Annotated in this window: 53 protein-coding genes (2 of these 53 running past the window's edge); 15 read left to right on the forward strand and 38 right to left on the reverse strand. The window is 65.9% G+C overall.

All coding sequences use genetic code 11. The annotated features are described in order from the left end of the window. Positions 1–529 carry the 3' portion of a hypothetical protein gene (locus tag DVT68_RS08245; protein ID WP_114824605.1) on the forward strand. Its footprint begins 59 nt before the window's first position, so the window shows 529 of its 588 coding nt (coding positions 60–588); its start codon lies beyond the left edge, outside the window; the stop codon is at positions 527–529. 18 nt (positions 530–547) lie between these two features. Here the strand turns inward: DVT68_RS08245 and DVT68_RS08250 are convergent, their stop codons facing one another. The 4 genes from DVT68_RS08250 to DVT68_RS08265 all read right to left on the reverse strand — a co-directional run bounded on the left by DVT68_RS08250 (position 548) and on the right by DVT68_RS08265 (position 5,000). Next, positions 548–1,684 (reverse strand): NAD(P)/FAD-dependent oxidoreductase, encoded by a 1,137-nt coding sequence (locus tag DVT68_RS08250; protein WP_114824606.1) that lies wholly within the window; start codon positions 1,682–1,684, stop codon positions 548–550. Then, positions 1,681–2,418, reverse strand: a complete 738-nt coding sequence (locus DVT68_RS08255; protein WP_114825301.1) for a L,D-transpeptidase family protein — start codon at positions 2,416–2,418, stop codon at positions 1,681–1,683. Before DVT68_RS08255 ends, DVT68_RS08250 begins: the two co-directional genes overlap by 4 nt. A gap of 73 nt (positions 2,419–2,491) precedes the next feature. Continuing rightward, the gene (locus DVT68_RS08260; RefSeq protein ID WP_114824607.1) at positions 2,492–3,589 is read right to left on the reverse strand and encodes a dipeptide epimerase; all 1,098 of its coding nucleotides are present in this window, start codon (positions 3,587–3,589) and stop codon (positions 2,492–2,494) included. Between the two features lie 4 nt (positions 3,590–3,593). Beyond that, on the reverse strand, positions 3,594–5,000 hold the full coding sequence (locus DVT68_RS08265) for a C40 family peptidase (RefSeq protein ID WP_114824608.1): 1,407 nt from the start codon (positions 4,998–5,000) through the stop codon (positions 3,594–3,596). 134 nt (positions 5,001–5,134) lie between these two features. Here DVT68_RS08265 and DVT68_RS08270 point away from each other — a divergent pair, with 134 nt between their 5' ends. Together DVT68_RS08270 and DVT68_RS08275 are read left to right on the forward strand one after the other, a co-directional pair. Continuing rightward, complete coding sequence (locus DVT68_RS08270) at positions 5,135–6,352, forward strand: dipeptidase (protein ID WP_114824609.1); 1,218 nt, start codon at positions 5,135–5,137, stop codon at positions 6,350–6,352. 3 nt (positions 6,353–6,355) lie between these two features. Further along, a complete protein-coding gene (locus tag DVT68_RS08275; protein WP_425477456.1) occupies positions 6,356–7,078 on the forward strand; it encodes a M15 family metallopeptidase in 723 nt (240 codons plus the stop codon). A gap of 216 nt (positions 7,079–7,294) precedes the next feature. Here DVT68_RS08275 and DVT68_RS08280 read toward each other — a convergent pair whose 3' ends face one another. Together DVT68_RS08280 and trpE are read right to left on the reverse strand one after the other, a co-directional pair. After that, entirely contained in the window at positions 7,295–7,978 is a 684-nt protein-coding gene (locus DVT68_RS08280) for a hypothetical protein (RefSeq protein WP_114825303.1), read from the reverse strand. Between the two features lie 11 nt (positions 7,979–7,989). Further along, the gene (trpE, locus tag DVT68_RS08285) at positions 7,990–9,465 is read right to left on the reverse strand and encodes an anthranilate synthase component I (protein WP_114824610.1); all 1,476 of its coding nucleotides are present in this window, start codon (positions 9,463–9,465) and stop codon (positions 7,990–7,992) included. 155 nt (positions 9,466–9,620) lie between these two features. On the opposite strand from trpE, the gene DVT68_RS08290 reads away from it, so the two are divergent. Then, positions 9,621–10,940 (forward strand): hypothetical protein, encoded by a 1,320-nt coding sequence (locus DVT68_RS08290; RefSeq protein ID WP_114824611.1) that lies wholly within the window; start codon positions 9,621–9,623, stop codon positions 10,938–10,940. A gap of 75 nt (positions 10,941–11,015) precedes the next feature. Here DVT68_RS08290 and DVT68_RS08295 read toward each other — a convergent pair whose 3' ends face one another. From DVT68_RS08295 to DVT68_RS08395, 22 genes are all read right to left on the reverse strand, one after another. Next, positions 11,016–11,684 carry a TadE family protein gene (locus tag DVT68_RS08295; RefSeq protein WP_114824612.1) on the reverse strand — a complete coding sequence of 223 codons (669 nt, stop codon included), beginning with the start codon at positions 11,682–11,684 and terminating at the stop codon, positions 11,016–11,018. Continuing rightward, positions 11,681–12,193, reverse strand: coding sequence for a tetratricopeptide repeat protein (locus DVT68_RS08300; protein WP_158543468.1), 513 nt, complete (start codon positions 12,191–12,193; stop codon positions 11,681–11,683). Before DVT68_RS08300 ends, DVT68_RS08295 begins: the two co-directional genes overlap by 4 nt. Beyond that, on the reverse strand, positions 12,178–12,528 hold the full coding sequence (locus DVT68_RS08305) for a DUF192 domain-containing protein (RefSeq protein ID WP_114824614.1): 351 nt from the start codon (positions 12,526–12,528) through the stop codon (positions 12,178–12,180). The genes DVT68_RS08300 and DVT68_RS08305 overlap by 16 nt, the downstream gene beginning before the upstream one ends. Continuing rightward, positions 12,528–13,418, reverse strand: a complete 891-nt coding sequence (locus tag DVT68_RS08310) for a type II secretion system F family protein (RefSeq protein WP_114824615.1) — start codon at positions 13,416–13,418, stop codon at positions 12,528–12,530. Before DVT68_RS08310 ends, DVT68_RS08305 begins: the two co-directional genes overlap by 1 nt. Next, a complete protein-coding gene (locus tag DVT68_RS08315) occupies positions 13,415–14,263 on the reverse strand; it encodes a type II secretion system F family protein (protein ID WP_114824616.1) in 849 nt (282 codons plus the stop codon). The genes DVT68_RS08310 and DVT68_RS08315 overlap by 4 nt, the downstream gene beginning before the upstream one ends. Beyond that, positions 14,260–15,879, reverse strand: a complete 1,620-nt coding sequence (locus DVT68_RS08320; RefSeq protein ID WP_233523400.1) for a TadA family conjugal transfer-associated ATPase — start codon at positions 15,877–15,879, stop codon at positions 14,260–14,262. The genes DVT68_RS08315 and DVT68_RS08320 overlap by 4 nt, the downstream gene beginning before the upstream one ends. Before the next feature lie 106 nt (positions 15,880–15,985). Then, the gene (locus DVT68_RS08325; protein WP_158543469.1) at positions 15,986–17,329 is read right to left on the reverse strand and encodes a type II and III secretion system protein family protein; all 1,344 of its coding nucleotides are present in this window, start codon (positions 17,327–17,329) and stop codon (positions 15,986–15,988) included. A gap of 4 nt (positions 17,330–17,333) precedes the next feature. After that, positions 17,334–18,143 (reverse strand): Flp pilus assembly protein CpaB, encoded by an 810-nt coding sequence (gene cpaB / locus DVT68_RS08330; protein WP_114824619.1) that lies wholly within the window; start codon positions 18,141–18,143, stop codon positions 17,334–17,336. Beyond that, a complete protein-coding gene (locus DVT68_RS20270; protein WP_147281684.1) occupies positions 18,140–18,346 on the reverse strand; it encodes a hypothetical protein in 207 nt (68 codons plus the stop codon). The genes cpaB and DVT68_RS20270 overlap by 4 nt, the downstream gene beginning before the upstream one ends. Before the next feature lie 16 nt (positions 18,347–18,362). After that, complete coding sequence (locus DVT68_RS08335) at positions 18,363–19,043, reverse strand: hypothetical protein (protein ID WP_147281685.1); 681 nt, start codon at positions 19,041–19,043, stop codon at positions 18,363–18,365. Further along, the gene (locus tag DVT68_RS08340; protein WP_114824621.1) at positions 19,027–19,830 is read right to left on the reverse strand and encodes a pilus assembly protein; all 804 of its coding nucleotides are present in this window, start codon (positions 19,828–19,830) and stop codon (positions 19,027–19,029) included. The genes DVT68_RS08335 and DVT68_RS08340 overlap by 17 nt, the downstream gene beginning before the upstream one ends. Before the next feature lie 64 nt (positions 19,831–19,894). Further along, a complete protein-coding gene (locus DVT68_RS08345) occupies positions 19,895–20,404 on the reverse strand; it encodes a hypothetical protein (protein ID WP_114824622.1) in 510 nt (169 codons plus the stop codon). Between the two features lie 24 nt (positions 20,405–20,428). Continuing rightward, the gene (locus DVT68_RS08350; protein ID WP_114824623.1) at positions 20,429–20,788 is read right to left on the reverse strand and encodes a hypothetical protein; all 360 of its coding nucleotides are present in this window, start codon (positions 20,786–20,788) and stop codon (positions 20,429–20,431) included. Continuing rightward, positions 20,785–22,305: a pilus assembly protein TadG-related protein gene (locus DVT68_RS08355; protein WP_158543470.1), complete on the reverse strand. Its 1,521-nt coding sequence runs from the start codon at positions 22,303–22,305 to the stop codon at positions 20,785–20,787. Before DVT68_RS08355 ends, DVT68_RS08350 begins: the two co-directional genes overlap by 4 nt. Before the next feature lie 300 nt (positions 22,306–22,605). Further along, entirely contained in the window at positions 22,606–22,875 is a 270-nt protein-coding gene (locus DVT68_RS08360) for a pilus assembly protein (protein ID WP_114824625.1), read from the reverse strand. A gap of 32 nt (positions 22,876–22,907) precedes the next feature. After that, positions 22,908–23,879, reverse strand: coding sequence for an OmpA family protein (locus DVT68_RS08365; RefSeq protein WP_114824626.1), 972 nt, complete (start codon positions 23,877–23,879; stop codon positions 22,908–22,910). 69 nt (positions 23,880–23,948) lie between these two features. Beyond that, positions 23,949–24,224 carry a pilus assembly protein gene (locus DVT68_RS08370; protein ID WP_114824627.1) on the reverse strand — a complete coding sequence of 92 codons (276 nt, stop codon included), beginning with the start codon at positions 24,222–24,224 and terminating at the stop codon, positions 23,949–23,951. A 90-nt stretch (positions 24,225–24,314) separates the two neighbouring features. Continuing rightward, positions 24,315–25,328 (reverse strand): OmpA family protein, encoded by a 1,014-nt coding sequence (locus tag DVT68_RS08375; RefSeq protein WP_147281686.1) that lies wholly within the window; start codon positions 25,326–25,328, stop codon positions 24,315–24,317. Positions 25,329–26,002: 674 nt separating this feature from the next. Next, positions 26,003–28,015 (reverse strand): ATP-binding protein, encoded by a 2,013-nt coding sequence (locus DVT68_RS08380; protein ID WP_114824629.1) that lies wholly within the window; start codon positions 28,013–28,015, stop codon positions 26,003–26,005. A gap of 24 nt (positions 28,016–28,039) precedes the next feature. Continuing rightward, on the reverse strand, positions 28,040–28,633 hold the full coding sequence (locus DVT68_RS08385) for a hypothetical protein (RefSeq protein WP_233523401.1): 594 nt from the start codon (positions 28,631–28,633) through the stop codon (positions 28,040–28,042). After that, complete coding sequence (pdsR, locus tag DVT68_RS08390) at positions 28,633–29,322, reverse strand: proteobacterial dedicated sortase system response regulator (protein WP_114824631.1); 690 nt, start codon at positions 29,320–29,322, stop codon at positions 28,633–28,635. Before pdsR ends, DVT68_RS08385 begins: the two co-directional genes overlap by 1 nt. A gap of 119 nt (positions 29,323–29,441) precedes the next feature. Further along, the gene (locus tag DVT68_RS08395) at positions 29,442–30,224 is read right to left on the reverse strand and encodes an SEL1-like repeat protein (protein WP_147281687.1); all 783 of its coding nucleotides are present in this window, start codon (positions 30,222–30,224) and stop codon (positions 29,442–29,444) included. Positions 30,225–30,372: 148 nt separating this feature from the next. Between DVT68_RS08395 and DVT68_RS20420 the strand changes: the two genes are divergently transcribed. After that, positions 30,373–30,522: a hypothetical protein gene (locus tag DVT68_RS20420; protein ID WP_158543471.1), complete on the forward strand. Its 150-nt coding sequence runs from the start codon at positions 30,373–30,375 to the stop codon at positions 30,520–30,522. A gap of 406 nt (positions 30,523–30,928) precedes the next feature. Here DVT68_RS20420 and rpe read toward each other — a convergent pair whose 3' ends face one another. From rpe to DVT68_RS08410, 3 genes are all read right to left on the reverse strand, one after another. Further along, positions 30,929–31,603: a ribulose-phosphate 3-epimerase gene (rpe, locus tag DVT68_RS08400; RefSeq protein WP_114824633.1), complete on the reverse strand. Its 675-nt coding sequence runs from the start codon at positions 31,601–31,603 to the stop codon at positions 30,929–30,931. A gap of 98 nt (positions 31,604–31,701) precedes the next feature. Then, positions 31,702–32,520, reverse strand: coding sequence for a co-chaperone DjlA (djlA, locus tag DVT68_RS08405; RefSeq protein ID WP_114824634.1), 819 nt, complete (start codon positions 32,518–32,520; stop codon positions 31,702–31,704). Continuing rightward, positions 32,517–32,780, reverse strand: coding sequence for a c-type cytochrome (locus DVT68_RS08410; RefSeq protein ID WP_199536037.1), 264 nt, complete (start codon positions 32,778–32,780; stop codon positions 32,517–32,519). Before DVT68_RS08410 ends, djlA begins: the two co-directional genes overlap by 4 nt. 295 nt (positions 32,781–33,075) lie before the next feature. Here DVT68_RS08410 and DVT68_RS08415 point away from each other — a divergent pair, with 295 nt between their 5' ends. The 3 genes from DVT68_RS08415 (at position 33,076) to DVT68_RS08425 (ending at position 35,023) form a co-directional block, all read left to right on the forward strand. Beyond that, the gene (locus tag DVT68_RS08415) at positions 33,076–33,972 is read left to right on the forward strand and encodes a phosphoribosylaminoimidazolesuccinocarboxamide synthase (RefSeq protein WP_114824636.1); all 897 of its coding nucleotides are present in this window, start codon (positions 33,076–33,078) and stop codon (positions 33,970–33,972) included. 6 nt (positions 33,973–33,978) lie between these two features. Next, positions 33,979–34,428, forward strand: a complete 450-nt coding sequence (locus DVT68_RS08420; protein WP_114824637.1) for an Mpo1 family 2-hydroxy fatty acid dioxygenase — start codon at positions 33,979–33,981, stop codon at positions 34,426–34,428. A gap of 187 nt (positions 34,429–34,615) precedes the next feature. Further along, complete coding sequence (locus DVT68_RS08425) at positions 34,616–35,023, forward strand: hypothetical protein (protein WP_114824638.1); 408 nt, start codon at positions 34,616–34,618, stop codon at positions 35,021–35,023. A 22-nt stretch (positions 35,024–35,045) separates the two neighbouring features. Here DVT68_RS08425 and DVT68_RS08430 read toward each other — a convergent pair whose 3' ends face one another. Both DVT68_RS08430 and DVT68_RS08435 read right to left on the reverse strand, forming a co-directional pair. Beyond that, the gene (locus tag DVT68_RS08430) at positions 35,046–37,235 is read right to left on the reverse strand and encodes a beta-agarase (protein ID WP_114825304.1); all 2,190 of its coding nucleotides are present in this window, start codon (positions 37,233–37,235) and stop codon (positions 35,046–35,048) included. An 88-nt stretch (positions 37,236–37,323) separates the two neighbouring features. Further along, entirely contained in the window at positions 37,324–38,655 is a 1,332-nt protein-coding gene (locus DVT68_RS08435; RefSeq protein WP_114824639.1) for an APC family permease, read from the reverse strand. Between the two features lie 230 nt (positions 38,656–38,885). Between DVT68_RS08435 and DVT68_RS08440 the strand changes: the two genes are divergently transcribed. The 5 genes from DVT68_RS08440 (at position 38,886) to DVT68_RS08460 (ending at position 47,462) form a co-directional block, all read left to right on the forward strand. Further along, positions 38,886–40,211, forward strand: coding sequence for a peptidase MATCAP family protein (locus DVT68_RS08440; RefSeq protein ID WP_114824640.1), 1,326 nt, complete (start codon positions 38,886–38,888; stop codon positions 40,209–40,211). Positions 40,212–40,369: 158 nt separating this feature from the next. After that, positions 40,370–41,473: a DNA polymerase IV gene (dinB, locus tag DVT68_RS08445; RefSeq protein WP_114824641.1), complete on the forward strand. Its 1,104-nt coding sequence runs from the start codon at positions 40,370–40,372 to the stop codon at positions 41,471–41,473. 172 nt (positions 41,474–41,645) lie between these two features. Next, positions 41,646–44,546 (forward strand): TonB-dependent receptor domain-containing protein, encoded by a 2,901-nt coding sequence (locus tag DVT68_RS08450; RefSeq protein WP_114824642.1) that lies wholly within the window; start codon positions 41,646–41,648, stop codon positions 44,544–44,546. A 273-nt stretch (positions 44,547–44,819) separates the two neighbouring features. Then, positions 44,820–46,694: a tetratricopeptide repeat-containing sulfotransferase family protein gene (locus DVT68_RS08455; protein WP_114824643.1), complete on the forward strand. Its 1,875-nt coding sequence runs from the start codon at positions 44,820–44,822 to the stop codon at positions 46,692–46,694. Positions 46,695–46,793: 99 nt separating this feature from the next. Then, entirely contained in the window at positions 46,794–47,462 is a 669-nt protein-coding gene (locus tag DVT68_RS08460) for a hypothetical protein (protein ID WP_114824644.1), read from the forward strand. Between the two features lie 47 nt (positions 47,463–47,509). On the opposite strand, the gene lpdA is transcribed toward DVT68_RS08460, so the two are convergent. From lpdA to DVT68_RS08480, 4 genes are all read right to left on the reverse strand, one after another. After that, a complete protein-coding gene (gene lpdA / locus DVT68_RS08465) occupies positions 47,510–49,348 on the reverse strand; it encodes a dihydrolipoyl dehydrogenase (protein WP_114824645.1) in 1,839 nt (612 codons plus the stop codon). Between the two features lie 104 nt (positions 49,349–49,452). Beyond that, positions 49,453–51,147: a dihydrolipoyllysine-residue acetyltransferase gene (gene aceF / locus DVT68_RS08470; protein ID WP_114824646.1), complete on the reverse strand. Its 1,695-nt coding sequence runs from the start codon at positions 51,145–51,147 to the stop codon at positions 49,453–49,455. A 196-nt stretch (positions 51,148–51,343) separates the two neighbouring features. Beyond that, entirely contained in the window at positions 51,344–52,177 is an 834-nt protein-coding gene (locus DVT68_RS08475) for a mechanosensitive ion channel family protein (protein WP_114824647.1), read from the reverse strand. Positions 52,178–52,346: 169 nt separating this feature from the next. Then, positions 52,347–53,165, reverse strand: coding sequence for a DUF2884 family protein (locus DVT68_RS08480; protein ID WP_158543472.1), 819 nt, complete (start codon positions 53,163–53,165; stop codon positions 52,347–52,349). 209 nt (positions 53,166–53,374) lie between these two features. On the opposite strand from DVT68_RS08480, the gene DVT68_RS08485 reads away from it, so the two are divergent. Beyond that, positions 53,375–55,033: an FAD-binding dehydrogenase gene (locus DVT68_RS08485; RefSeq protein ID WP_114824649.1), complete on the forward strand. Its 1,659-nt coding sequence runs from the start codon at positions 53,375–53,377 to the stop codon at positions 55,031–55,033. Next, complete coding sequence (locus tag DVT68_RS08490) at positions 55,030–56,079, forward strand: 2-dehydropantoate 2-reductase (protein ID WP_199536011.1); 1,050 nt, start codon at positions 55,030–55,032, stop codon at positions 56,077–56,079. The genes DVT68_RS08485 and DVT68_RS08490 overlap by 4 nt, the downstream gene beginning before the upstream one ends. Positions 56,080–56,119: 40 nt before the next feature. Here DVT68_RS08490 and DVT68_RS08495 read toward each other — a convergent pair whose 3' ends face one another. Then, on the reverse strand, positions 56,120–56,579 hold the 3' portion of the coding sequence (locus DVT68_RS08495) for a low temperature requirement protein A (RefSeq protein WP_114824650.1). Its footprint extends 761 nt past the window's final position; only the last 460 of its 1,221 coding nucleotides appear in the window; its start codon lies beyond the right edge, outside the window — the gene reads right to left on this strand; its stop codon occupies positions 56,120–56,122.

A 56,579-nucleotide genomic window follows, 5' to 3' on the forward strand; every position in this document is an offset into this window, starting at 1 on the left:
GCTGGAGGACGAACACCCGCTCCTGGCCGACCGGCGACGCCTGTCGCTGGTGGACGCGCAGGACGCCGCCTGGGCCCGGCAGCCCTACCACGCCGCGGAGGGCCTGGCCCCGGAGCGCGCGCAGGCGCTGGTCGAGCGCAGCATCCAGGCCGCCCGCCGGGCGGCCGAGGTACGTTTCAGCCAGCTGCTGAACCAGTTGGGCGAGGCCGGCCACGAGATCGCGGGGGCCGTGGTGCTGACCAGCTCACCGATGCCGGCGTGGACCACCGAGGAGATCCTCGCCGTGCACATCCGCATGCACCAGGCCGAGGGGCAGCTGTTTCCCGACGCGCTGGCAGCGGCGATCGCCGGGTTCGGCCTGCCGCTAGGGCTGATTCCCGAGCGCGAGCTCGACCAGTTGGCGCCATCGGTCTGCCCCTGGGCCGCCGAGATCGCCGCGCTGGGCAAGTGGGCCGGGCCGCCTTGGGGCGTGGACCAGAAGCACGCGGCCATTGCTGCCCTGGCCATGTTCGGCCAGCGCCTGCACTGACCGCGCGCCGGTGTTGCCTTAACGGACCAGTCGGCGCGGGTCGAGCATGGCCGGCGTGACGCCCGCATCCTGCAGATGCGCGGGCAGCGCGCGACCGAGCACGAGATGGGCGCAGGCCTCGCCCATCGCGGCCGAGGTCTGGATGCCGTAGCCGCCCTGCGCGGCCACCCAGAAGAAATCGCTCGCATCGGGCGCGAAGCCGCCCACCAGGTCGCCATCGGCCACGAACGAGCGCAGTCCGGCCCAGGTGCGCGTGGGGCGCCGGATGGTCATGGTGGTGGCCTCCTCGATGCGATGGATGCCCAGCGCAATGTCCAGCTCCTCCGGCTGCACGTCGTGCGGCGGCGCCGGGTCCGCATTGGCGGCGCAGCCGAGCATGAGGCCCGCGTCCGGCTTGAAATAGAAGGTCTCGTCGATATCGATCACGAACGGCCAGTGGCCGCTGGTCACGCCCTGCGGCGGCTCGAACAGGAAGGCCGAGCGGCGCCGCGGCTCGATCCCGATCGGCGCCACACCGGCCAGTGCAGCCACCTGGTCGACCCAGGCGCCGGCTGCGTTGACCAGCAGGGGCGCCCGGTAGGCCTGCTCGCCGGCATCGATGAACCAGTGACCGGGGCCGTGCTCGATCGAGCGGATATCCACGTTGAAGCGCAGCTGTCCGCCCCGATGACGCATGCCGCGCAGGAAGCCCTGGTGCAGCTCGTTCACGTCGATGTCCGCAGCGCCCGGTTCAAACATCCCGATCTGCGCCGCTTCCGGGCGCAGCACGGGCACCGTGTCGCGCAGCCATGCGTGATCCACGAGGCGCAGCTCAGGCGAGTGTTGCGACAGCTCCTGGTGATGAGCCCGCACGGTGTCCATCTGATCGGCGGAGCCGATGCTCACCGAACCACGCGGCAACAGGATCGGTTGGCTCGCGAACCCCGCCGGCGGCGCATCGAAGAAATGACGCGCAGCGCGGGTCAGTGCGCGCACCTGCGGTGAGCCGTAGGTGGCCGAGTACAGCGCCGCCGAGCGCCCGGTGGCGTGCACGCCGGCATGCGCCTCGCGCTCGAGCACCAGCACCCGCGCATGCGGCGCCAGGAAGTAGGCCAGCGAAGCGCCGGCCATGCCGGCGCCGATTACGATCACATCGGCATCGAGCGGACCGGTCATCGCGGCAGCTCCACCGACGGCAATCGCCAGTCGTTGCGAAGATGCTCGTACTCACCCTGCGGCAACAGCACGAACACCGGCTGCTCCTCCGGCTTGAGCCAGGCCAGCAGGCGGCGCATCTCCGCCTCCGGCATCGCGGTGCATCCGGCGGTGGCGTCGGTCGGCGAACGCCACACGTGAGCGAAGATGCAGCTGCCGGCGCCGGCGCGCCCTTGCGCGTTGTGCTCGATCACGAAGCCCACCGTGTACAACTGATCGCCGTTGAGGTGCAGATCACGCCGCATCGGCTCGCTGGAACCGGCCACTGCCTGCTCGCCCACCTGGCGCGCGTCGACGATGCGGTTGTAGTAGGGCGAGCCGCTGACGTCCATGCAGTAATCGGACGCCTGCAGCGCGCGGTACGGCATGTGCGTGTCCGCGCTGGCGGCGTAGCCGAAGGTCTGGCCAACGCGGTACACGCCGGCGGCGCTGCGGCCATCACCTTCCTGCTTCTGCGGCCCGTCGGCCTGCGGCCCGTTCAGGCCCAGGCCCCAGGCCGCGCCGGTGCGCCCTATCGTCACCGCCTGCGCGTCCCCCACGGCACGCCATTGGCCTTGTGCACGCTCGAAGGCGCGCAGCACGCCGTGGTCCGCGTTCCAGTCGGGAATCACCACCAGCACCATCTGGCGCGAGGCGCGCCACGCCGCATCGTCATTGGCGGCCATCGCGCCACCTCCCACCATCAGCAGGGCCATCGCAATGCCGCGCGCGCACCAATGGCGCCATGCACTGCCCCCGCGCCTCCGCGCATTCGTCACGCCCGCCATATCAGTAGTCCAGCCTCTCCACGTCGCGTATGTCCCGGATCCCGAGACCCGGCCCATCAGTCAGGTCGATCTCCGCCTCGCGGAAGATCGCCCCGCCATCCACCGGGTTGTACCGGCACAGCGCGGGGCCGTCCAGATCGATCTTGGTGATCACCTCCGGGCGCGCCGCCGCCACGTGCGCCGCGGCCGTCACGCCGACAGCGCCCTCGAGCATGCAGCCGATCATGCAGCCCACACCATGCGCCGCCGCCAGGTCGGCGATGCGCAAGGCTCCGCTGATGCCGCCCGCCTTCATCAGCTTGATGTTGATGATGTCGGCCGCGCGCCGGCGGATCACTTCGATGGCATCGTTCGCGTCGAACACGCTTTCGTCGGCCACCACCGGCGTCTGCACGCGCGCGGTGACATGGCATAGCCCGTCGATATCGTTGGCAGGTACCGGTTGCTCCAGCAGTTCCGGTTGCACGCCAGCGTGCTCCACTGCCTGCAGCACCTGCACTGCCTGCTCGGCGCTCCAGCCCTGGTTGGCGTCGAGGCGCAGCGTGGCGCGATCACCCACCGCCTCGTGGATGGCCAGCACGCGGCGGATGTCCAACGCAGGGTCCTTGCCCAGCTTGAGCTTCAGCGCCCGGTAGCCGCGTCCCACCGCATGCAGCGACTGCTCGACCATGGCGGACACCTCGCCCACGCTGATGGTGAGGTCAGTGCGCAAGCGCGGGTGGCTGCCACCGAACAGCCGGTACAGCGGCGCGCCCTGCCACTGTCCCCACAAGTCGTGCACGGCGATGTCCATCGCCGCCTTCGCGCTGGGGTTGCCGGGCACGGCTTCGCGGATCAGCGCGGTGAGCTGGTCCAGCTCCGCCACTTCGCCGCCGATGAGATGCGGTGCGATGTGTTGGCGGATCGCCGCGACGATGGAGTCCAGTGTGTCGCCGGTGATGGCGGCTGTGGGCGGCGCGGCGCCATAACCAACATGGCCGCTGTCGGTATGCAGGCGAACAATCACGTCCTCGACCTGATCGACGCTGCGCAAAGCCGTGCGAAACGGCAGCTTCAGCGGCACACGCGACACGCCCAGTTCGATATGGGTAATGCGCACGCGTTCAGGGCCGGATATGCACGATGGCCGTCATGCGATCGACGTAGGAATGCGCATCGTCGAGCATCAACGGCAGCAGCGGCGTTACCGACACCGCGTTGAGCTTCACCTGTCGCAGCCCGCCCTGGCCGTCGCGATAGCGGATGCCGGTGGTGTCGTGGATGACATAGGGCTGACCGTCGCGTTGACCGATCACCATCATCACGTGGCCCGGGATGTAGACCAGGTCACCCACCTTGAGCGCGGCGACCGCCTTCATGCGCACGTCGTGGCCATCGCTGGCGCTGAACGACTGGTGCGCCAGCGCCGGACTGCCCTCCTGCCGGCTGGTGTCACGCGGCATCTGCACGCCCATGCTGCGATAAACGTCCGACACGAAGCCGCTGCAGTCGCGCCCGTCATAGGCATGACCCCAGCCGTAGCGCTCTCCGAGGAACTTGAACGCCTGCCGCAGGATGTTCGCTTCGGTGAGTGGCAGGTAGTGGTCCGCGGTATCGGCCTGGCGCTGCAGCAGCACGGGCGAGAACGCGAGTCCGCCTTGCGGCGTGCGCAGCGGCAGTTCGACCACATGGGAACTGTAGGGAGACTCGCCATTCACCGGCTGGTCGGCGGGATGGTCGACCAGCCACGGCACGGCCACGCCCATGTCCAGCTGCAGTTGCGACAGCGCCGGCTGTTCCTCGGTAAACACGGTGCGCACGCTGGCGCCGGTCACCACGCGCCGCGGCTGCTTGCCCGCATAGGCGAACACCTCGGCGGCGCCGCCTTCGGCCACGTTGTCGCGACGCGTCCATGCCGCATAGCGCGGACTGAGCACGAACAGCCACTGGCCATCGAGGCTTTCGTGCGCGATGACGACCGGCGTGCCGGGAAATTCGGCGGTCTCCTGGAACCGGTCGATGTCGATGTCGTCGTTCGAGCTGAACACGCGCAGATCGGTGGGAAAGCTTCGCAGCGCCGAGCGGCGCACGATCAGGCCGTAGCGCGTCGGCTGCGTCGCCGCCACGCGGTCCAGCGCAAGCTGCGCGGTGATGCCCTGCAACGTCGCGGCCGGCACCTTCCTGCCCTGCTCGTCATACAACGGCTTCTTCGGCAACTGGGAAATATTGTTGATCCACTGCAACACCTGCTCGCGCGACAGCGCGGGCGGCAACGCGTGCAGGTCGCGCATCGACGGGTCGAGCCGGAACAGCCGCGCATTCTGCGTCGCGATGGCGTCGGCATCGAGCAACACGCGCTCGGGCTGGGCGAGCTGGCGTATCCAGTAGTCGGCACTGAGCATGGCGTCGTCACCGATGCCGATCACGCCCGAAGGCGGCACGGGGAGGGAATCGGGCGCCGTTCGCGCGGCCACCGGCGTGGCGACCAGGACTGCGGCGAGACACAACGCCATGACGGGAAACCATCGCATGAATGACCCTTGCTGAAGCCGGCGGAAGCTGGCCCGGGTCGAGCATATCGCCAGCCGCCGCGTTTGGGATGCCCCTCTTGTCACGCCCCGTCATCGTGCCTGTAGGATGCAAGCTCCACACCGGGGAGGATGGCATGAACGTGTTTCGCACGCTGGGCCAGGCGCTGGCGCTCGCTCTTGTACTTGGCGGCACGGCCCGCGCAGAGCAGGACCGGCCCATCACGCTCGACACGCATGTCGACATCCCCTTCGCCTATATGCACGACCCGCGCTTCGACGCGGCCCACTCGGACCTGCTCAAGGTGGACCTGGACAAGATGAAGCAAGGCGGGCTGGATGCGGCCTTCTTCATCGTCTATGTCGAACAGGGTCCGCTCACGCCGGCAGGCTACGCGCACGCGGTGGTCGAGGCGCAAACCAAGTACGACGACATAGCGCTGATGATCAAGCGCTATCCCGACCGCATCGGCCTCGCCACCACGCCGGATCAGGTGCGCGCCAACCGCGCCGCGGGCAAGTTGTCGGCGATGATCGGCGTGGAAAACGGCTACTCGCTGGGCCACGACCTGGCCAATCTCGACAAGGCCTACGCGCACGGCGCCCGCTACGTCGGCCTGGCCCACATGGGCCACAACGACCTGTGCACCAGCTCCACGCCGGAGGCCGACCTCGGCGATCCGCCGCTCAGCGACGCCGGCATCAGCGACTTCGGCCGCAGCGTGGTCAAGCGCGCCAACCAGCTTGGCATCATGGTGGATGTCTCGCACTCCTCCGACGCCTGCGTGCGCGACGTGCTCGCGCTCTCCACCTCACCCATCATTGCCTCGCATTCGTCCTCGCGCGCGCTGCTCAATCATCCGCGCAACCTGTCCGACGACCTGCTGCGCGCGATTGCGGCCAAGGGCGGCGTGATCCAGGCGGTGGCCGTAGGGACCTACCTCAAGTACGACGGGGGTCGCGAGCTGGCCGAGAAGGCGCTGCAGGCACAGGTAGCGCACGCCGCCGGCCACAAGGCATTCGACGCCGAGAAGGACGGCTACCTGCCCGCCTATGTGGAAGGCATGAAGCGCATCGACGCCGCCTTCCCGCTGCCGACCGTCGACGACTTCGCCCGGCACATCCGCCACATGGTCGACGTGGCCGGCGTCGACCATGTGGGCATCGCCTCGGACTTCGACGGCGGCGGCGGTCTCGCCGACTGGAACGACGCCACCCAGACGCGCAACGTCACCGCCGCGCTGCGCCGGCAGGGCTTCAGCGACGCCGATATCGCCAAGCTGTGGAGCGGCAACCTGCTGCGCGTGTGGGGCGAGGTGACGGAGCGGGCCACGGTGCATCACGTGGCGGGCTGACCTGTGCGCGCCGCCGCAGCATCCGCGCTGACCCTTCTTGGCGGCCTGCTGCTGGCCGCACCGGCGTGGGCGGATGCACCACCCACGCTGTCGTCGGCGCGCACTGCCGCCGAGGCCGGCCTGGTCGACATCCGCCAGCTTGTGCCGGACATCGCCGAGGACATCAAGTACGCCGGCAGCGACAACTTCGTGGGCGCACCGGTGGATGGCTACCGCGCGCCCAAGTGCCTGCTGCTGCGCCCAGCCGCCGAAGCGCTGGCGCGCGTGGAACACGAGCTGCGCGCCGAACATCGGCGGCTGCAGCTGTATGACTGCTACCGGCCGGCCCGTGCGGTTGCGCACTTCGTGCGTTGGGCTGGCGACCTGTCCGACCAACGCACCAAGGCGGCGCATTACCCGCTGCTGGACAAGAGCGCCCTGCTCGGCGACTACATCGCACCGGTGTCCGGTCACAGTCGTGGCGGCACGGTGGATCTGACGCTGATGCAATGCGACGCCCATGGCGCGCATTGCACGCCGCTCGACATGGGCACGGACTTTGACTACTTCGGCACGCTGGCCAACACGGACTCGCCGGAGGCCACCCCGGCCCAGCACGCCAACCGCGCGCTGCTGCGCGCGGCGATGGAGCGCGGGGGTTTTCGCAACTACGCCATGGAGTGGTGGCATTACACGCTCACGCCAGAGCCTTCGCCGCGGGTGATTTACGACGTACCCGTTGAGTGAAGCGGCTCACGCGAGACTTCGCAACCGTCATTCCGGCGCAGGCCGGAATCCAGTGGCGACGAGGCCCAAAGGTTGCGCAGTGACCTAGGAACCCGTTGGGCGCGCGGCGCGAAATCCCTTTCGTGCGGCTTCTGGATTCCGGCCTGCGCCGGAATGACGGTACGGAGCAGCAGGGCTTCCCCTCAGGAGCACGCCCTGTGCGGGATCTGAGTTATCTCAACGCCCGCCCAGCGCCGGCTGCGGAAACGCGAGCACGTCCGCCGTGTAGCTCTCCACCACCAGGCTGAAGGGACGATTGTCCTGATCGAACAGTACGGCGCGGTGCTGCAGCACATGATGCGGAATCGCCAGCGCGCCCTGCGAGGCAGGCAGCGGCGTACCGCTCTCCCACCCCTGTGGCAGCGGCGACCACAACAGCTCGGCCGCCAGCGTCTGCCGGCGGAAATGCAGCGGCTGCACGATCTTGCCGAATGGCGTGTCGGTGGTGTCCAGCTCGTGATTCATGGACTCGGTCAGACGCGAGGGCACGTACCAGTTGTCCGCCTCGGACAGCACGTGCTCGCCGCACGCGAGCTGCACCCGGCGATAGCGAACCGGCTCGTCGGCGCCGATGCCAAGTTGCTTGCGCGCATCATCCGGCAACGGTTTGTCCTGCCCGCGAACGCGCTCGGCGACCACCTTCGCCTCGGCGGAGAGATGGTGCGCGCCGCACCAGCGCTCCAGCGTCAGCGTGGCGCTGGGATGGCTGAGCAGGTCGGCGTTGAGCGTCTGCAGCAGCGCCAGCACTTCCAGCCGCGAGGTGGCGTCGTCGCGCCAGGCCGGAGCTTGGGCCTGCACCGGCGTCACCAGCAGGCTGCCACCCAGCCCCAGCGCGCAGGCAGCCGCCGCGCCACGACGCATCGCGTGCACGCTCACAAACCCTTGGCCGCCTGGGCCACCGCGCGGAACAGCGCGCGACCCTTGTTCATGGTCTCCTCCCACTCGGAAGCGGGATCGGAGTCGTACACGATGCCGGCGCCGGCCTGGACGTGCAGACGTCCATCCTGGATCACCGCGGTGCGGATCGCGATGGCGGTGTCGGCATCGCCCCACCAGCCGATCCAGCCGATCGCGCCCGCGTAGATGTTGCGCTTGTAAGGCTCCAGCTCCTGGATGATCTCCAGCGCGCGGATCTTCGGCGCACCGCTGAGCGTGCCGGCCGGGAACGTGGCTTTGAGCACGTCCATGTAGCCCACGCCCGGGCGCACGTCGCCCTGCACCTGCGAGACGATGTGCATCACGTGCGAGTAGCGCTCGACCACGAAGGACTCGCTCACCTCGACGCTGCCGGTCTCGCTGATGCGGCCGATGTCGTTGCGGCCAAGGTCGATCAGCATCACGTGCTCGGCGCGCTCCTTCGGATCGGCCAGCAGCTCCTCCTCCAGCGCGCGATCCTCTTCCTCGGTGGCGCCGCGCTTGCGCGTGCCGGCGAGCGGGCGCACCACCACCTTGCCGTCCTTCAGCCGCGCCAGGATCTCCGGCGACGAACCGACGATCTGGGTGTTGCCGAGGTCGACGAAATACATGTACGGCGAGGGGTTCAGCGCGCGCAGCGCGCGGTATACGTCGACCGGGCGCGCGTTGAAGCCCACGCTGAGGCGCTGAGAGGGCACCACCTGAAAGATGTCGCCGGCGCGGATGTATTCCTTGGCGCGCTCGACCATCGCCTCGAACTCCTCCTTGGTGAAGGAGGATTTGAAGTCGGCCTCGTCCAGCGCGGTGCCCTGATGGAGCTGCGGGTACGACACGCCGCTCTGACGCAGGCGATAGACCAGCGCGTCCAGCCGGCGCTGCGCCTCGGCGTAGGCGTGCGGCTGCGAGGGGTCGGCATGCACGATCAGGTACAGGCGACCCTTGAGGTTGTCGAACACCGCGACCTCTTCGGCCAGCATCAGCAACACGTCCGGCGTGCCGAGCTCGTCGGGGCGATCCCATTGCGCCAGGCGCGGTTCGATGTAGCCGATGGTCTCGAAGCCAAAGTAGCCCACCAGGCCGCCGGTGAACGCCGGCAATTGCGGCAGTTGCGGCACGTGGTACTGCAGCCTCAGGCGCTCGATCTCGCCGAGCGGGTCGTCCAACTGGCGGCGCTCGGTGACTTCGCCGGCGTCCTCGACCTCCAATTCGTGCCCGCGCAGGCGATACACGCGGCGGGCCGGCAGACCAATGATCGAATAGCGTCCCCAGGTGGCGCCGCCCTCGACCGATTCGAAAAGGAAGGTGTACGGGCCGTCGGCCAGTTTCAGGTACACCGACAGAGGCGTGTCGAGGTCGGAAAACACCTCGCGCACCAGCGGGATGCGGGTATGCCCCTGCGCTGCCAGTGCATCGAATTCGTCGCGGGAAATCACGTGGGATCGGTCCGGATGGCCAGGCTGGAAGGCGCATTGTAGGGGCAGCACGGCGGCGAACCGAAATCCGCGGCACGCCTTGTTCCCCGAGGGCTTCGCGCCTAACCTTGCGCCATCGATGCGCGCCTGGGCATCCGCAGGGGGAATCGAAGGGTATGGACCAGCGTTGCCTGATACTTTCCGGCCGCCTTCTCAACGGGCAGCAACCCGACACCGTCCATGCGCGCCTGGCGGCCGCCTTCGGCATGGAGGCCGATGGATTCCGCGAGCGCGTATTCGAGCGCGCCCCGCTGATCATCCGGCGCGACCTGGATCTGGCCACGGCTGAAACACAAATGGCCCAGCTGCGGGGGATGGGGGCGGAAGCCGACATCTGGCCCGACACCGATCGCCTGGCCTGGCTGCGCAGGGACAACACCATCCGCGGACCGCTGCCGACCGACGCACTCGCCTGCTACGCGCAGCCCGGCGACCAGTGGTGCCACGACGGCGGCGAGACCTGGTTCGCCTGGCAGCCGGAGTCCATGGGCGCCACGCCTCCCGTACCGGAGTCGGAGCTTCAGCCGGAGCCGCACTTGGATGCGGCATCGGAATCCACATCTGGATCGGAATGGGAATCTGCGTCGGCGACTGAATCGGCGCCCGAATCGGTGTCGCAGCCCGAGCCGGAGCCGGAGCTGGCCGCGACCGAAGCTTCGCTGGATCACGACGGCGAGTCGCCGCTCCCACCGCACATCCCTGAAGACGCGCGCAGCGAGCCACCGCCGCTGCCGCCATCGACACCTGTCGCTACGCCGGCCAGGACGCCGCTGGCGACCTCGGCGGTGCTCGCCGCTGTGTTCGGACTGCTCGCCCTGTTGTTCCACGCGCTGGCGCCGCTGGCTGCGCTGTTCGCGCTGGGCGTCTTGATCTACCTGTATCGACGGCCGCTGCTGCGTGGCCGGGCCTGGGCCGTGGCCGGCCTGGTGGTGAGCGCCACCGCCTTTGGCCTGTGGATGGAGCGCCCGGCTCCGACGCCGGTGGTGCAGCCGTATGTGCCGCGCCCGCTGAAGCCCATGGCGCTGGGCGCCGCTGCGGCCGGCGAGTCGCCCGCCCAGTGTGCCTCCGAGGCAGCCACACCAAAGAATGACGAAGACCGCTTCCTGCTTACCGGCCAGCGCATGCTCACCGGGCGGGCGCAGCGCAAGGGCGACACCTATGTCGCCGAAGCGGCCGTCTCCGTGGATCCGCAATGCCAGCCCAGCGCGCTGCAGCTCTATGTATTTCGCCATGGCGTCTTCATCGGCACCGCGCTGGAGCAGGCGGCCAGCACCGCGACCACGCGCTTGGCGGATTTTGACCTTACCGACGACCAACACCTGCGCATCACCCTCGCGCAATGCACGGACAAGCCAAACGACTGCGCCACCACCGCCATTCGGCAGATCGCCGTACTGCCCGGTGCCGGCGGATGGACACTTGGGGAAATGAAGTAGTATCGAGGGCCGCCGATCATCGGCTATTCTTCTTGAACAGCAGCAAGCGTGCGCACCACGCATGAGGCCTGCACCTCAACGCGCTGGCAACGCTGTCCGATCGTTGATGGCCGATTGCATGCGCACCGTGGCGGAAGCCTCGATCGGCAACCGGCCGGACGCCAGCATGAGGCGCTCCTGCGCACTGTACGAGCCCACGAATTGCATCCAACCGGTGATGGCGTCACCGATAAATGGGACGACCAATGGATAGCCGTAGACCACCCTGACTTTCAGCAGATTGGCGTCCTGCACGTTCATGCCACTACGGGAGCCCACGCCCCTGCTGCGAAAAGCCAAGGTGTCGTTAGGGATTGCCCGGGTGGATTTCTGGTCGTCCTGCGCCTCGGCGAAATCGTCGAATGCCGCCTGCGTGGGACTGATGATCTCGATGGTGCTGCCGATGGGAAGCGCCAGATCCAGTCGTGCCTTAGCATAAGCTTCCACCGCACCCTGAGTGTCGGAACTATGTGCATAGAGGGCCATGAGGCCGCGCGCCAGGCCCTCGCGCATGGCCGATTGGGACGCATGGCTAGTCGCGCCGCTACGCACCGCCTCATACGCGGCATAGTCGAGTGTTGCCTTGGCGCGATAGACCAGGGTCATCTGGAAAATGCCTAGCAGCAGCGTAAACAGAACCATCGCGATGATCACGAATTCGACGGTGGCCTGTCCGTATTGCGCAGTTTGCCTGGTGGCTTTCATAGCGGACCCGCTTTTGCAGGCGCGGCACCCGTCTCGTCGGTGGCGGCGCGCTCGACCGAAAGGTCGCGTAACGCCTTGGCCAAGACCATGCTCGACTCGCGAAGTCGTGCATCGTCCTTGGCCATATTGCTGGTCTGCTCGAGTGCCGCGATGGATTGACGGAGTCTCACGATGGCCAGATTGTGCCAGGCGCCCGCATGCTCGGGGTTGCGCAGCAGTGCGGCTTGGTAGGCCAGCACCGCATCGTCGGGCTTGTCCATGCGCACGAGCGCATTGCCCATCCTGTACCAATAGTCTGCATTTTTCGGCATGTCTGCGGTCAGCACACGATAGTCGGCAATGGCGTCGGCATAGCGCCCCGACTTGTAGGCATCCTCGGCATGCTTCTGTATGGCCAGCTGGCTATTGATGTCGATGCCATGACGATGGGCCGATGGCCCGGTGCAGCCGCAAAGAACCGCCGCAACCGCCAGTACTGGCGTCCAACGATCCATCAATGGGAAACCCATGACCATTTGTCCCCTATTCGCGGCCTAAGTCGACCGAGCATGCCATCGGCCAGCTCCAGCGTCTGCCAGGCACGCCTTTCCCACGCGATGCGGCGCGGCGGCAGACTCTCGCGCAACGCCACGATACGGTAACCAGCGTCCATGAAGACGACATCGATAGACTTCCGCATCCAGAACGTATGGATATCACCGCAGGGAGAAAGGAGAAAACCGCTCCCCTCCCCCACGAGATGTTCACGGAGAATCAGGCCGCGCAACCGTTCGACGGCCGTTTCGGTGCGCCACACCCGAGGTATCACGCAACGCGCACCGTGCATGAGAAAACCTGCGCGCATCAGAGAACCCCCTCTTGTTTCATCTTCGAGTAGATGAAGTAGGCGAGCACGATGAATACCTGGGGAAAGAAAAACATCACCAGGGGCAACATCATCTTGACCGGAGCTTCCAGACCGAGCTTTTCAGCGCGCTGAAAGCGCTCCTGCCGCCGCTGATCCGCCTGCGCACGCAAAGCATCGCCCAGGCTGGCGCCGACGCGGTCGGCCTGGATCAGGGCTCCGACCAGACCCGAAACCTGCGGGATGCCCATCCGTTCACCCATGCGCTTCAGTGCGTCGCTGCGTGGCAGGCCCGCGCGCAGTTCGCGCTGAAGCCGCCCGAATTCCGATGAGAGAGCGCCGGGAGGCCCCTTGAGACCCGCCTGCTCGATGGCGCCGGTGACGTTGAGGCCGGCCTCGACCGACAGCGTGATGAAGTCCAGATAGATGGGAAGGTCTTTGATGACGGAGCGCCGACGCTTCTCGCGCTGCTCCTTGAGCCAGAGATTGGGATAGAAATAGCCGCAGCCCCCTCCTACCAGCAACGCCAGCGACATCGGACCGAAGGCTATCTTGTCCAGCATGATCATCACCGAGAGGAGCATGGCCATGCCGCAGGCGCCGGATACCATCCTGAGGGCGTGGAACTCCTCCGGACGCATAATGAACTCGAGTCCCGCGCTCTGTAGCTGCCGGTGCGTGCGCTCCAGCAGCGACGGCTTCAGCCTGGGCGCCACCTTCGGCACCACGGCAAGCACCACGGGCCAAAGCAGGCGCAGCGCGAGCGGCAGGGGATCGCTATAGGTCCGTACGTCACCGCGATCCTTGAAATAGCCGGCGAAAAGAACATAGGCAATGACCGCTATGCAAATCCCGCAGGACCCCACGATCAGGTAGAGGGCGAGGCTCATACGTCGATGTCCACGATCTTGCGGCAAACGCGATAGCCGATATAGCCCATGACCGCGCACACCACCAATATCCCCCAGCCCAGCGGCGTGTGGTAAAGACCATTCATGGTTTCCGGGTAGGTGATCGACAAGAACGCCGTAATGCCAACGGGCAGCATGGCCATGACGATGCCCTGCAGTCGCCCTTGCGAAGTCAGCGAGCGAATCTTTCCTTCCATGGTCAATCGGCGGCGAAGCGTATCGGAGAGCAAGGCGAGGCTGTCCGCGAGATTGCCGCCCACCTCGCGTGCGATGCGCGCCGCGGCGACGAACAGCGCGACGTCCTGCACGGCCACCCGGTCGGCCAGGTGACCCAGGGCGTCGTCGAGTTTGACGCCCATGCGCTGCTCGCGCAGGACCAGTGCCAGTTCCTGCCCCAGTGGCGGCTCGCACTCTTTGACTACGTTCTCCATGGCAGGACCAAAGCCCAGGCCAGCCTTCAGGCTTGCCGACAGCATGAGCAGTGAATCAGGCAATTGCTGCTGCAATCTATCCAGTCGGCGCTGCCGCAATTTCTTGTAGACGATGCGCGGCAGAAACAATGCGCCCAGCAGACATAGCGAGGCCACGACCATATTGCTGGTGAACAGCCAAGCGAGTACGAATATGACCACCACCATCACTGCATTCAGCTGGTACAGGCGTCGGATGTCGATAAACAGAAACATATCCGTCAAATTGAACCGCGCCTGTTCGACGAAGGTGTCGCGATAGCGTCGATAGAAGCCGTCCATGGCGCGCAAGGCGAGGAATCCAAGAAAGACCATGGGAACCAGCATGCACAATGCAATCCAGGTCACCGTCATGCCGCCTCACTCGCCACCGGATCGAAGATGGACAGATCCACTGACACGCCTCGTTCCGCGAGTTGCTCGTAGAATTCGGGCACGGCGCCTGTCGCCACAAAACGTCCGCGTACCTTGCCGTTGCGCCCCCCGTGGTCGGTGACATGGAACCTGAAGACCTCCTGCAATTGGAGCGCACCGCTCTCAATACCAGTCACCTCCGAAATACTGGTGATCTTGCGAGAACCGCAGGGAAACCGTCGCTGCTGGATCACCAACTCGACGGCCGAGGCGATCTGCTCGCGCACGACGGAGATAGGCAGGTCCATGCTGGACATCAGGCTCATCACTTCCAGTCGTGAAATGGCATCACGCGGCGTATTGGCATGGGCCGTGGTCATCGATCCTTCATGACCGGTGTTCATTGCCTGCAACATGTCCAATGCCTCGCCGCCTCGGCACTCTCCGACCACGATACGGTCCGGGCGCATGCGCAAGGCGTTGCGCACCAGGTCGCGGATGGAAATTTCGCCCTTTCCTTCCGCATTGCGCGGACGCGCCTCCAGGGCCACCAGATTGGGCTGCGACAGGCGCAGCTCAGCCGCGTCCTCGATGGTGACGATTCGTTCGTCCTCGGGAATAAAATTGGAAAGCACATTCAAAAGCGTCGTCTTTCCCGAACCGGTACCGCCGGAAACGACGATGCTGATCTTCTCGCGCACCGCAATCTCCAGAAAGCTCAACATGGCCTGATTCAACGAACCGAAGCGCAGCAAGTCGTCGCCCACCAACCGGAACTTGGAAAACTTTCGGATGGTCATGCCCGGGCCACGCAGGGCGACAGGAGGAATCACCGCATTGACGCGCGAACCGTCCTTCAGGCGAGCGTCGACCATCGGCGAGCTTTCGTCGATTCGCCGTCCAAGGGGCGCGACGATACGCTCGATCACGGAAAGCGCGGCCTTTTCGCTGGTGAAGGCCACGGCGCTCGTTTCCAGCTTCCCCGATCGCTCCACGAAAATCTGATCCCATGAGTTGACCATGATCTCGGTGATGGCTTCGTCGGCCAGCATGTCCTCCAGCGGGCCAAGTCCGATCGCCTCATCCAGAACCTGCTTGGCCAGTACCCGCGGCGAAATCGTGCCCGGAAGCTCCTTGCGCAATTTCTCGATGATGTCCTGGATCAGCTCCGAGGTGGTTCGACGAAGCTCGCCGTCGCTCATGCTGCGCACATCGACGCGGCGCAAGTCCATCTGCTTGACCAGTTCCGCGTGGACGCGTACGCGCCAGGCGACATACAAGTCGACCATTTCACGCTGATCGTGGTGCGCCTCCGGCTTTCGTTCAACAGCCGAAGGACCCGCACGTTCCCGCGATACGGACGGAGACTGGGGGATGGTGGCCGTCGACGGCGGCCTGGCCGGCGCGTCTTCGCGGCGCACATCATCGCAGAGCACCTGCAGATGGTATTCGCCGATGCTCACGGCCTGCCCGCTCTTGAGCGGACCCGCACTCGAAGCCACCGCCTGCCCGTCGACTTTCACCAGCGAGCGCTTGCTGCGCACTTGCACGTGCACGCCGTCGCGCAGCTCGACCAGTTCGGCGTGAACGTCGTCGATGTCCCATCCGTGGAGCATGACCAGGTTGGTTTCCGCGCGACCGATACCGCACGATGAGTGAAGACACTTCACCGTACGTACGGGAGCGCCTGCCGTTTTTATAGATATCTGAAACATCGCAGCATTAATCGACTATGTCGCCCCCAAAGGCGTTGCGGAAGTCCTGCCTCAGCGCTTCGCTGTGTTCGATGCCATCGCGGTTTTCCCGCGAATCGGCCGTGATGACGTAAGGCGTGACGAAAACCACCAGGTCAGTGCGATTGGCCCTAAAATTGCGCGACTTGAAGAGCTCCCCCAAGATGGGAATGCTGCCCAGCCCTGGCACCTTGTCGACGGCCTGCGAAGCGGTACTGTCGACCAAACTGGAAAGAACCACCGTCTGGCCTTGCTTCAGGTTTATTTCCGCGCTGGTCTGGCGCGTGAGAAAGCCGGGTATCCCCTGAACGGTGATACTGGGGTCGATGCGGCTGATTTCTGTCTTGACGACGGTAGAAATTTCGTTGCGCGCATTGACCACCGGCTCGATATGCAGCTTGATGCCATAGGGCCTGTACTCGACCGTGGTGGTGCCGAACCCGGCGCTCTGCGGTATGGGTATTTCACCGCCGACGAGGAAGTCAGCCACGCCGCCACTACGTGCCGTCAATTGAGGCGAGGCGAGCTCGAACGCCTTGCCGGATTGCTCCATCAAGTTGATGGTGGAATTGATGTTGGTGGCAATGCCCAGGTATGACGCCCACCCATTGACTCGCAGCGGCAGGTTCTGCGCACTCAAGAAGCTTTCCGTGGGACGAAATAGCGAATTGGTATGGAAGTCGTGCAGCAAGGCGCCCGTGGGGCCCGCGATGGCGGTATCCCAATTGACGCCGAGATTGCGCAATGCGTTCTTGTCGAACTCCATGATGCGGACCTTCATGAGCACCATGGGCCGCAATTCCGTATCCGATTTGCGCGCGAGATTGATGATCTGCGGATACGCCTTCTTGACGATGTCGAGACGATCCGCAATGACTTCAGGAAGCTCCTCGCCCGAGACCACGATATTGTCGCCAATGGGTGTGATTTCTACCCCTGCGGTTGAGCCTATGATCTTCTTGACGCGCTGGGCCAGATTCAACGTATTGCTGTCCGGCTTCACGTGAATGATGACGTTCCTTTGGACATCGTCGCCATACCAGAGCCACACGGTGGTATTGCCCGGCGCGCCGCCGATGAGCACCACCTGCCTGCCGTCGATCGGCTTGACCTCCACCACCTCGCCACGTCCCACCGCCACTCTGGACACCTCATCGTCCACCGAATACACGGTGGCCTGGCCCGCATACAGCGTCACCTCATCGGGCAGGGCCACGACCTGAGCCGCGCGGGATAGTCCGGGCGAGAGCAGCAACAGAAGCAAGGCCATACCGCTCAGGATGCCGTAGCCCAGGTTTCTATACAGGCCATTCACAGGCCAGCGCCATTCCATTGATCTAGCCATTTTTTCCACCAATGATGAATTCGATATCCCTTTCCCGTCCCTTGCCTACGCCGCTCTTCAACAGTTGCTCCTTGGTAAAGCGACCGAATTCAATGACGTCCTCCGCAGGCGCGCGGCGGAGCGAAATACGCAAACGACCGATCTTTTCGGCCACCGCCAGTCGAGACGCGTCGGCGGGAGTCACCTCGATGGTCAGGTTCGAGTAGGAGGCAGCAGCGTCGACCTTGCCGACACTCGCATTGACCCCTTCCGTCTTGAGGCCCGTCGCAAGCACGAGTACATCGGATAGGACCGGCAGAAGCACGTCGGTCTTGTCGTTGGACGCGATCAAAAGGATATCGACGTGGTCGCCCGGTACGACCATGCTCGAAATGGAGTTGAGGTCGTCCACCGAAAACGTGAACGCCACCTTCCCGGCCGCGATGATCTTGGATAGATGCTCGAAGGAGGCTTCAAGCATGCCAGTGCTCAGCGGTACCCCGCGCGTCGCTGGCCCGCGCAATATGCGCCCCACGTACTCCTCGTAGTGCTCAGGCAAAATGGCATCGGCGGGGACCAGATCCTGTGGAATGTCGCGCGCGGAAATTACGGCCTGGCTGATCGTGTCGCCTGGGGCAAGATCCTGAGTCGGCACGACCACCTTCGTCGTCTTTGTCTCGACGGTCGAAGTGCGCCTGTCCACTTCACTTTGGAGGTAACGCGTCGCGAGAAGGCTGGCGGCGATGCCGAAGGCGATCGCTATCAGAAGGAGTACGGCATTCTTGTTGGGACGCCAGGCAAGCTTTGACGAAGGCAGCTTCATACGATCCACGACATCGAGAGTGCATATACAAAGGCGCCGTACATCTCACGGATCGCATTGCAGAGGTTGGTGAAAACACCGCCTTCGGTCAGAACGGCGACCATCACGGCAAGCACCACGATGTATTCGACCGTGGCCGCGCCGCACTGTCGTCTCACGGCGCAGCCTCCATTTCTTCGCTTCATGCGAATACCGGCAGTCATGTCAACTCCCCTTCCATCAATTCAGCAAGATAACCACGATGCGCGTCTGTGCGTTTTCGCCAGAGGCCATCGACAAGTCCATGTTCTGGGTTCCCCGGACATAACGATCGGTGCATTGGCTTGCCCCAGGCCGGCACGCGTCATGCGATACCTTCTGCCATTGCTGCGCCGCCAGGGTCCGCTCATAGAACGAGGCATTTTCATAGGGTGTCCTGCTATTGATCAGCAGCAGCGTGCGCACCGGCGGCCGGTCGTCGGGATAACGGATGTCGTTGGGGACACGCGTGCCCGGCAGAGTGGGGAAATCGCTTCCCGGTTTCGGCGGATCACGATCGGTAATCCGCATCACGCCGATATGGCCTGTACTGCCCTGACCTTCCGCCCGGACCTGCACCGTCAGGTAGTAGCCGTCCTGCGGGTGGCCGACGACACGCCAACCGGCCATGTCGCCGGTCACCGCCTGCTTGCCCCACAGACGCGCGTAGAACGCGACGATCTCTTCGCTGGATCGACTGGACTTGAAGGTGGTGGCACGCATGCTCACCCCGTTGAACACCATGTTCGAGGCGACGGCGGCCACTTCCGCCTCCGGCGGCGGCGGCACCTCCGGCCACGCCTCCCATGCGGCGGCCCGCAGCGGCGCCATCACAGCCAGCGCGAGCCCGCAGACAAATAACCAGCTACGGCTTGCTGTCATAGTTCTGCAGCTTGTCAGAGGGCACGACGTCCACACTCATGCGGCCGATCTGCAAGTTGTGGATCTCGCCAATGAAAGGAAGCCAGGAAGGGATATTTTCGGTCAGCTTTCCGAAGGTGCTGTCGCCAAGCCATGCTGAAGGCACCAGCGCACGCACCTGCTGCCGAACCGAACGCTGGCCCGCGCCGGACAAGGGCCGGCCATTACTGCCTTCGCCGGGACCGGAAGCATTCCAGGCGTCGGCCAGCAACACGGTCCTGGCGGTCACGGCAAAGGGCGTCGTATCGAAAGGGGCAGCCAAGGTTGCAGGCGTGTCGCTGGTGGTGGTGATTTTTTCCGTCGCCATAGTGGCTTCGGCGGTGATCCAGCCATTGGCGTTGGGCGGAAAGCTGCCGCCGGTCAGACTGAACAGCGGCCTTAGGAACTTGAGCGCCTCTTCGAGCAGGCCCGGTGAAGTCGTACTGCTATAGACGCCAAGGGTGGCGCCCTCGGACTTGATCAATTCCTTACCCGCATGCGTCGTGAGCATGGCGTCGGCAAGTGTCTTCGGGCTGGTCGGCGGCTTGCTGGACATCACGTCCCTGGCATCGCCAAAGACGCGCGTTCGAATCAAGACTTCCTGCGCGGCCTTGCCAGGCAGCGCATAGTCCTGACCCACGGTGGCTTCCCAGGCCGCCATGCGCGAAGCCGCCATGGCCTGATGTTTGACATGTATGTATTTGGCCAGCAGCGATACCAAGACCAGCAGGGGTACCAACACCACGCAGCTGATGACGAATTCGGTCATGGCCTGGCCACCTTGTCTGGCTTTGCATCCACGAGCGCCATGGGTATGCATCGTCATGGTGAAGCTATGGCCCCGACGCATCTTGGCTGTCCATGCCGCTTGCCGCGGGCATGGCAAACACGGCGTCATCGAAGTGCTCGCCCACCGTCATCTGCAAGGTGGTGATGCTCCATTCACCGCCCTGGGCGGGCACGGCGCGCAATATCGGCACCCCTCCGCAGTCGTAATGAATGTCGCCGCGGGTCGCGCACAGCGCCGTGGGGTACCTGGGGTACCCCCCCTCCTGGCCAAAATCCCATTTGCCCTGGCCGTCCCACAGGCATAGCTCGGCGCCCTGGTCGCTGCGCCAGGACCGGCACGCCTGGCCCGCGACGGTCGACATGGCGGCCTTATGCCAGCCCAGCTTCGCCGATACCGCCTCGCCCTCGGGATCGGCATGCGGTCGGTCAGGGGCCGTGAGTTCAGCATTGGCGTCCTGCCCGATCTTTGTGACGAGCACGAATTCCATTGATCCGCCGCCACTCCCAATGGTGGTCTTGACATCCCACGTCCAGTACTCCGAACGCACGGCCATGCGGTTGCGCTCGATCCAGATCCGCTAGTGTTCGCGGCCGAGCTTCTTCACCTCATCCTCGCCCAGCGGCACCACCCGGATATTGGAACCGCCCGGTAGCTCCCGCTGGCTCCCCTCGAGCGCGCTGTAATAAAGCGACTCCTCGTACGAGATATCCGCGGCCTCATCGGTCCGCGTGAAAAGGACTTGCTCGATATAGATAGGCTCGAGCGGCACCCGGTCCGCGTCCTCGCGCGTGGCCTGCCGTCCGGTGACGGCGTCCGCGACGGCGAGGGTGGCTGAGCTGGAGGCGTGGCTGTCGGCGGGCGCCTCGTTTGAGCAGGCGACCAGCGCCAGCCCCAGCAGCACCACGCCCACACCGTAAAACGGAACGGCGGCGTTCATGGTGCGATCCCGTCGAGCGCCAGAAACTGCGCCTTGACCGCGGCAGGCGTGTCCACCAGCCGCACCTGCCAATACGGGCTGAACAGGTTGGCCAGCTCGCGCTTGCCGTCGGCGCGCGCAAACAGCGTCCGCGGCCGGGCGAAATACACCTGTGCTGAGGCTACCGCGCGCAACTTGTCGCCCCGGGCCGTTTCGGGCACCGTGAACTGGCCGGCGCCCATGCCCTCCAGATGCGTGCTGGTATGGAGGGCGTCGAGAGCCTGCTCCACCTCCACACTGACGATGGGCCAGTCGCTCGTGCTGGAAGCGCGAGCGCTGACAATCGGGCTGCGCGGGTCGTTGGAGGTGTCGGGGTATTCTTGTAGCCGGGGTTTGTCCTTCTGCAACGCCCGGTCCCTCAGCAGGGCGTTGTCCGGCGAATCACTGCCGGCAGGGTCAATGGCCGCCAACCGCCCCACGAAACCGTTACCGCCCGCGCCGTTATAGGGGGTGTAGCGCTTGTTGTCGTAGGGCGAGCTCCAGCCGCGGCCGTTATTGATGCCGGGTAGCAACGGATAGCTGCTCCAGCTACCGGATTTGGCAACCGCCTGCGCGGCCCCCCACGCAAGCGGTAGATCCAAGGCGGTCTTCCACTTGAAGCCTGACCATGTGGGCCTCTTCTCTTCGATCAGGAAACGAAACGTGTCCATGCCTGCCCAGCGGTGGTAGCCCTGCAAGTCCGTGCCACCGGCCATGGTGAGCGAGGCTCGAATGAGCAGAAGACTCCCGCCTATGCGCTGACTGCGCGCCCGGGTATACGGATCGCGCGCCTGCATCACGACGTTCTTCAGGCGCTCGCCACCGGGCGTTTGCGTGGATTCGCTCATCGTCCCTCCAGGGCCATTTGGCAGAATCTTGTAAATGGGAAAATATCCCGCCAGCGTGCGCACCTGACCCAACAGCACCACATTCGTGGAGGCGCTTAGCTGCATACCTGCATCGGCATTGGCCCGATTGTTGGCTTCTACGGTACGTCTTGCCACCAAGTCGCCGTCAGCATAGAGATGGACCTGTGTGACCGACGCCTTCGCAGCTTCCGAGTAGGCGAAATTCAACGCTCCCACCGACGTCACGATGGCCTCGAATGCCGCGCGCGCTCCGTGGCGCACCTGATTGAGCACGCTGTTGATCTCATCCAGCACCTCGGACATCTCGAGCAACACGACGCCAATACCTATTTCGCTGAGCAGCGCGCCGGCAACCTTCGCCGCGACTGACATGTTGGTAGCGCCCGTCTGGGCGAAGTTCATCCACGAATAGATGCTCACGATCTGCGCCACGGCTACCTCGTTGGCCACCTCGGCACGGTTCATATAGGCGGCAAAATTCAGGGCGCGGGCCTGACTGACGGCCACGCTGTAGGCGGTTGCGTCCGCCGTCTGCACCAGCTGGGTTTTCTTGCTGACGACCTGACCGGTATTGAAAAGCACCAGCAGACCAACGCAGAGCGCCGCCAGAAAAAGCAGCACGATAGGCATGGCCTGTCCGCGGGCAACACGCATCGCCCTGGTGCGAGAAGGCCAGCGCATTTCGCATTTTCCCCACTCAATAGGCATGGACTTGACCTGTGCGACCTCTTCGTTTGCTGCCAAACACCGGACAAGAGGCGATTGGTCCGTATTGAGTTTGAATATGCGCCAGGGGAGGTCTTATCCCCCCGTTGGCTTCCAGATGCATGAGCCCCCTTGAGAAACATGACGCAGCACGGCTCCTCCATGAGTACAGGCATGCGTAAAGGACGAGCTGGCGCGACCCCATCCCTAGGGCAATAATTGCTACTACTGTGCCGTCACGTTCTTGTAGTCAGACAGATCCTTGGGCTGCGTCGCTTCTTGAGCCGCCGCGTCGACATTGAACTTGTTGGCTACCTGGATGTTGTCGCTCTTCTTGCCTGCCAGCTCCGAGGCCATGGCATCGGTGTGCAGGCGCGCGATGTTGCCGTAGTAGGTAAAGGCGGCAATGGCGGCAATGGCGATAAGCGCCACGATGATGATGTACTCGGTCATGCCCTGACCTCGCTGTGCTTTATCGATGCCTTGGCGACCCATGAACGCACTCCCTTGGCGATACGCAACGTCCATTACTGTTCGACCATCTCGACACGTCGGTTGCTGGCCATGCCGGTTTCGCTGTGATTGGACGCCACCGGACTCCATGACGCTGCTCCACGCGCCTGAACGCGCTCCTGCGAGATGCCAAAGTTTTTCGTCAGCGACTGCACCACCGCCTGGGCACGGCTTTTCGATAGCTGCGTATTGGCGGCTTCATTACCTTGATTGTCGGTGTGACCGACGACATAGACCTTGAGATCGGGCCGCTGCCGCAGCACCGCCGCCATCATCTCGAGCGCCGGCTTGGACTCGGGCCGGATCGTCGCGGAAGCCGTATCGAAGTAAATGCCATCCACGGCGACATGGCCTGCCCCGGCCAGTTGCTGCTCGAGATAGCTCGCATCGCGCACGCTGACCTGGCCTTGAGCCATCGCACGTACCTCGACGATGCGCTGCCGCACCACGATCTGCGAACCTGCACCGTTTGAGCACAGGTAGATAAAGACATAGGCCTCCGGCGACGGCTGGGTGGTTCGTGCCACATAGGCCGCCGCACCCTCGCTGCTGGAATCACAAATGGCGGATCCGAAACGGGACGACTGATCGAAGTCCATCAGCCAATGCATGCCCAGGCCGCAAGCCTCGCTGTGGCAGCTATACACCGTTTGCAACGGGCCTTGCGCCAGCGCCTGCTCATAATTGCGCTGGACTTCCAGCAGGCTTTTGTTTTTCGGCAGCACATAGGTGATATTGGTGATCTTGCCTTCCACCTGTTTGATCTTGGCGCCGGCGTCAAGGCGGTCGTGCTTGTACTCGGGCACGGGGCCGAGCGGCAGCCTCAGGGTGTCAAAGTCGAAAACCTTGTAGTCGCGGATATAGGAGCCGGCGAAGCGCGACACCAGCGGATGATCCTTGGACCCATGGTCATCATCATCTGTCGCGGCGGCGAAAAGGGGCCATGCCAACAAGGCCGCGGCCAGCCATTTCAATTCAGATCGCATGTTTGTCTATCCCTTACAAACCATGAAGAAAGACCGTCGAAGCCCTAGGACTCCGACGGGTGAGTGTCATCACCTAGCCGTGTCGTTCTTAAAATCGTCTAGACGCTTATCCTTTGCTGCTTCGCTTTTCGCGCTATTCGCATTCTCCAGAACTTTCGAGTTGTCCTGCTTTTTGCCGCCCAGCTCGGCCGCCATATTGCCCACCTGGCCATGGACGATATTGCCGAAATACGTAAACGCCGCGATGGCCGCAATGGCGATCAAGGCAACGATGATGATGTATTCGGTCATGCCCTGGCCGCGCTGACGCCTGCGGATACCTTGTGGCTTTTGCAACTGCTTCATGTTGTGTGCTTCCTTGAGTTGGATTGAATAACCAGCCTGCGGTACACGCCCGCCACACCGGAAGGCTTGACGAGCCTTCCAAACCGCGAACTACATGGAACCCGGATGGCTCTGGATATCGAGTTCATGGAATTCGACGCGCCTGTTCTGCGCCCTGCCACTCTCCATGGCGTTGTCTCCGATGGGAGACGACGCACCGTTGCCGTGCGTATCCAGGCGATCCGGTGCGATGGCATAGGTATGTTTCAGCATGTTTTCCACGCTCGCGGCGCGTTGTTCGGAAAGCACCTGATTGCCCCGCTCGTCACCCTGTGCATCGCTGTATCCGACGATGGCGATGCGTGCCCGCGGATGACGCTTCATCCATGCGGCCACGCCGCTCAGAGCGGCGTCCGCCTGCTCGTCGACCTCGGCACTGGCCGAAACAAAATGGACGACCTGTTGCGCCAGGGAAGCCCCGGCCGGCTCGTCCGACGCGACCTCGCGGTACTTCCTGGTGATACGAAGCACGACCCCCACGGGCACGTGGCGATCCGCATGATCCGTGAGGGTGACGCTCAACATGTCGCCTCCGGACTCGCCCGTCTTCTTCAGCAGCCGGTAGTGCAGTCCGTCCTCGGAGGCGACGAGAATTCGATCGATGCTTGGGCCCTGCCGGTGCGCGTAGGCATCGCGCAGGGGTCGACTGGTGACATAGGCGAAATCGTAATTGTCGCCACAGGACGCCCCGTCACAACGGTAGTCGAGACGATAGCCGAGCGCGCTCAGCCGGGTATCCAGCTGACGCGCCACGCTCGCAATGCCTGCTGCGGGCGGCGCCGCGTAGGCGATCACCGTCTGCTCGCCTTCGACGGACTGGACCTCGCTGGGTTGGCCGATGCCCCATGGACCCGCGGGAAACTCGACCCTGGCGGCATCGTACGTGTCGTAGCTGATCGCCTCGTAGCCAAGCTCCGTCAGCCATGCCATGTCGGCATCGGGAACCGAGATGCCAACGGGCTCGGCGCGGTCTGGCTCTGCGGCCGCAAGCGAGGCTTGAGGCGCCACTGAGACCGTCGAGGCTATGGCCAGCACATATGTCAGTTTGGACTTTCCGAAACTCACGAAATCCCCTGCACACCGTCTACCGAACACACTCAACACACTCCGCAAGCGAGGTCACACCCGAACTTGAAAAGACCCATCCATAGGCCTGCCATCGACCTTGATCGAATCAAGCCGACGCTTTCGAAAAGTGACCACCGCATCCCGGCCGACAGTGTGATTTGCGGACCATCCCGCCACTTGACCTAGATCTAAATTGGCTTAGCGGCAATCCGTTCGGCTTTGTGGGTGGATGCCGTACGCGGCAGTACGCAAGACCTGGGCAAGTCGCGCAAGCCATGCAAGAGGCGGCATCCGGCTCTACGAATCGGCATGCGTTGATTCTGACCATCCGGCCGGGTGGCGGTTCGTGCTCAAAGCGCATCCACTCGCGGTCAAGCGGGGCTCTGCCGCGGAGCCGGCGCAGCGTGGCTGCCCATCAACCTCATGCCGGTACTCGACACGTATCTGCAAGGTCAGCTGAGACAAGAACAGCCACTGACCATACGTGACGCATGTGCCTGCTTACCTTGGCGTACTCGGCGCCACTCGCGCGCATTCGGATTCAACGATGCCTTTCGTGCATGACTCGGCGTTCTTTCCGCAGGGGGACTGCGAAGCCAGCGGCCGTTATGCGCCATGGCGACGGAAGCTCGACGACACGATGTCCGTCGACTTCGCGATTGCGCCTCGCATCAAAGTCGCTGTCGCGGCATCCCATGCAATTGCAGGGTGAACGCGACGCCGCTGCCGTCTTCTAGATTGCGCGCCAGCGCCACGCCGCCATGTCGCTCGGCGACCAGGCGCACCACGTAGAGGCCGAGGCCAAGGTGTGGGGCGTCGCCTGGCGTGGCCTTGTCGCGCAGGCTCACCAGTGAATCGAACAGGCGGCCCTGCATCGCCGCCGGCAATGGTGGGCCCTGGTTGGCCAGCTCGATTTCCGCGCCGTGCTGAGTCGCGCGCAGGGACAGGCGCAACCAGCCCTGCTCGGGGGTGAACGACAACGCGTTGTCGAACAGCTTGTCCAGCGCCTGCGCGATCAGCTCGGGCGCGCAGTGCATCATCATCGGACCATCAGGCAGCTCGGTTTCCAGTCGCCGCGTGCCGGCCAGCGGGCGATAGGCTTCGCCGCAGCCACGCACCACGGCCACCAGATCCACATCCTCCGGCTCGGCGGCTGCGATGGCGCGCTCCATCCGGCTCGCTTCGCTCATCGCGCGCACCAGCTGCCCCAACCGCGCCACACCGTCGCGCGCGCGCAACATGTACGGCTGCGCGTCCGGCGGCATCGCCTGCTGCGCTTGCAGCGCGTGCTCCAGGTTGTCCAGCGAGGATTTGACGATGGCCAGCGGCGTGTTCAGCTCATGCGAGAGCTTGGAGGCGAGCGTGCGCAGGTAATCGGTGTAGCCACCGACGACCTCGAACAGCCGCTCGAAGCTGCGTGCGAGATCGCCGATCTCGTCCTCCGCCCCCGTCATGGGGAACGGCTCGTCCAGACGTCCATCGTTCAATTGCGCCCGCTCGGCGGCGTCACGCAGGCGTCCAAGGCGGATGCTGAGGCGCGTGGCGAACACCAGCAGGATCGCACCGGCCACCAGCAGCACGCCGAAGCTGGTCAGCAACAGGCCCAGCAGTGCGCGATTGGCCAGCAGCGGCACGGCGCGACTGGCCTGTTCCAGCAACAGCACGCCGCGCACCTGGTCGTCGCTCTCGATCGGCACCGCGGCGGCAAGCACCACACTGCCTCGCGCCTCGCCCTGCCGCCACAGCGTGGCCGGCTTGCCCCGGCTCGCCTGGTTCACTTCGGCGGCATCCAGCTTCGGCACGTCCTGCATCCACAATTCGGCTTCGCCCACCTGATCAGCGAGCAGGAAGCGATAGACCAGGGCCGCGAACCAGCCAGGCTGGTCGCCCGGCGCCGTCGCCGGCGCGGCCAGATGCCCGGTCTGCGCCAGCAGCCAGCCCTGCGGCGCCAGCACGCGGGCCTGCACGCCATCGAGCGCCAGCTGCGACAGCTCCTTGGACAAGGCGGGCGAATAAGCCACCAGCGGGCGGGCCTGCACCGACTGCGGATCGCCGCCGTTGGTCGGGTCGTAGATGGCCAGGCCCAGCGCGTCGAGCTTGAGGCTGCGCGGGAGGCGCAGTTCGACGCGATAGCCGCCGCCGTCCTCCTGCCATTGCGCGGTAATCAGGTTGGGCAAGCCATCGACCGGCGGATCCAGCGGCCGCGCGGTGACCAGACCAGGCGCGGCGCTTGCCAGCAGGTAGCGGCGCGACAGTTCGCCCCTGCCCAGGCTGAGCACCAGGTGATCAGCGGCCAGCGCGCGCGGATCGTCGGCGTCGGCGCGGGTACGCTGCGCGCTGCGCACTTCGGCAAACAGATACAGCCAGTCGGCGTCCTCGGCCAGCAGCAGCTTGCCACGCTTGTCCAGCGGCTGGCTCCACGGCGTCAGCGGCGCCCAGTCGTCGCCGTACCCGTCGATGGTGATCGGATTGGCTGTCTGCTGCACGTACCAGACCGGCCCGGCGGGCGGCAGCGGTGCATCGGTGACCACCAGGCTGCGCGCCATCGCGCGGGCCGACGCGGTGAGCGCCTGCGCCTGACCCTCGCGCAGCAGCGTCTCCATCTGTCGCACGTACAGCCAGCCCGCCACCGGGAGGGCCAGCGTGCACAGCGCGACGAGCAGCAGTTTGCGGCGCAGGGTCATGAACAGACGATACCGAAAAGGCGCTTAGTGAGCGGCCTTGGCGGCGCCGGGGTGATCGGCCTGCTCCACGGCGTAACGGGTTTGCTCCACCACCTGGCGGAACAGCGCCAGCAGCGCATCCCTGTCGTGGTCATCGTGCGCCAGCGTCATCGACCAGCTGAAGCGGATGCCGCTCGCCAGGCCGGGATCGCAGAACGCGACGACGTCATCCTTGTGGTCCGTGCCCTCGTAGAGCACCCCACGGCAGGCCACCGCGCTGTTGTGAAGCTCGAACACGCCCGCCTTGCCGGCCGGATCGCGATTCAGATAGTTGTGCCGGTCGTCCTGCACCTCGGCTTCGAGCGAGGACATTTTCGCCGGCCAAACGTTGAGCACCATCACCCGCTCGGGATCGCCGGTCCAGTCGCCCTTGTAGAGCACTTCGTTCACGCCGATGGCATGCGCATAGATGCAGCAGTCCTGCGTCCAGCCATCGGGCGCCATGGTTTTGATGGTCCATCCCGGAACATCGCGATCGGCCTTGCCGTGGATCACCACGGCCTTGTCCTGCGACGCGTCAGTCGCGTGCACGCCTGCCGAAAGGAACAGCAGCGCCAGCATCCAGCCCAACAACTTCATCACGGCCTCCACCGATAACCCACGCCGTGCACCGTCTCGATCGCGTCGAACTCCGGCGCGACCGCGATGAACTTCTTGCGGATGCGCTTGATGTGCGAGGTGATGGTGGCGTCGTCCACCACCAGCTCGGCCTCGCGCATCAGCTGGTCGCGATTCTTCACGTGGCCGGGGAAGCGCACCAGCGTGTGCACCATCCAGAATTCGGTCACGGTGAGCGGAATCTCCTCGCCGTTCCAGGTGATGCGCATGCGCTCGGACTCGAGCTTGAGCGGGCCGTGCTCGATCACCGTCTCGCTCGAGGTCGGCACCTTCAGCGATTCGATGCGGCGGAACAGCGCGGCGATGCGCGCGGCCAGCTGGTGCAGGCTGGTGTCCTTGCTGAGGTAGTCGTCGGCGCCCAGGCGCAGGCCGGAGATCACGTCGAAATCCGAGTCGCGCGCGGTGAGGAAGATGATCGGCAAGGTGGCCGACTTCGCGCGCAGCTCGCGGCACAGGTCGAAGCCGCCCTCCGGCTCGTCGCCCAGGCCGATGTCGATGATGACCAGCTCGGGCAGGCGCATGGCGAACGCGCCGGAGGCTTCATGGCGCGAACCATAGCCACGCGTCTCGTAGCCGAAGCGGGTCAGCGCCTCGACATAGTTGGCGCGTATCAGTGGCTCGTCCTCGACGATGGCGATGCTGCGACCCATGGCTCACTCCGGTATGGCAATGGCGCGCAGCGTGCAGCGTGTGTCAGCGGCATGCAAGCCGTCGCTGCTTGATGCCCGCGTTTCGCCACATGCCATCGGCGCTGAGCCACAGCTCATGCTTACGGGCGAGAGGCCTTCTGCAACTCGCCCACCGTGACGTGGCCGGCCCAGCCCTGGAACAGCTCGGCGGCGTGGACGTCGACCTGACGGGCCACCAGCCACACCGGCTGGCGGCTGGGGCAGAAGTTGTTGTCGCGGCCGTTTTCCTGGACTGCCTCCAGATGCGAGGCGTTGAGCCCGTCGATGCACACCTGGGCGCCATAGGCCTCGTTGCGGGTCAGGGCGTCGCGCTCGCGCCGGTAGCGACGCTCGGCCCGCGTCGCCGCCATTTCGTCGCCGTAGGTAGGCAACAGTTGGCCGTACCACCGCGCGGCCTCGGCCTTGTCCTCGTCGCTGGCCTGCGCCATGGCGGACTTCAGCACGCCCAGGTAGACCACGTCCCCGCGTTCGGCCGCCAGCGCCAGCCAGGCCAGCCCGCGGGCGCGGTCCAGCGGCGCGCTGTCGCCTCGGGTATAGCCGACGCCCAGCAGAAACTGGGCTTGCTTGCTGCCCCAGCGCGCCGCCTGCTCAAGGGCCGCAACGCTGCGGGCCGCATGCCCTTGCGCCAGCTCACGGCGCGCCACGCAGTAGTAGTAGCTGCCGGGCAGGAAGCGCTCCAGCCCGCGCGGACAGTACGACCGGGCGACCTCGTCGAGGCTTCGGTCCGGCTCGGCGGCGGCCGGAGTCGGGCCCGAGCTGGAGGCCGACCCCACCTGCGGAGCGTAGGTGGCATGGCTGGTGGCCGCGCCGCCCATGGCGAGGCAGAGGACCAGCACCCGGCAACGGAAAGCACCCTGGGCCATCACGAACATCCTTTTCGCGGAACGGAGGCCGGGTGACTGTAACGCAAATACTTGCGCCAGGCTGACGCAAGATCCGTCAGACGGCTGACCGAACTTGCCCGCGTCCTGCCACATTCGGGCCGTCGGCGACGCCCCGGGGACAGGCCCAATGGCGTCGTATTCTCAGGAGAACCGCTTCATGCGCCCCAACGGCCAGCCACCCGTCGACCCCAACGCCGAACTTCGCGGCTTCGAACCGCTGCGCGTCGTGCTCGCGGTGGGCGCGCTGCTGCTCGGCCTGGTCATGAGCATCCACTGACCCGACTGGCCCACGCCGTGGCCAGCGAGCTGAACCGCCGTCTTCTCTCATCTGCCGTGGAAGGCATGGAGGCGGCCGACGTGCAGGGAAGCGCGCCGGCCGCCCGGGGGCGAGGAATAGGACTCCGGCCACCGGCAACGCCAGGTTCAACTCAATCCAAGTCTTTCGCCGCATCCTCTGGCACGTTCCTCCCCGCTACGGCGGGGATTTTTTTGGCTGAACCGATCGCCTGACATTCGCAGGAATTGGGAACCAAATCGGCCAGCGCCTGTCCTACCTGCTGACGGCGTGGATTCTTGCCGTGGATCCGTCGCCGTCATGTGGTCTCCTCACACGTCGTTCCGACGAAACTTGTCCCGGCGCAGGCTGCGCCGGGATTTTCTTTTGTGGGGCCCGCAGGGCCCGCTCAGGCCGACGCCAGGTTCTGGCGCATCGCCTCGATCACCGTGCGGTAGTCGGGCGCATTGAAGATGGCCGAGCCGGCCACGAACGTATCTGCGCCCGCCGCTGCGATCTCGCCGATGTTGGCCGCGGTGACGCCGCCGTCGATCTCCAGCCGGATGGCCCGGCCGCTCTCGTCGATGCGACGACGCACCTCGCGCAGCTTGTCCAGCGCGCCGGGGATGAACTTCTGCCCGCCGAAGCCCGGGTTCACCGACATCAGCAGGATCAGGTCGAGCTTGTCCATCACGTAGTCCAGCCAGCTCAGCGGCGTGGCCGGATTGAACACCAGTCCCGCCTGGCAGCCCGAATCCTTGATCAGGCCGATGGTGCGGTCGATGTGCTCGCTGGCCTCCGGATGGAAGCTGATCAGGCTGGCGCCGGCCTTGGCGAAGTCCGGCACGATGCGATCCACCGGCTTGACCATCAGGTGCACGTCGATCGGCGCGGTGATGCCATAGTCGCGCAGCGCCTTGAGCACCATCGGGCCCATGGTGAGGTTGGGCACGTAGTGGTTGTCCATCACGTCGAAGTGCACCCAGTCCGCGCCGGCGGCCAGCACCTTGGCGGTGTCCTCGCCCAGCCGGGCGAAGTCGGCGGAGAGGATGGACGGCGCGATGACGTTGGATTGCTTGCTCATGCTGACGGTTCCTGTCGAAGCGCACCCTGTGCGCGACCTGGAGTGACATGGCGGCCGATGTCGCGCACAGCGTGCGCTCCCAGCGGTCGACGCCAAGTTTATTTGAAGCCGCGCTCGGCCTTGATCCGCTCGTAGGCGGCGTTGATCTCGCTGGCGCGCGCCTCGGCCTGCTTGCGCATCGCCTCGGGCAGGTCGCCCAGGCGATCCGGGTGATGCTCGGAGATCAGCTTGCGGTAGGCGCGCTTGATGGCGCGATCATCGACGCTGCGCGAGATGCCCAGCACCGTGTACGGGTCGGGACCCTGCGTATTGCGCTGGGGCGGCACGTAGCCGCCGTTCCCATAACCGCCGCCGTAGTTGGTGTGGCCGCGCGTGTAACCGCCGGCGTTCCAGGCATAGCCCTTCATCGCCATCAGGGCCATCAGCTCCATGTCGCTCACGCGCAGCGCGAACGCCAGCTGGCGCAGGATGGCCATCTTCTCCGGCGGCGGGTTGCCCTCGGCCAGCACCGTCTCGATCACCACATCCAGCACCGGGAAGGCGTGGTCGCGGCGCAGGCCGACCCATCGGCGCAGCTCTTCAATGGCCAGGGTGACGTTGAACTCCGCCTGCTTGCCCTGGTTGAACGCGGTGATCGCCTGCCGGCGCTGCTCGTGCTCCAGGCCCATGCGCTGCATGACGCGCTCGGCCACGGCGATCTCGGCTTCGGACACGCGGCCGTCGGACTTGGCCACGGCGCCCAGCACGTTGAACAACGGGCTGATGTAGCCCCCCTGCTCAGGCGTGGCGCGACGACGCTGGCCCTGGCGCAGGCTGTCGATGATGAAGCCGGTGATGCCGCCGACCACGGCGCCTGGCAGGCCGTGGCCGAAGATCAGGCCGAACAGGGCGAGCCAGAGGGTCCAGGTGAAAGTCATGGGTTGCCTTGGGATGACGGCGTCTGCGCGCTGTACCAGCGTGCCAGTTCGTCGAGGTCGGCGTCACTGACCGGGCCGATCACCGTGCGCATCAAGGGCACGTTGCGGCGGCCATCGCGGTATTGGCGGAGGGCCTCGCGCAGGTAGTCGAGCTTCTGCCCGGCCAGGTTGGGCGCGGCGGGAATCTGCGCCATGCCGGTTTCACCGTGGCAGGCGGCGCACAACCCCAGACGCGCCGGCTTGGCCGGAGCCGCCGCCATGGCAGGCACGCTCGCCAGCAGGCATGCGGCGATGACCAGCGGCGCAGCGGCGCGCCAACGGCGCGATCGCGGCACGGCTTGGATGCGGGGCGTTTGGACCATGCGCAGGGGCCCTGGCTCAAAAAGCGCCGATTCTAGCAGCCAGCGAGCCGCCCGCCGGGCCATGGCGGAACGTCGCGATACGTCCCGCACAGGCGGCACCCGCTACAATTGACCGCTTCGCAGGCCCCGCGCGGGCCTGCTCATCGTTTATCCGTCCTGGCGCGCCAGGCGGCCCAGCCTGGAGCGAACCGACGTGCCCACCACCCTGCTGCAATCGAACCTGCCCGGCCTCGAGCTGATCCATCGCGGCAAGGTGCGCGACGTCTATGCCCTGCCGGAAAACCGCCTGCTGATCGTGGCCAGCGACCGCCTGTCCGCGTTCGACGTGGTGCTGCCCGATCCGATCCCGGGCAAGGGCGAGATGCTCACGCAGATCTCCAACTTCTGGTTCGGCAAGACCGCGCACCTGGTGCCCAACCACCTGCTCGACGTGCCGCTGGCCGACGTGCTGCCCGCCGGTACCGACCTCAAGCTGTATGAGAAGCGCGCCGTGGTGACGCGCCGCCTGAAGCCGGTGCCGGTGGAGGCGATCGCGCGCGGCTACATCATCGGTTCGGGCTGGAAGGACTACCAGGCCACCGGCTCGCTGTGCGGCATCAAGCTGCCAGCCGGTCTGAAGCAGGCGCAGCAGTTGCCCGAGCCGATCTTCACCCCGTCCACCAAGGCCGCCGTGGGCGACCACGACGAGAACGTGAGCTTCGACGCTGTGGTGGCCGCCGTCGGCCCCGAGCTCGCCGAGCAGGTGCGCGAAGCCACGCTGTCGATCTACAAGTGGGCGGCGGCGTATGCGGCTGAGCGCGGCATCATCATTGCCGACACCAAGTTCGAGTTCGGCACGGACGAGCACGGCAAGCTGTACGTGATGGACGAGATGCTCACGCCCGACTCCTCGCGCTTCTGGCCGGCCGACTTGTACCAGGTCGGCATCAGCCCGCCGAGCTACGACAAGCAGTTCGTGCGCGACTACCTGGAAACACTGGACTGGAACAAGAAGGCGCCGGGCCCGAACGTGCCCGCCGACGTGATCGCCGCCACTTCGGCGAAGTACGCCGAAGCGCTGCACCGCCTCGCCGACATCACGCTGGACTAAGCCCAGATGCGCCAATGGCTCGACAGCTACAGCAACGATCACCAGCACCCGGTCAACCGCCTGCTGCACTGGATCTGCGTGCCGCTCATCGTGTGGTGCGTGATCGCGCTGATGTGGACCATCCCGGTGCCGCCGATGATCGGCCGCCCGGGCTTCTGGGCCGTGGCGGCGCTGGTGCTGGCCTTCATGTGGTACTGGAAGCAGTCGCGCCGGCTCGGCGCGGCGCTGTTGGTGGCGCTGGCGCTGTTGTGCGTGCTGACTGAATTCGCCTATCGCGAACTCGGCCCGCACACGCTGGCGCTGACGGCGGTCGGTGTGTTCGTGGTCGCGTGGATCGGCCAGTTCATCGGCCACGCGTTCGAGGGACGCCGCCCCAGCTTCCTCACCGACCTCGCCTACCTGCTGGTCGGCCCCGCATGGCTGATGGACAAGCTGCTGCGGCGCGTCGGCATCTGATTCGCCACACATTGGCTCGTCATTCCAGCGGACGCTGGAGGCGCTCTATCAACAGCCGAAGGCTGGTCATCCAGTGTCTTTGCGACGCTACAGAAAGGCACTGGATGACCAGCCTTCGGCTGTTGTGAAGCACCTCCTGCTTTCGCCGGAATGACGGTGTGAAGCGTGACCCCATCATGGAATCCGCATGACCACCCTGCTTACCCTGATCAGCACCCTGCTCTGGTGGGTGCTCTACAGCAGCATCGGCGCACTGTTCTTCGCCATCATCGCGTGGGGGGTGCTGCGCTGGAGCGAGCGCTGCACGGTGGTGTTCAACCGCACTTACCTCGCCTGCCTGGTGTGGAACCTCATCGGCCTGCTGCTGATCGCCGGCGTGGCGGTGCACGAAGGACACACCCAGCCGCCCTATGTGGCCCTGCTTACGTCACCGTTGCTGCGCGGCGCGCTGGTGCTCGACATGCTGATCGGCGCATTCGTGCTGTGGCGGCTGATCCCTCGCACCGATGCACGGCGCATACGCCCCGCCAGCGCGTGCATGGCGGTCGCGGTGATCATGGCGGTGGCGTTCGGCGCGGCGACCAGTCTGGTCTGACGTCGCGCTCCTGCATGGATCGTCAGTAGCCGGTCTTGTGGTTCGCCTCGCGCACGGCCTGCACGAAGTGAGTGAACGGGTGGTCGGTGATCGCCACCAGGCCGATGTGCGAATTCTCGCCATCCAGCAGGCGGCCGGTGACCGGCTGGTCCACATACTGGAACCAGTGGGCGCCCACGATGACCGGATTGGCCACGGCTGCGGCGATGTAATGCGCATAGGCTTCGCCGCGCTGCTCCTCGGTCCATACCGGCACCAGGCCCTTGCCGAACGGACCGCGATCGTTGGAGCCGAAGTGGAACTCGGTGATCAGCGCCGGCTTGTCGAGCTTGGCGAAGGCCGCGAGGTCAAAGGCATGTTCGGGCACGTCGGCGTAGGCATTGAAGCTCACCACGTCGCAGTACTGCGCGCAGGAGGCCACCGCCTCCGGCGTGTGCACGGCGAAGCGGCCGCCGAGGAACAGATGGTGGGGGTCGTGCTTGTGGATGGCCTGCGCCACCGTGCGGAAATACTGGTCGGCATAGGCGCGTAGCCATGCGCTGTAGTCGTCTGCGATGGCCGGGTGCGCCTCGTCGGGATTGGGCGCGGCGAAGTTGGTGGCGTTGAGCGCGTCCCAGTTCTCCAACGTGATGCCCCAGGCCGCCGCCAGCTTCGCCGGCGTGCCGTACTTCTTCTGCAGCTGGGCGATGAACGCCTGCTTGGCCGGGCTGCGCGCCTCGCCGCGCAAGGCGCCCTGGGCCAGACCCCAGCGCCCCTGCGGTCCCTGCCCCGCCCAGGCCAGCTCGTTGTCGGCGAAGTAGCCGAGCAGCCAGGGATCGTCGCGCACTTCGCGGGCCGCCTGCGCAGCGGCGGCGTCGGCGGCCTGCGCGAAGCGCGGGTCGAACGGATCAGGCATGCGCCCCCAGTAGTCGTAACCGCTGGAGACATTGCCGAACACACCGGCGATGTTGACCGATCGCGTGTAGGCGAGGTGGTGGGTCTGGGTCAGCGCGTCGTCGCTCCAGTTGCCCAGCGTGTTGAAGCCCCAGTGCTGCAGGCGCTCCGCCGTGCGCTGGCGCCAGGCCAGACGCCAGTGGTGGCCATCCGCTAGGAACAGGTTTGCCGAGTAGTAGTCGAACCAGCGGCCCTGGCGGAAGGCCAGGCCGGACGAGGCCTGCTGTTCGCCCGCCGGCTTGGGTTCGCTGCCGTAGAAGGGCTTCCAACGGCCGCTGTCCGGCGGCAGGTCCTTGAACATGAATTCGCGGCCCTGGATGAAGGTGCGGCCGCCGTCGTCGTCGACCACGTTCACGCCCAGCGAGAAGAACGCATGCCCCTCCGGCGTGACCAGCTGCCAGCGGCCATCGCGGCGCTCGGTGCGGAACCAGCCGGTGGCCTTGAACGCGGCCAGGTCGGTGCGCCCGCCGTAACGGTCGAAGCCCTTGCGCACGACCGGCGCCGGCGCCGGTTCCTTGGCCTGGAATTTCTGTCGATGCCCGCGCAAGGCGTCATCCGAATCGATTTTGCCCGGCCACTGCCCGCGCGTGTACTGCCCCCATGCGTCGACGATGCCGGTGTAGGCGTCGCGCAGGTCGTGGTTGCCTTCCGAGGTGTCGAGCTTGCCGAACAGCACAGTCTGCGGCGCTGTCGGCGCCGGAATGCCAATGCGCACGGACTTCACATGGGCGAGGTCCAGCGATCCTTCCACCGTGGTGGCGACGAACACGCGCTTGCCGCCGGCCACGTAGGGCATCGGCGGGCCGACCTGCATGCCCATGTCGCGCGGCGAGGTGGCGTGCAGCGGAATCACCAGCGTCTGCGGCGGACCGGCGGGCACACCCACGGTCGCATGCAGGTGCTGGCCTGCGGTCACGCCGTCGATGTCCACCGTGAGCGTCACCGCCCACGGCATCGCGTTCTGCATGTCCACGTGCAGCGAGCCTTCCTTGGACCAGTCCCATTCGCCCTGGGTCAGCGACACCACCAGTTGCGGCGTCGGCGCAGGCTGGAACGTGTAGCGCTGCAATGACATGCCGGCCACTGTGACCGGCGCGCCATCGCGCTGCACCTGCTCGAGTGCGGTCTGCGTGCTGGGCGCCTTGGTGACGGCGCCGTTGGTCGCCGGCGTGGTGGCCGGAGCCGTGCGACTGAGGTCCGCCCGGTCGGTGTCGCTGGCCTTGTGGCACCCGGCGAGGGCCAGCAGGCAACACATGGCAGGGGGAACGATCCGTCTCATCAGCATCCCAGGGCGAGGAACTGGCGGCAGTATGCCTGTCCCGACTGAAGGTTGCCTTGCTGCAGGCGCGTGAGGCGGCCCCGCAAAATCATGCCGCCCTCTGCTGCCAGGCGCGCCACGCGTAGTACACCGGCACGCCGACGGCGATCAGCAGCAGGCTCATGCCGGCGTCGCCGGGCGAATGGATCGAGGTGACGATGATCACCGCCAGTACGGTGCCCACGAACAGCAGCGGCATCAGCGGATAAAGGGGAACCCGGTACGGCGAGGGCTCGTTGCGGAAACGGCGTCGATACCAGAACAGCGTCGCGATGCCGAAGGCGTGGGACAACCACTCACCGACGGTGGTGTAGTCCACCAATTGGCCGAAGCTGCCGGAGATCACCAGCACGATGGCCCAGCCGCCCAGCAGCGCCAGCGCCACCCGTGGCGCGTGCGACCGCGGGTGGATGCGCCCGACTGCGTTGAACAACATGCCGTCCGCGCCCATGGTCTGCAGCACGCGTGCGCCGCCGGCGATGGCGATGCTGCAATAGCCGAAGGTGGAGCAGGCGATGCCTACCGCGATCAGCGTGGCGCCACGCTCGCCGAACAACCGGCGCATCAGGTCCGCGGCAGGCGCCTGGCTGGCGGCCAGCCCCGCGTGGCCGAGACCGGCCAGATAGGCGAAGTTGACCAGCACGTAGCACACCACCACGCCGCCCAGTCCCAGGCCGAGCGCGCGTGGCAGGGTCCGCTGCGGATCGCGCACCTCGCCCGCCAGGTCGTTGAGGTAGTGGAAGCCGCCATAGGTGAACAACACCGGCAGCAGCGCGCCGAGGACGGCCGCCGGCGGCAACGGATGCGCCGTGTCAGTGGCCAGCACGTTGCCGAACTGTCCGTGCGCCAGCACCACGCCCACCACCACCACCAGCGCAATCGCCGACAGCTTCAGCAGGGTGAACACATTGAGCATGCGCGAACCGGCGCGGATGCCGAAGAAGTTCACTCCCACAATGAAGGCGATGGCGCCGGCGCCCACCGGCTTCACCCAAAGGGCGGGACTCAACCCGATCGCCGCGCAGAAATAGTCGGCGAAGGTCGTGGCCACCGCGGCCACGCTGCCCGGGTAGTTGATCAGCGCCATGGTCCAGCCGAACAGGAAGGCCGGCAGCTGCCCGAACGCCTCGCGCAGGTAGATGTACACACCGCCCGCCTGCGGCCGCCGCGCGCCCAGCTCGGCGTAACAGAGCACGCCGGTCAGCGTGAGCAGGCCGCCGATGGCCCACAACGTCAGCAGCTGCGCGCCGGAAGAGGTGCGCTCGGCCACGGTGGAGGCGCTGCGGAAGATGCCGGCGCCGATGACGCCGCCGATCACGATGGCGGCAGCGTCCCAGATGCCCAGGCGGCGCAGGTAGGCGGGAGATGTCTCGGCAGTCATGGTGCGCAACAGCGTCCTTTGGGAAGCCCAGGGGTACGAAGGCCGGACGATAGCGCGAGAACGGCGTCCACTTCGACATGCGACTGCAACAATCGGACCGCGCTCACTTTTTCCGCTGGACTCAGTAGTTCTTCGCTAGCGCGTCACAGCCTGCCGGCGCACAGTGCCGGTCTCCCCCGCCGCTGCATGCCGGCCACGCATCGGGCCGGCGCCCTTCCCAAGGAGGCGTCATGAGTACCGTCGCAAGCGATATCCGGCCCGAGGACGACAAGATCCTCGGCCCCCTGCTCGAGCACGATCGCGCGCTGGTCTCCATCGGCAAGAAGATCCGCGTGCTGAAGGCCATCGACTGGCCGGTGGAGATGGAAGCCACCTTCCTGGCCTCCTGGGAGCGCGGCAACCCCGTGCTGCCGCAACCGCAGCCGCGCCAGCAGGACCTGAGCAAGGAAATCCACGCGCTCAAGGCCCTGATGGCCAGGATCGATCGTGGCCACCCCATCGGCAACTGGCTGTTCAAGACCGCATGGAGCTACCTCACCGCGGCGCAGATGCTCGTGGGCATCGGCACCGAACAGTTCACGCGCTGCTCCGTCGCGCTGTATGGGCGCCCGGACACGGTCTACCGCAGCCAGCAATCCAATGCGGTGGATGCGGCCCGGGACCTGCTCGCCATCAGCGACGACCTGGTGGGCCGCGAAGCCCTGCCTCCGATCACGGCGGACATTCCCGCCGAGGAATTCGCCCGACGGCTGCGCGAGCGGCTGGGCCCGTTCTTCGACAAGGACAAGGTCGACGTCGTGCTCGACCCCGACCTGCCCTCCAAGGCCACCGCAGGAAGCAAGAGTGTGAACCTTCGCTCGACGGCGCTGTTCACTTCACTGGACCTCGACCAGCTGACCGAGCACGAAGCCTTCGTACATACGGCCACCTCGCTCAACGGCAAGCACCAGCCCTATTTCAAATCGCTCGGCCTGGGCGCGCCGCGCACCACCCGCACCCAGGAGGGCCTGGCGACCTTCTCCGAGATCATCACCGGCTCCATCGACCTCAACCGCCTGCGCCGCATCGCGCTGCGCGTGGTGGCGGTGGCCAATGCGCTCAACGGCGCGGACTTCATCGAGGTGTTCCGTGGCTTCCTCGACGCCGGACAGACACCCAAGGAGAGTTACCAGAGCGCGGCGCGCATCTTCCGCGGCGGCGACCCGCGCGGTCGCATCTGCTTCACCAAGGATGGCGCCTACCTGGAAGGCGTGATGATCGTCTACATCTTCATCCGCAAGGTACTGCAGGAGCATCGCGCCGAGATGCTGCCCATGCTGTTCGCGGGGCGCGTGACCACTTCCGACGTGATTACCCTGTCGCCCTTCCTGCAGGATGGGCTGATCTCGCGCGCAGTCTATGTGCCACCGTGGGCGCGCAACCCGCAGCGCATCCTGTCGCTGATGGCGTTCTTTACCGCCGCCCAGCGCTTCCGACTCGACACCCTGACCCTCGACCGGTTCGTGGCCTACGAGGACGAACTGGTCGACGAGACGCTGCAGGCGGATTGGCGCTAGCGCACACGACACGGCCTCAGAGGGCGCCCCGTGCGCGAGAGCGGCGGCCCGGTCACGCAAGGTGATCGGGCAGCGGCAGGCCGCGCACGGGGCGCTCTCCTATATATGAGGCGGGGATTCGTGGTTGACTGTGCGCAGCCGCCCCCTCTCCCTTCACCGTGCCCAGCCCCGCCCGCAAAATCATCCACGTCGACATGGATGCGTTCTACGCCTCGGTGGAGCAGCGGGACGATCCGTCCCTGCGCGGCAAGCCGGTCGTGGTGGCCTGGCGCGGGGCGCGTTCGGTGGTGTGCGCGGCGAGCTATGAGGCACGCAAGTTCGGGGTGCGCTCGGCCATGCCCGCGGTGCGGGCGGAGCGGCTATGCCCACAGGCGATCTTCGTGCCGCCCGACTTCAGCCGCTACAAGGCGGTCTCGCGCCAGGTGCGGGAAATCTTCGCGCGCCATACCGACCTGATCGAGCCTTTGTCGCTCGATGAGGCCTATCTCGACGTCACCCTGGGCCGCAACGGCCTGCCTTCCGCCACCGCGACCGCCGAGGCGATCCGCGCCGCCATCCGCGAGGAGACCCGGCTGACCGCCTCGGCCGGCGTGGCGCCCAACAAGTTCCTCGCCAAGATCGCCTCGGACTGGCGCAAGCCGGACGGCCTGTTCGTGATACGCCCGCACCAGGTGCTGGCCTTCCTGGAGCCGTTGGCGGTGGGCCGGCTGCCTGGCGTGGGCAAGGTGATGGAAGCCCGGCTCGCCGAGCTGGGCATCGCTACGGTGGGCGACTTGCGCAGGCTGGCGGTGCAGGAACTGGAACAGCGCTTCGGGCGCTGGGGGCGTCGCCTGCACGAGTTGGCGCTGGGCATCGACGAGCATCCCGTGCAGCCCGATCGGCCTACCCTGCAGGTGTCGGCCGAAGATACTTTCGAACACGACCTGGCCTTGCACGAACTTGCGCCGCACATCCAGCGCCTCGCCGAAAAAACCTGGGCAGCGCATCAGCGCGAGGCGAGCGGTCCGCACGCCCGCGTGGCGCGCACGGTGGTTCTGAAGCTCAAGACTTCGGACTTCCAGACGCTGACGCGCAGCCTCACGCCGCCGTCACGTCCTGGATCCGCCAGCGAGCTGGCCGAGATTGCCTGCGCCTTACGCGAACGTGTCGGACGGCCCGCGGATGAGCGCTATCGCCTTGTGGGCGTTGGGCTGTCGGGCTTCGTCGACGCCGACGGCTTCATGGCCCAGGACGACCTGTTCGCTGGTAGTGCTTTCAACTGAAACCAATTTGCCTGTTTAACCCAAACGAAAGTTTCGTTAAAAACCTCTTTACTCGCCCCCCGATTCCTGAAAGAGTTGGGCGAGGGGGGAGCCATCGGCAACGACAAATCTATAGCCGTCTAGGCGCCTATAGCGGGTTTCCTTTGCTTAAAAAAACTTTCGGGGAGACAGCATGCAGTCCAACTACAATCGCCTATCAATAGCGGTACGCCTCGCACTTTCTGTCGGTATCGCTTCATCCGCAGCGGTAGTGCAGGCACAGGACGCAAACGGTAAGGATGCCTCGAGCGCACAGACGCAGGGCCCGCAGGCCCAGAGCGGCGCCGAGCAAGCCAACAAGAGCAACGCCAAGACCCTGACCGCCGTGTCGGTCACCGGTTCGCTCATTCGCCGTGTGGACGCCGAGACGGCCAACCCGGTCGTCACCCTCGATCGCACCGCGATCCAGAACAACGGCAGCCCGACCTTCGGCAACCTGCTGCAGTCGCTGCCGGCCGTGGCCGGCAACGCCACCAACACCCAGAACAACAGCAACGGCGGCGGCGTCGCCAGCCCGACGCTGGAAGGGGGCGACGGCGCTGCCCGCGTGTCGCTGCGCGGCCTCGGCACCGAGCGCACCCTGGTGCTGGTCGATGGCCAGCGCCTCGCCAACCCCGACCTCAACATGATTCCGCAGAACATGATTGAGCGCGTCGACGTGCTGCCGCAGGGCGCCTCCACCGTGTACGGCTCCGACGCCATCGGCGGCGTGGTCAACTTCATCCTTCGCAAGGACTACACGGGCGCAGAACTGAGCGTCAACAACGGCATCTCCAGCCATGGTGACGGCCAGCGCCACGGCGCGCAGTTCACCGTGGGCGCCAGCGGCGAGCAGGGCAACATCGTTGGCGGCGTCGACTACAACAAGCAGGATCCGGTGGTCGCCACCCGTCGTGGCTTCTCGGCCCACCAGCTGTATCTGTACAGCTCGGGCGTGCAGGTGTCCGGCTCGCACAGCATCCCGACCGGCCGCATGCAGCTGCCGCCGGGCTCGACCGCCAATGCGGCGTTCCCGAACTGCCTCGACAGCAGCGGTGTCGCCAACGTCACCCTGGCCAGCGGCAGTGGCAGCAGCCTCGGTGATTACCGTTGCTTCAACGGCGCCAGCGACGTCTACAACTACAACGCCTACAACTACATCCAGACCCAGAGCGAGCGCACCAATGTGTTCGTGCTGGGCAACTACAAGTTCAGCGACTACGTCACCTTCTTCACCGACGCGTTCTACAACCGCACCAACTCGTCGGGCCAGGATGCTCCTGCGCCGACCAGCGTGAGCGACGGCTGGAGCGTGGCCGCCAACAATCCGATCAATCCGTTTGGCGTGACCTTTGCCGACCCGAATAGCGGCGGCAATTACATGAGCACCCGCCTGACCGGCCTGGGCACCCGTCTGCACACCTACACGACGGACAACCAGCAGATCAACTCGGGCCTGCGCGGCAACTTCGGCCAGGGCAGCACCTGGATCTGGGACGCGAGCTTCGACTACGGTCGCTCCAAGCGCATCCAGACCGACTACAACGAAGTCAACGTGCCGGCCTTCCAGGCGGCCATCGACGCTGGCGCCAACATCTTCGACCAGTCCAACCCCGCGGTGTCGGACCTGTTGAGGAAGGGCGTCGACGCTCCGCAGTACACCATGCTCAACACCATGCGTCAGTTCCAGGCCAACGCGTCGGGCGAGCTCTGGGATCTGCCGGCTGGCGCCATGCAGCTGTCCACCGGCGCGCTGTATCGCAAGAACTCGATGAACTACAACGTCACGAGCGATGCGATCCTGAATCCGGCGACGGGCACCTGTACGGTGCTGCAGGAAGCTTGCGGCTCGCCGGCCAGCGGCAGCATCAACGTCAGCGAAGTCTATGCCGAAACGCTGATTCCGGTGCTGTCCGAGCATCCGGGCGTGTACGCGCTGAACGTGGACCTGGGTCTGCGTACCTCGCACTACAGCACCACCGGCACCACCACCAACGGCAAGTTCGCCCTCGAGTACCGTCCGATCGCCGACCTGCTCGTTCGTGGCACGGTTTCGCAGGTGTTCCGCGCGCCGAACCTGGATGAGCTGTACGACGGCCGCACCATCTCCAACCCGACCATCGTCGACCCGTGCGTCAACCTGAGCGCGGCAGAACTGGCCGGTCATGGCAATGCGTGCCAGTACGTGGTGCCCAACACCAACCACAACCTCTCGGGGCAGATCACGGCGTACTACTCTGGCGCCGCGGCGGCAGGCGCCACGCTCAAGCCGGAGAAGGGCAAGTCGTACGACTTCGGCTTCGTCTATTCGCCGAGCTGGCTGGAAGGCGCATCGACCTCGGTCGACCTGTGGCGCATCACGCTGAGCAACATGCTCACGACGATCCAGGCCCAGACGGTGCTCAACGAGTGCTTCGCCAACGATAGCAGCCCGTACTGCGGGTTCATCAACCGCTACAACAGCGCCAGCTCGCTGGCCGGCGGCATCAACTACGTCAATACGCCAGTCGTCAACCTGGGCAACCTCAGCACCAGCGGCGTGGACTTCACAGCCAACTACGCGATCCCGCATTTCGATGTGGCTGGCGTCGACCCGGGTAACTTCAAGACCTCGCTGAGCACGTCGTACGTCAGCACGTTCAACAACGACGCTACGCCAGGCTCGCCGGGCGCGGAGACCATCAACTACGCCGGCAGCTACACCCAGCAGTTCGGCAACATCACCCGCTGGCGCGGCACCCTGCAGGTGAACTGGAACCTGGGCAACTGGAGCGCCCAGTGGCAGAGCCGCTACATCCACTCGGCAAAGAACCTGACCGCCTACGCCGATACGGGCGCCCCGGTGGTGACGCATATGGGCGCCGTGACCTACCACTCGATCCAGGGTGGCTACGAGTGGGCCAAGTACCACACCCGCTTCGACCTGGGCATCGACAACCTCAGCGACAAGGTGCCGCCGCTGGTCTACCAGAACGGCCTGAACTACAACGTGGATACGGCGACGTATGACACGATGGGCCGTTACTTCTGGGCCCGCGTGACCGTGAAGTTCTGATCGACCTGATGTAGCAAGCCAACGAAGGCCGCAGCGGTCACGCTGCGGCCTTCGCGCTATAAGAGCCTGTTCAATGTCTCCGCGTAGTCCGCGTTGGATCCCCAAAGCCCGCTGGGGGATCCAACCCTGCGGGCCGGGGCTGTTTGCCCACAGGCCGGCGTCATCACTCAGTCGTGTACGGACGTACACTCCTTCGTTCTTCCTTGGCCTGCGCGCAAACAGATCCCGGCGCGGGCCACGCAGAGACATTGAACAGGCTCTAAGATCATTTGAATGAGCGAGCACGCCCCGATCCCTTCCAGCGAGCTGGTCGCCAGCATCGTCACTGCCTTCAACCACGGCGACATGGCGCGCGTGCTGGCGCTGGGCGAACCGGTGGCCGAGCGGCCCGATACCGACGATCTCGTGCTGCTCCTGCTGGGGTTCGCACGTCAATCGGCTGGCCGTTTTGATGACTCCGCCAACCTGTTCCGCCGCCTGACCGAACATCAGCCGGCCATCCCCGAATACTGGAACAACCTCGGCATCGTCGCCCGCCAGGCGGGCGATCTGGCAACCGCCGAGCACGCTCTGGCCACGGCCGCCTCGCTCGCCCCAGGCCAGGCCGAGACGCTTTACAACCTTGGATTGCTCTACGCCCAGCAACAACGCTGGTTGCTGGCCCGCGAGACGCAGTTGCGCGCCGTGGAGCTGGCGCCCGCCTTCATCGAAGCGCGCCTGCAGGCCGCGCATGCCTGCCACTATTGCGGCGACCAGCGGGGCGCCGAAGTCACCCTCGAAGGCGCCGCCGACTGGCCGCCGCAACCGGCCGATCAGGCGCTCATCCTCGCCTCGATGCTGTCGAGCCAGGGTGATCAGGACGCGGCGTTCCGCGCACTGGAGCAGGCGGTCCTGCCGCGAGGGCCTGATCGCGAGATGCTCGAGCTGCGCATGGCGGCGCTACGCGCCTCGATGTACGAGCGCAACAACCAGCTCGAACCTGCGCAGGCGGAACTGTCGCACCTGCCCCTGTCCCTGCTCGACACGCTGCCGGCGGAGCAGCGCGAACTTCATCATTCCACCCTGCAGGTGCATGCAAGCATCGCGGCGCGGCTGGGCCAGCTCGACCAGGCAGCGGCCCACTACACGCGACTGCTCGATGCGGCCGGTGAATCCAATGTGCTGGCCAACGCAGCATTCGGCCTTGCCGCGACGAGGAACAAGCAGGGTCGCCGGGAGGAGACCTGGCAGGCGCTGCAGCAGGCCCACGCATGGCAGGTGGAGTTCGCCAAGGACTTCGTGCCCGAACTGTTGGCGGCGGGCAGCCAGCCGCTCGACATGGTGAACCATCGCGTAGGTCGGCTGGAATTCGACCGTTGGGCGCCGCTGAAGGCGCCATCCGCACAGCAAAGCCCGGTCTTTGTGGTGGGCTTCCCTCGCTCCGGCACTACGCTGCTGGAGCAGATGCTCGACGCGCATCCCGACTTCCGCTCCATGGACGAGCGCGCTTTCGTGTTTGAGCTGACCAAGCGCATGCAGCTGGCGGGACAGAGTTATCCTGCAGACCTCGCCACGCTGACCCAGGGCAACACCGCGCAGCTGCGCGACATCTACGCCGGCATGGTGCAGCGCGTGGCGCCGGATCTCGGCGAGCGCCGACTGATCGACAAGAATCCACTCAACATGCTCTGCCTGCCGATGATCGCGAGGCTCTATCCGGAGGCGCGCATCATCCTGTGCCTGCGCCATCCCTGCGACGTGTTATTGAGTTGCTTCATGCAGCCATTCCGCTCACCGCCCTTCATGGTGTTGTGCTCCTCGTTACAGCGACTGGCCGAAGGCTACGTGCAGGCCTTCGAGCAATGGTTCCATCACGTGGAGGTGTTCGCTCCGCGCGTACTGGAGTGGCGCTACGAATCAGTGGTGGACCGCTTCGACGATCACGTCGCGCGCCTGGGTCAGTTCCTGGACGTCGCCGACGCCGCGCCGATGACGCGCTTCGCCGAACACGCGCGCGCCAAGGGCTTCATCAGCACGCCCAGCTACGCTCAGGTCACCGAGGGCATCCACCGCAAGGCGGTCAACCGCTGGCACGCTTATCGCGAGCACTTCGAACCGGTGCTGCCGATCCTCAGGCCCATGCTGGAACGTCTCGGTTACGAGGCCTGAGGTCGCACCGGCGCCCAGAGCGCATGCGGGTACCGCCCCGGCAGGGAGCCGAATCGGCTACCCTGCGCCTTTGGCCGGGCAAAGCAGACAGGAGTCAGCATGCATATCGAAGTGCCAAAGCTGCGCGCGCACTCCTTCCGGGAGTTTGCCGTGCACTACCTCATGATCGTGCTCAGCATCCTGACCGCCCTGGGTCTGGAGCAGTGGATCGAGCGCGTCCATCACCGGCACGCCGCCGAATACGCGAGGGAGCAGATCGATTCGGAGCTCGGCGGCCTGCTGCGCGACATCCAGGCCTCCATTCAGACCGACGAGACAAAACTCGCGCCACTGATCGCCTTGGACAAGGCCATCAATGACGATATGGCCAAGGGCTTGCCGGATGCACAGATCAACCAGCACATCCGCCAGCTAAGCAGTGGCTTCAGGCTCAGCATCAACTGGCCTGCGTTCACCACGCAGGCCTGGGATGTGGCGGTCGCCAACCAGTCCGCCACCTGGATTGAGGTCGAGCGCCTGCATCGCTACACCGCCGCCTATGCCGCGGTGCGCGAAGCCGCCAGCTGGACCACGCACAATGCGACCGTCACGCTCGACGCGCCGCGCATGTTCGACATGCAGACGCGCATCCGGCTCGGGAAGGACGTCGATCCGGTGGAGTTCCTCAGCGTCTCGCAACAGATGATCGTCAGCTCGAAGCAGACGATTGCCTATCTGCAGGATGCGTCGACACCGATCAAGGCGGCGCTGGAGCTCAGCGGGGAATAAAAAAAAGCCCGGGAAAACCCGGGCTTTTTTTTCGTGGCATCGCCGGCTTATTTCTTTTTCTTCGGCATGTACAGGTCGGTGATGGTGCCTTCGTAGACCTCGGCCGCCATGCCCACCGACTCGCCCAGCGTGGGATGCGGGTGGATGGTGAGGCCGATGTCACCGGCTTCCGCGCCCATCTCGATGGCCAGGCAGATCTCGCTGATAAGGTCGCCCGAGTGCGGGCCGACAATGGCGCCGCCAACGATGCGATGCGTTTCTTCGTCGAAGATCAGCTTGGTGAAGCCCTCGGTGCGGTCGATACCGATCGCGCGACCGCTGGCCGCCCACGGGAACTTGCCCACGCCGACCTTGAGGCCCTTTTCCTTCGCCTCGCGCTCGGTGACGCCGACCCAGGACACTTCCGGATCGGTGAAGGCCACCGACGGGATCACGCGTGCATCGAAGTGGCTCTTCATGCCCGACACGACTTCCGCAGCGACGCGCGCCTCGTGCGTGGCCTTGTGCGCCAGCATCGGCTGGCCCACCAGGTCGCCGATGGCGAAGATGTGATTCACGTTGGTGCGCATCTGCGTGTCGACGTTGATGAAGCCACGCTCGGTGACGGCCACGCCGGCCTTGTCGGCGCCGATCTTGTTGCCGTTCGGCGAGCGGCCCACGGCGACCAGCACCCGATCGAACAGCTTGGTTTCGGGGATGCTCTCGCCTTCGTAGCTGACCTCGATGCCCTTCTTGGTGGCCTTGGCCTCGACCACCTTGGTCTTGAGGTGCACACCCTTGAGCTTCTTGGCCAGGCGCTGCGCCAGCGGCTTGACGAGGTCGGCGTCGGCGCCAGGAATGATCTGGTCCATGAATTCGACCACGGTCACTTCGCTGCCGAGCGAGGAGTACACCGTGGCCATTTCCAGGCCGATGATGCCGCCGCCGACAACCAGCAGCTTCTTCGGCACTTCCTTCAGCTCGAGCGCGCCGGTGGAGTCCATGATGCGCTCGTCGTCCCAGGGGAACGCCGGCAGCTTCACCGACTGCGAACCTGCGGCGATGATGGCGTTCTCGAAGCGAAGCAGCTTGGTGCCGTCCGCCGTCTGGACTTCCATCTCGTTCGGCGAGATGAAGGCGCCCACGCCCTGCACGGTGCGCACCTTGCGCTGCTTGGCCATGCCGGAGAGCCCCCCGGTGAGCTTGCCGACCACCTTGGTCTTGAAGTCGCGCAGCTTGTCGATGTCGATCTTCGGCGCGCCGAAGCTGACGCCGTGAGCGGCCATGGCTTCGGCCTCGTCGATCACGGCCGCCGCATGCAGCAGCGCCTTGGACGGGATGCAGCCCACGTTGAGGCAGACGCCGCCGAGAGTGGCGTAGCGCTCGACCAGCACGGTGTCGACGTCGAGGTCCGCCGCGCGGAACGCCGCGGTGTAGCCGCCTGGGCCGGAGCCCAGCACGACCAACTTGCATTCGATGTCGGGCGTGCGGCCGGAGGCGCCTGCGGCCTTCGGCGTCGCCTTTGCTCCCTCTCCCCCCTGGGGAGAGGGTTGGGGTGAGGGGCGGGTGCTCGCCGAAGCGCTGCCAGTGCCAGACTGAGGCGAGGTTGCCCCCTCACCCCGGCCCTCTCCCCGCTGGGAAGAGGGAGCAGCAGCGGCGGCGCCCTCGGCGGCCTCGAGCACGGCGATCAGCGCGCCCTCGGAAACTTCGTCGCCGACCTTGACCTTCAGTTCCTTGATGACACCGGCGGCGCTCGACGGAATTTCCATCGTCGCCTTGTCCGATTCGAGCGTGATCAGGCTCTGTTCCTTGGCGACCGTGTCGCCGACCTTCACCAGCACCTCGATCACCGGCACGTTGTCGTGACCGCCGATGTCGGGGACCTTGATTTCGATGGTGCTTGCCATGGGGGAAATCCTTTGATTCTTTTCGCTACGCATGAAGGCCGCTGCAAGAGTGGCCCCTCACCCCGACCCTCTCCCCGGAGGGGAGAGGGAGCAACTAGGGAGCGTCAGAGCAGCAGGCGGCGGATGTCGCCCAGCTGCTGCGCGAGGTAGGAGGCGAAGCGCGCGGCGAGCGCGCCGTCGATCACGCGGTGGTCGTAGCTGAGCGACAGCGGCAGCACGAGGCGCGGAGCGAATTCCTTGCCGTTCCACACCGGCTTGGTCGCGGCCTTGGAGACGCCGAGGATCGCCACTTCCGGCGCGTTGACGATCGGCGTGAACGACGTGCCGCCGATGCCGCCGAGCGAGGAGATCGAGAAGCAGCCGCCCGACATGTCGTTGGGACCAAGCTTCTTGTCGCGCGCCTTCTTGGAGATCTCGCCCAGCTCGACAGCGAGGTCCAGCAGACCCTTCTTGTCGCAGTCGCGGATCACCGGCACCACCAGGCCATCGGGCGTGTCCACCGCGATGCCGATGTGGAAGTACTTCTTGAGGATCAGCTTTTCGCCGGTCTCGTCGAGCGAGGCGTTGAACTGCGGGAACTTCTTCAGCGCCGCAACCACCGCCTTGATCTGGAACACGAGCGGGGTGACCTTCAGGTCCTTGTTCTCTTCGCCGAGCTTCTTGCGGAAGGCTTCCAGCTCGGTGATGTCGGCGTCTTCGTGCTGGGTGACGTGCGGGATCATCGCCCAGTTGCGCGCCAGGTTGGCGCCGGAGATCTTCTGGATGCGCGACAGCGGCTTCTCTTCGATCTCGCCGAACTTGGCGAAGTCGACCTTCGGCCATGGCAGCAGGTTGAGACCGCCGCCAGCCGCGACCGGTGCGCCGGCGGGACGCGCGCCCGAGGCGAGCGCGTGCTTCACGTAACCGGTGATGTCTTCACGCTGGATACGGCCACCACGGCCCGAACCCTTCACCTGGCGGATGTCCACGCCCAGCTCGCGCGCGAAGGCGCGGATGGCCGGGCTGGCGTACGGGGCGTCGCCCGGCATCACGATGCCGGAGTCGAACGGCGGGCGCGCGGTGGGCGCCACGTCGCCTTCCGGCGCATTGCCAGGGATGACGCCACGGGCCGCGATCGGCTCGGGCTTCTCCACGACCTGGGGCGCTTCCACCTTGGCGGGAGCCGCGGCCTGCGGCGCCGGCGCAGCGGCGGGCGCGCCGCCGGCGGCTTCGACCAGGGCGATCAGGCTGCCCTCGGAGAGCTCGTCGCCCACCTTGACCTTCAGTTCCTTCACCACGCCGGCGAACGGAGCCGGCACTTCCATGGTGGCCTTGTCCGATTCGAGCGTGATCAGGCTCTGGTCCTTGGCGATGGTGTCGCCGACCTTGACCAGGATCTCGATGACCGGGACGTCGCTGCTGCCGATGTCCGGCACGCGCACTTCCTGCACGCCACCGCCACCCGCCGGCGCGGCAGCCGGGGCTGCGGCAGGAGCAGGGGCCGGGGCAGACTTGGCGGGCGCTTCGGCCTTGGCCGGCGCCGCGGCGGGAGCCGGGGCCGGGGCCGGCGCAGCAGCCGCGCCTTCAGCCTCGATGATGGCGATCAGCGTGCCCTCGGACACCTCGTCACCCACCTTGAGCTTCACTTCCTTCACCGTGCCCGCGAACGGGGCCGGCACTTCCATCGTCGCCTTGTCCGACTCCAGCGTGACCAGGCCCTGTTCCTTGGCGACCTTGTCGCCCGGTTTCACCAGCACTTCGATCACCGGCACGTTCTCGCTGCCGATATCGGGAACGCGTGCTTCTTTGAGGTCGGCCATGGTTTCTCCTACGGATGGCGATGGCGTGCCGTGCGGGGATGACGGCCGCGTAAGGCTTTAATCATAGCGAACGAGACCCGCTTCTGGTCGCTTTTGGATCGTTTTAATTCACCATTCGCGTACGTATGTGCGGCGATAGAGGCCCGATCCAGCCTCAATCGGTCGCCTTTGGCGTCCTTGCCCCGTCCCGGGCGCCTCAGGCCGCCTGGCCGGGCCAGTGGCCCTGCACCACGGTCAGCTGACGCTGCGGCAGTGCGATGCCGATACCCGCAGCCTCGAATCGTTCCTTCACCGCACGCAGCAGGTCGGTCTGGGTGGCCCACACCTCGCCACTGCGCGTAAAGCCGCGCAGCACCAGCATCACCGTGCCTTCGCCCAGGCTCTCGGTCCACACGCCTGGTTCGGGGTCGCGCAGGATGCGCGCGTCGGCGGCATAGATCTGGCGGACCAGGTCCATCGCCCGGCCGATGTCGTCGCGATAGCCAATGCCGACCTTCAGCTCGAAGCGGCGCGTGCCGCGGCGATTGAAATTGATGATGGCGTCCGAACCGATCTTCGCGTTCGGCACGACGGCCTCGCGGTTGTCGGGCATCGCCAGCAGGGTATGCATCAGGTTCACGCTCTCCACCGTGCCCTCGATGCCTCCGGCATGGATGAAGTCACCCGCGCGGAACGGCCGGAACACTATCAGCAGCACGCCCCAGGCCAGGTTGCTGAGCGAGCCCTGCAGTGCCAGGCCAATCGCCAGGCCACCAGCGCCCAGCGCCGCAACCAAGGGCGCCGAGGGAATGCCGGCCTGTTGCAGGGCCATCACCACCAGCAGCGCGATCAGCACGCCATTGATCAGGTTGCGCAGGAAGCCACACAGGGTTTCATCGATGTTGGCGCGGCGCATGGCGCGGCGCGCGATATTGGCCACGCGCGCAGCCAGCCACAGGCCGATCAGCAGCATCACGATGGCGATGCCGATATTGGCCAGCGTGGCGACAGTGGTTTCGGAGAGACGCAGGCGCGCCGGTAAATCGTGCATGAAAAGGCTGATCCGGGGGTGGCAAAGCGCAAAAGCCTAGCAGCCCCGCGATCAAGGTTCCGTGGTGCGTGCAGCCGCCCGTCCACGTAAAAGTGCCGCGCCGAAAGTCAGGCGCGGCGCAAGGTCGTGCTGGGGAGCCTCGACCGGTGGAAACGTGCGCGAGGTCGCCTCAGTCGGCGCGCGCATGCTCCGCGGCTGTGGTCAGCTTCTTGTTGTCCTTTCCGTCGTAGGTAATCAGTTTCAGCGGCGAACCGTCCGGCAGGCGCAGCTGCAGCTGTTGCTGCAACTGCTGCAGCGAGCCGAGACGTGGACACAGGGCGTCGGCCCGACGATTCAACGCCGTGGCGCGCGCATCGACCTCGTGCCGGATGGTCTTGTCCAGCGAGCTGGCGCGGGCTTGCAGCGCCGCCACCTTGGCCTGGTCGCCACTGAGCGCCGCGCTCACCGCGGCCCCGGCCACCTTGCCGACCAGATCGGACACGGTCTGCTCGATGCCGGTTTCGATGACATCGTCCATCTCGTGCGACTGCCACACGCCCTTGCCCAGGCTTTCGTCGATGCGCGTCTGGGCTTGACGATAGTTCTGGTCGAGGCGGTCGAGCATCGCCCTGCGATCGGCTTCGTTCTCGGCGAAGGTCGCCAGCACGGTGCGCATGGCGGCGTAGCCGATGTTCAAGCCCTCGCGGGCGATGGCTGCCACCTCCGGCAGCAGCCCGCGCACCTGCGCCTCGTAATCGCGAAGACGCCCCGCATCCGCGGCGGACACCGTGAGATCGTGGCCGTCCACGCGCAGCCGGCCCTCGTGCATGAAGATCTCGCCGGGGTGGCCCGACTCGCGGCGGAAATCGATGCCGTCCGGCGCCACGCGCACGTCGTAGTCGGAGGAGAAGCCGCAGCTGACGTCGTGCACGTCGATGCTGCCTGCCTGTACCGCGCCGGCGCCGGCCATGCCGGCCATCAGCGCCAAAGCCACGAATGTGTTGCGCATGTCCATTGCCCCCAGGGCTGGTCGCCGCGCCGGTTTCGCGCGGCGTTCACCCGGACGATGCGCCGCCAGCCGGCGGCAGGACATGGGCCAGCCGTCATGCCCTGCCACCAGTCATGGCCGCGCCGCCGGTTCATGTCGCAGCGCACATAGGAATGCCCGCGGCGGCACGCTAAGTTCACCCGAGGTATCACCATGAGGGGAGTCGTGGGATGCGGGAGGGGTGGGATGCGATCGTGGTGGGCGCCGGCCTTGCCGGGCTGGTCGCCGCCACGGAACTGGCTGACGCCGGAAGGCGGGTGCTGTTGCTCGACCAGGAACCCGAGCAGAGTCTGGGGGGACAGGCGTTCTGGTCGTTCGGCGGGTTGTTCTTCATCGATTCCCCGGAGCAACGGCGCATGGGCGTGCGCGACTCGCACGCGCTGGCCCATGCCGACTGGATGGGCACAGCGGCGTTCGATCGCGCCGAGGACCATTGGCCGCGCCGCTGGGCCGAGGCTTACCTGGCCTTCGCCGCGGGCGAAAAGCGCGCCTGGCTTCACGCCATGGGCATGCGCTGGTTTCCCGTGGTGGGCTGGGCCGAGCGCGGCGGCCACGGCGCCATCGGCCACGGCAACTCGGTACCCCGCTTCCACGTCACCTGGGGCACCGGCCCTGGTGTGATCGAACCGTTCGTGCGACGGGCGCGCGAGGCGCTGGCCAAGGGCCTGCTGCAGTTCGGCTTCCGCCACCGCGTGGACGAGCTGATCGTGGAAGGCGGCGCGGTGACCGGCGTGCGTGGCGGCGTGCTCGCCGCCGATGGCGTGGAACGCGGCAAGCCCAGTTCACGCGAGGTGGTGCAGTCGTTCGAGCAACGCGCGCAGGCGGTGATCGTCACTTCCGGCGGCATCGGCGGCAACCATGAGCTGGTTCGGAAAAACTGGCCCGAACGGCTCGGCGCTCCGCCTGCCCACATGTTGTGCGGCGTGCCCGCGCACGTGGACGGCCGCATGCTCGGCATCAGCGAAGACGCAGGCGCCCGCCTGATCAACCGCGATCGCATGTGGCACTACGTGGAAGGCATCGAGAACTGGAATCCGATCTGGCCGATGCATGCGATCCGCATCCTGCCCGGTCCATCCTCGCTGTGGTTCGACGCCACCGGCAGGCGCCTGCCCGGTCCGCTGTGGCCGGGCTTCGACACGCTGGGCACGCTCGATCACCTTCGCCGCACCGGCTACGACTACAGCTGGTTCATCCTCGACCAGCAGATCATCCGCCGCGAGTTCGCGCTGTCCGGCTCCGAACAGAATCCCGACCTCACCGGCAAGAGCTGGCGGCAGGTGGCCAAACGCGCCGTCGGCAAGGGCGCCCCGGCGCCCGTCGAGGCCTTCAAGCAGCACGGCCGCGACTTCATCGTGCGCAACACGCTGGAGGAACTGGTGGAGGGCATGAATACGCTGGCCGGCAACCAGTTGCTCGACGTGGCGCAGATCCGCCGCGAGGTCGAGGCGCGCGACCTGCAATTCGACAACCCGTATGCGAAGGACGGCCAGACCATGGCCATCCACAATGCGCGACGCTATCGCGGCGACAAGCTGGTGCGCGTGGCCAAGCCGCATCGCCTGCTCGATCCGTCGAACGGTCCGCTGATCGCCGTGCGCCTGAATATCCTGACCCGCAAGACGCTGGGCGGCCTGGAGACCGATCTCGACGGGCGCGTGCTCGGGCACGACGGACAACCGCTGCCCGGCCTCTACGCCGCGGGCGAAGCATCGGGATTCGGCGGCGGCGGCCTGCATGGTTACCGCGCCCTCGAGGGCAGCTTCCTCGGTGGCTGCCTGTTCTCCGGACGCGTCGCCGGCCGCGCCGCGGCGAAGGCGGTCGCATGAGCGCGCATGCCCTGCCCCGCATCGCCATCTACGGCGCCGGCAGCGTCGGCGGCTACCTCGGCGCTCGCCTGCACGAACACGCCCGCGTCACTTTCATAGGCCGCCATCGCGTCATTGATACGCTGCGCCTGAGCGGCATCAGCTGGAGCGACCTGCACGGCGGCAGCGGTCGCATCGGCGCCAAGGCGCTGGACCTGCAGCTCGATCCGTTCGCCGCCGCCAAGGCGCACCTGGTGCTGGTTACGGTGAAATGCTCGGCCACCGCCGCGGTGGCGCGCGAACTCGCCGAAGTATTGGCGCCCGGCGTGCCGGTGATCAGCTTGCAGAACGGCCTGCACAACGCGAAGGTGCTGCGCGCCGCCCTGCCCGGGCATCCGGTGCTGGCGGGCATGGTGCCGTTCAACGTGCTGCGGCGCGACCGCGGCAGCTTCCATCAGGGGTCGAGCGGACAACTGATGGTGGAGGCGGATCCGTCGCTGGCCCCTTTCCTTCCGCTGTTCGCCAACGCCGGTCTGCCGATCGCCACACGCAACGACATGCCCGCCGTGCTGGCGGCCAAGCTGCTGCTCAATCTCAACAACGCGATCAACGCGCTGTCGGACCTGCCGCTGCGCGAGGAGCTCTCACAGCGTCGCTGGCGACGCTGCCTGGCGCTGGCCCAGCGCGAGGCGCTCGCGGTCTTCACCGCAGCCGGTATTCATCCGGCGCGACTGACGCCGTTGCCGGCGCGTTTCCTGCCGCACGTGCTCGAACTGCCGGATACCTTGTTCCAACGCGTGGCTGCCAAGCTGCTGGCGATCGATCCGCTGGCGCGCTCGTCCACCTGGGAAGACCTGGAATCGGGACGCGCGACGGAAGTGGACGCCATCAACGGCGAGATCGTGCGGCTGGCTGCGCAACACGGCATGACCGCGCCGGTGAACGCGCGACTGGTGGCGCTGATTCGCCAGTCGGAGCGTCGACGCACCACCTGGCAGAGTGAGCAGTTGTTGCAGGAGCTGCGGCAGTCACGTCCCGCCTACGAGCGGCCGATGGCGATTCTGTAGCCCGCCTGCAGAACATCGCCACGACGATGGGTGAGGTGGCCTATTCGTGCATCGCGCCGTACAACTCGCGACGCAGGTTGCGCAGCGACACTGTTTCCCACACCGCCACCAGCGACAGCACGCCCGTGCCGAGACCGGCCAGCATCAGCACGGACAACGACATTGCTGGCCACACCATCAGCGCCAGCAAACCCAGCCCCGCCAGGTGCGACAGCGGAAAGTTGATGTGGTTGACGGTCTGCTTGAACAGTCCGTTGCCCAACAGGTACAACGCCGGCCCACCCAGCAGCACCGCCGCCTGGCCGACGTCGGCAGTCGCCATGGGATGGCTGAAGCTCAACTGGTCGCCCACGGCGCCGACCACGATGCCGGCCACGATCAGCAGGTGCAGGTAGGTGTAGCCAAGGCGCGCCGTGCGGCCCGGGTCACTCGACTGACGAATCGAGCGGCTGCCGCGTTCGACGGCAAGGTCGAAATAGATCCACCACATCGCGACGCAA

It is taken from the genome of Dyella solisilvae, from assembly GCF_003351225.1.
Taxonomy (GTDB): Bacteria; Pseudomonadota; Gammaproteobacteria; order Xanthomonadales; family Rhodanobacteraceae; genus Dyella; species Dyella solisilvae.

Coding starts and splice junctions, on each gene's coding strand:
- DVT68_RS08250 (WP_114824606.1), bottom strand. CDS start 1,684: ATGACCGGTCCGCTCGATGCCGATGTGATCGTAATCGGCGCCGGCATG.
- DVT68_RS08255 (WP_114825301.1), bottom strand. CDS start 2,418: ATGGCCCTGCTGATGGTGGGAGGTGGCGCGATGGCCGCCAATGACGAT.
- DVT68_RS08265 (WP_114824608.1), bottom strand. CDS start 5,000: ATGCGATGGTTTCCCGTCATGGCGTTGTGTCTCGCCGCAGTCCTGGTC.
- DVT68_RS08270 (WP_114824609.1), top strand. CDS start 5,135: ATGAACGTGTTTCGCACGCTGGGCCAGGCGCTGGCGCTCGCTCTTGTA.
- DVT68_RS08280 (WP_114825303.1), bottom strand. CDS start 7,978: ATGCGTCGTGGCGCGGCGGCTGCCTGCGCGCTGGGGCTGGGTGGCAGC.
- DVT68_RS08290 (WP_114824611.1), top strand. CDS start 9,621: ATGGACCAGCGTTGCCTGATACTTTCCGGCCGCCTTCTCAACGGGCAG.
- DVT68_RS08295 (WP_114824612.1), bottom strand. CDS start 11,684: ATGAAAGCCACCAGGCAAACTGCGCAATACGGACAGGCCACCGTCGAA.
- DVT68_RS08300 (WP_158543468.1), bottom strand. CDS start 12,193: ATGGGTTTCCCATTGATGGATCGTTGGACGCCAGTACTGGCGGTTGCG.
- DVT68_RS08305 (WP_114824614.1), bottom strand. CDS start 12,528: ATGCGCGCAGGTTTTCTCATGCACGGTGCGCGTTGCGTGATACCTCGG.
- DVT68_RS08310 (WP_114824615.1), bottom strand. CDS start 13,418: ATGAGCCTCGCCCTCTACCTGATCGTGGGGTCCTGCGGGATTTGCATA.
- DVT68_RS08315 (WP_114824616.1), bottom strand. CDS start 14,263: ATGACGGTGACCTGGATTGCATTGTGCATGCTGGTTCCCATGGTCTTT.
- DVT68_RS08320 (WP_233523400.1), bottom strand. CDS start 15,879: ATGCTCCACGGATGGGACATCGACGACGTTCACGCCGAACTGGTCGAG.
- DVT68_RS08325 (WP_158543469.1), bottom strand. CDS start 17,329: ATGGAATGGCGCTGGCCTGTGAATGGCCTGTATAGAAACCTGGGCTAC.
- cpaB (WP_114824619.1), bottom strand. CDS start 18,143: ATGAAGCTGCCTTCGTCAAAGCTTGCCTGGCGTCCCAACAAGAATGCC.
- DVT68_RS20270 (WP_147281684.1), bottom strand. CDS start 18,346: ATGACTGCCGGTATTCGCATGAAGCGAAGAAATGGAGGCTGCGCCGTG.
- DVT68_RS08335 (WP_147281685.1), bottom strand. CDS start 19,043: ATGACAGCAAGCCGTAGCTGGTTATTTGTCTGCGGGCTCGCGCTGGCT.
- DVT68_RS08340 (WP_114824621.1), bottom strand. CDS start 19,830: ATGACCGAATTCGTCATCAGCTGCGTGGTGTTGGTACCCCTGCTGGTC.
- DVT68_RS08345 (WP_114824622.1), bottom strand. CDS start 20,404: ATGGCCGTGCGTTCGGAGTACTGGACGTGGGATGTCAAGACCACCATT.
- DVT68_RS08350 (WP_114824623.1), bottom strand. CDS start 20,788: ATGAACGCCGCCGTTCCGTTTTACGGTGTGGGCGTGGTGCTGCTGGGG.
- DVT68_RS08355 (WP_158543470.1), bottom strand. CDS start 22,305: ATGCCTATCGTGCTGCTTTTTCTGGCGGCGCTCTGCGTTGGTCTGCTG.
- DVT68_RS08360 (WP_114824625.1), bottom strand. CDS start 22,875: ATGGGTCGCCAAGGCATCGATAAAGCACAGCGAGGTCAGGGCATGACC.
- DVT68_RS08365 (WP_114824626.1), bottom strand. CDS start 23,879: ATGCGATCTGAATTGAAATGGCTGGCCGCGGCCTTGTTGGCATGGCCC.
- DVT68_RS08370 (WP_114824627.1), bottom strand. CDS start 24,224: ATGAAGCAGTTGCAAAAGCCACAAGGTATCCGCAGGCGTCAGCGCGGC.
- DVT68_RS08380 (WP_114824629.1), bottom strand. CDS start 28,015: ATGACCCTGCGCCGCAAACTGCTGCTCGTCGCGCTGTGCACGCTGGCC.
- DVT68_RS08385 (WP_233523401.1), bottom strand. CDS start 28,633: ATGAAGTTGTTGGGCTGGATGCTGGCGCTGCTGTTCCTTTCGGCAGGC.
- pdsR (WP_114824631.1), bottom strand. CDS start 29,322: ATGGGTCGCAGCATCGCCATCGTCGAGGACGAGCCACTGATACGCGCC.
- DVT68_RS08395 (WP_147281687.1), bottom strand. CDS start 30,224: ATGGCCCAGGGTGCTTTCCGTTGCCGGGTGCTGGTCCTCTGCCTCGCC.
- DVT68_RS20420 (WP_158543471.1), top strand. CDS start 30,373: ATGGCGTCGTATTCTCAGGAGAACCGCTTCATGCGCCCCAACGGCCAG.
- rpe (WP_114824633.1), bottom strand. CDS start 31,603: ATGAGCAAGCAATCCAACGTCATCGCGCCGTCCATCCTCTCCGCCGAC.
- djlA (WP_114824634.1), bottom strand. CDS start 32,520: ATGACTTTCACCTGGACCCTCTGGCTCGCCCTGTTCGGCCTGATCTTC.
- DVT68_RS08410 (WP_199536037.1), bottom strand. CDS start 32,780: ATGGCGGCGGCTCCGGCCAAGCCGGCGCGTCTGGGGTTGTGCGCCGCC.
- DVT68_RS08420 (WP_114824637.1), top strand. CDS start 33,979: ATGCGCCAATGGCTCGACAGCTACAGCAACGATCACCAGCACCCGGTC.
- DVT68_RS08425 (WP_114824638.1), top strand. CDS start 34,616: ATGACCACCCTGCTTACCCTGATCAGCACCCTGCTCTGGTGGGTGCTC.
- DVT68_RS08430 (WP_114825304.1), bottom strand. CDS start 37,235: ATGAGACGGATCGTTCCCCCTGCCATGTGTTGCCTGCTGGCCCTCGCC.
- DVT68_RS08435 (WP_114824639.1), bottom strand. CDS start 38,655: ATGACTGCCGAGACATCTCCCGCCTACCTGCGCCGCCTGGGCATCTGG.
- DVT68_RS08440 (WP_114824640.1), top strand. CDS start 38,886: ATGAGTACCGTCGCAAGCGATATCCGGCCCGAGGACGACAAGATCCTC.
- DVT68_RS08450 (WP_114824642.1), top strand. CDS start 41,646: ATGCAGTCCAACTACAATCGCCTATCAATAGCGGTACGCCTCGCACTT.
- DVT68_RS08455 (WP_114824643.1), top strand. CDS start 44,820: ATGAGCGAGCACGCCCCGATCCCTTCCAGCGAGCTGGTCGCCAGCATC.
- DVT68_RS08460 (WP_114824644.1), top strand. CDS start 46,794: ATGCATATCGAAGTGCCAAAGCTGCGCGCGCACTCCTTCCGGGAGTTT.
- lpdA (WP_114824645.1), bottom strand. CDS start 49,348: ATGGCAAGCACCATCGAAATCAAGGTCCCCGACATCGGCGGTCACGAC.
- aceF (WP_114824646.1), bottom strand. CDS start 51,147: ATGGCCGACCTCAAAGAAGCACGCGTTCCCGATATCGGCAGCGAGAAC.
- DVT68_RS08475 (WP_114824647.1), bottom strand. CDS start 52,177: ATGCACGATTTACCGGCGCGCCTGCGTCTCTCCGAAACCACTGTCGCC.
- DVT68_RS08480 (WP_158543472.1), bottom strand. CDS start 53,165: ATGCGCAACACATTCGTGGCTTTGGCGCTGATGGCCGGCATGGCCGGC.
- DVT68_RS08485 (WP_114824649.1), top strand. CDS start 53,375: ATGCGGGAGGGGTGGGATGCGATCGTGGTGGGCGCCGGCCTTGCCGGG.
- DVT68_RS08490 (WP_199536011.1), top strand. CDS start 55,030: ATGAGCGCGCATGCCCTGCCCCGCATCGCCATCTACGGCGCCGGCAGC.